Below are 49,681 nucleotides of genomic sequence, written 5' to 3' on the forward strand. Positions count from 1 at the left end.
TCGGTGCGGCCATCGCGAACGGCCGCGTCTTCGGCGACGACGGTTCGAGCGGTGTGATCGCGCTCGACGCGAAGACCGGAGCGGTCGACTGGCGCACGCGCATCACGACGACGAAGACGCTCGGCGTCGACGTCCAACCCACCGTGTTCGCGGGTCTCGTCCTCGCGAGCAGCGTGCCGGTGAGCGCCGGCGGCATCTACGCGGGTGGCGACGTCGGCCGCCTCGTCGCGCTCGACGCCGCGACCGGCAAGATCCGCTGGCATTTCGACACGGTCAAGGGCGGTACCGCGCTGTGGGGCAACCCGGGCGTGAACTCGGGCGGCGGCGCGTGGTACCCGCCGGCGATCGACGTGCGCCGGCGCGCGGTGTACTTCGGCACCGCGAATCCCGCGCCGTTCCCCGGCACGAGCGCGTATCCGAACGGAACGAGTCGCCCCGGGCCGAACCTCTACACCGACTCACTCGTCGCGCTGAACGTCGACACCGGCAAGCTGCTCTGGTACCACCAGGTCACGGCGCACGACCTGTTCGACCGCGATCAGGTGCACGCGATGCTCGCGTCGATGGGCAACGGCGATCAGGTCGTGATCAGCGCAGGCAAGTCCGGCGTCGTCGTCGCGCTCGACCCTGCGACCGGCAGGGTCGTGTGGCAACGCGCGATCGGACAGCACCACAACGACGACCTCACCACGCTCCCCGGCCCGACCGAGATCGCGCCGGGCACGTACGGCGGTGTCGAGACGCCGCCGGCAGCCACGATCGGCGTCGCGTACTTCGCGACCGTGAACGAGCCCGTGACCCTCGAGCCGAACAAGACCGCGTACTTCGGCGCGCAGATGGGCAAGCACGACGGCGAGGTCGTCGCGCTCGACGTCGCGACCGGCACGGTGGAGTGGGACACCAAGGTGCCCGGCGATCCGCTCGGCGGCGTCGCCGTCGTGAACGACCTCGTGTTCACGTCGCTGCTCGACGGCACGGTCGTGGCGATCAATATCGACACCAGCAAGATCGTCTGGAAGTACAAGACGAAGGGCGGCATCAACGGCTTCCTGTCGATCGCGGGCAACACCGTCTACGTCCCCGTCGGTCAGGCGAGCCCGCCGGAACTTCTCGCCCTCTCGCTCTGAGCTTTCTGGTCGCACTCGCTTCGCTCGCCGCTCCTGACGCCTCAGACTTCGGGCCGGACGGGCGGCGAAGCCACCCGCCCCTTCCCGCGGCTTGCGAGGAACGCCTCGACGCACTCGCCGATGTAGTCGCAGTCCGAGTCGTCCATCGAGTGGTTGTTCGGCAGCACCAAGCCCCACTCCATCACCCGGTCCGCGTTCGGCAGTCCGCGGTCGGGCTGACGGAACTCGCGCGCGCGGAACGCGGGCTGGCGCGCCGCGTTGCCCGTCCACACCATGCGCGTGTCGACACCGCGTTGCTCCATCCAGTGCTGCAGCTCCGACCGACGGATCCCCGACTCCGGCCGGATCAGCACGGGAAACATGTGCCAGCCGGTGTCGACGCCGTCGGTCAGTCGCGGCAGGGTGAAGCAGTCCGGCCACCGGGCGAACCACGAGCTCGTCCGCTCGAAGTTGCGTTGCCGCCGCGCGAGGTTGTCGCCGAGCTTGTCGAGCTGAACCAACCCGAAGGCGGCCGAGAGCTCCGACGGCTCGAAGTTCCAGCCGACCTCGTCGAAGATGAAGAGGTTGTCGTACTCGATGTCGCCGTCGATCGTGCTGAAGAAGCGACGGTCCGCGCCCTTCGTCGAACCGAACAGCTGCACCTCCGAACGTCGGCCCCAACGGCGGAGGAGCAGCGCGCGATCGGCGAGCGCGTCGTCGTCGAAGCACACCATGCCGCCGGTCCCCGCGGCCGTGATGATGTGCGAGAGCGCGAAGCTCGTGAGACTGATGTCGGCGCGCGTTCCGGTCGGCGTGCCGCGCAGCGTCGATCCGAGCGCGTCACACGAGTCCTCGACGACCCGGAGTCCGTGACGATCGGCGATCGCGCGGATCGCGTCCCAGTCGGGCACGTTCCCGATGAGGTTCGGTGCGAGGATGGCGCGCGTGCGCGGACCGATCATCACTTCGATCGCGTCGACGTCGATCTGGAACGTGTCGACGGTGACGTCGACGAACACCGGCACGAGCCGGTTGCGGAACATCGGCGCGAGGTCCGTGGAGAACGTGACCGGTGCCGTGATGATCTCGTCGCCGGGTTCGAGGTCGAGCACTTCGATCGCGAGGTAGAGCGCAGAGCTCCCCGAGTTGCACATCACACCGCGCCGCTTGGCGAAGAGCGCGGCGACCCGTTGTTCCATCGCGCGCACGTTCCGGCCGATGCGCAACGCGGTCGGCCCACCGCGCAGCACGGCGACGACGGCCTCGATCTCGCGCTCGTCGTGCACCGAGCCCGCGTAGTCGATGCGCCGCGGCGCCCCGCTCGTCATGGGCCGGAAGTATCGCGGCGCCGGCGCCCGCTCGTTTTGCGCCGCGTTTGCCCGGCGGCGCGAGAACGACAGGGCACGCGTCGGCGCGTGGGCGTCGACGCACTCTGTGGGGAGGCAACGATGGCGACCGAGGACACCCCGATTCAAGGCACTTCGCTCGCGCTGACCCGCGTCACCGGCGCCGGCACGACGATCACGTCGCTCGGCACCGCGGCGGTCGCGCTGTTCACGATCAACGCGGGCGACCCCGACGGCGTGAAGATCGCCAAGATCGCGGCCGCCGCCATGATCATCGCGGTCGGTCTGCTCGCGACTTCGTGGGTCACCGCGGCCGATGTGCGTGCCCGCGGCAACGCGGCCGCGGCGAATCCGGCGCCGGCGAGCCCGACCGTGCCCGCCCCGGCGAATGGTGCCGCGAAGCAGAACGGCTCGGTTCCGGTCGGCGGCGCGGTGTGGGTGACCGTCCGCGACCACGGCGACCAGCCGTTCCTGCTCGTCGAGGCCCAGCACCTGGCCGACGACCACACGCGTTACTTCGTCAGCCGCAACAACGAGCGCCCCACCTGGGTGCTCGAGGACGACATCGAGTCGTGGAGCGTCGGCGCACCGTCGACGTAGCGCATCGGACCCGAACCTGACGGCGGTGTCATAATTCGCGCTCACCGCCCGGCAGGCTCGAGGAGCGCAATGGAACTCCCGAAGATCATCAGTGTCGACGATCACGTCGTCGAGCCGGCCCACGTCTGGCAGACGTGGCTGCCCGAGAAGTGGCGGGAGCGCGGCCCGCACGTCGAGCGCAAGCGCTGGGGTGCATTCCGCCTCCGCAAGGGCGCCAAGTACGAGATGACCGAGGACGCCGAGGGCGAGTGGGGCGACGCCTGGATCTACGACGGCAACCTCATCTACGTGCAGAAGAAGTTCGTCGCGATTCCGAAGATCGCCACGAAGAACGACGATCCGTCCACGTTCGACAAGACGGTCATGACGATGACCGCGACGACGTATGACGACATGCGCCCCGGTTGCTGGGACCCCAAGGAGCGCAAGAAGGACTTCGAGCTCAACTGGGTCGACGGCTCACTGCCGTTCCCGACGTTCCCGCGCTTCTGCGGCCAGACGTTCTACGAAGCCGACGACAAGGAGCTCGCGCTCGCCTGCGTCGAGGCGTACAACGACTGGATGGTCGAGGAGTGGTGCGACCCCTCGATCGGCATCAACATCCCGTGCTGCATCATGCCGCTCTGGGATCCGCAGCTCGCGGCGCGGGAGATCGAGCGCAACGCGAAGCGCGGCGTGCGCGCGGTCTGTTTCTCCGAGCTGCCCACGCGACTCAACCTGCCGAGCATCCACACCGGGCACTGGGACCCGATGTTCGCGGCGTGCGACGCGACGGGCACCACGGTGTGCATGCACGTCGGGTCGTCGTCCTCCGACCCCGCGTCGTCGGCCGACGCACCGGGCGGCGTCGGCAGCATGGTGGCGTTCAACAACTCGATGGCATCGCTCGGCGACTACCTCTTCAGCGGGAAGATGCGCCAGTTCCCGAAGCTGAAGATCGCGTACTCCGAAGGTCAGATCGGGTGGATCCCGTACGCGCTCGAGCGGGCCGACACGGTGTGGGAAGAGCACAACGCCTGGCTCAACTCGAAGAAGCTCATCCCCGAACCGCCGTCGACGTACTACTACGAGCGCGTCTTCGGGTGCTTCACCTGGGACTCGCACGGCGTGCGCTCGCTCGACGAGGTCGGCGAGAACAACATCTGCTTCGAGACCGACTACCCGCACACCGACACGACGTGGCCGAACTCGAAGGCGTACTGCGAGAAGATCCTGCAGGACGTCGACGAGCAGCAGGCGTACAAGATCCTGCGCGGCAACGCGATCCGAATGCTGGAGCTCGATCGGAAGTAGACGCGCGCTCCCGTGTGACGGAGCCGAGAGCGAAGCGAGCGCGACCAGTCAGTACGTGTCGCGGCGGCTGCTCTTGCGGGAGCGCCTCCGCACCTGCGTCGTGAGCTCGCGGAAGAACTCCGACGCGGTCGGCCACACATCGCGCCGTCGTTCCGACGGCCGGCGCGACCAGCGCAGCATCGGCGGGCTCGGCGTGAGCGCGGGCGCCTCGTGCGAGTACAGCCGGCTCGACAACGCAACCCGCAGACCCGCGTCCGGCGCGAGCGCTTCGACACCGTGCGGGTGCGCGCGCGTCGGTTCGAACACGACCAGCCGGCCCGGCACCGGCTCGATGCGCTGTCCGATCGCCGACATGTCGCTCGGCCAGAGCTCGAGCCGCCCGCCCATTCCGGGCTTCCAGTCGCTGCAGTAGTAGAGGACGACCGCGCGATTCCAGAGGCCCGTGTGGGGATGGACCGGGAAGTCTTCGTGCACGCGCTGCCATCCCCCGGCCGGGTAGACGAAGAGGCCCGCGCGACAGAAGGTCGGATCGGTCTCGAGTCCGTCGATCCCGGTGACGGTCTGGACGAAGTCGGTGAGCACCGAACCGCTCAGGACGTCGAGCGCCTCGCGCGTCGTCGGGCCGAGACCGTCCGCTTCGAGCGAGCTGAGCTTGTACTGACGGCGCGAGCGGCGACGGACGAGCGCGCTCTCCGAGAGCGCGGCGGCCTCGGTCGCCACGCGCGCGGGGACGTCGGCCGGGAGGATGCCGTCGACGACGAGGTGCGGCCACGGCGTGGCGCGCTGGTACTCGTCTCGCAGCGCCGTCCAGTCGAGCGCCTCCAGCAACCCAGCTCCCTTCCGTGGGCCCCCCGACGCGCCGGCGCGGCGGAGCGCCCTCACCAGGTTCCCACCTTATTTGGTTCGGCCTGAAATGCCGGTTTCGGACCCAATGGTGAAACGAGCCCCGGACGCTGGCCGTTCACCCGAGTCGCCCCTGCCGCGCACGGTCCCCGCGGGCATGCCGGCACAAATATCCTGGGGCCGTGCGCTTCCGGCGGGAGACGGATGCGGGTGTTCCTTCGCTCCACGCGGGCGCGGACGACCGCGAGTTCGTGGCAGCCGACGTGACGCCCGCCGCGATCGTGCAGCTGTACGACGACTACCTGTCGAGCGAGGCCGACAAGATCGTCGCGCCGCTCGTCGGCAAGTGGCTGCGCGTCGCCGGACCACGCGGCTATCCCGTGCCCCGCCGCCGCGGCGTGACCCTGCTCCGGTTCGACCGACGGGCCGTCGAGCCGTACACGCGCGTCGAGATGAAGTTCCACGGGCCCGACGCCCGGCAGCTGCTCAATGCGATCCCGCGCGGAACCGAGGTCGTGATCGTCGGCACCCTCGCTTCGGTGACGCGTTCGCAGGTCGTCCTCGACCACTGCGAGATCGAGAGTGCGAACCTCCGTTCGTCGCCGCCGCCCTGACCTGGGAAGGCGCGCGACCCGCGCTGAAGAGTCGATGAACTCCGCGACGAGCCCGTTGCAAACGGCGCCGCGGCTTCCCTACCCTGAGCGGGTCGGGTTCGATGCGATTCACGCGTCGCCGGACCGAGGGAGTTGCAATGGCGCTGGCCTGGCAGTCATCGGCCTGGGTCGATGTGGGTGACGAGCAAGGTGCCGTCGTGTTGCGCGTCGGCGGCGAGCTCGACGAGGCGAGCCGGTCGGCCGTCGAGCCGGCGGTGATGGCGGCGGTGCAGAGCGCGTCGCACGTCATCCTCGACCTGGGCTCGTTGACGTTCTGCGACTCGTCGGGCATCGCGATGATCGTCCAGGCCGCCGAGACCGCGCGTCAGCGCGACTGCCGCATCGCCGTCGACCACGCGACTCCCACCGTGCGGCGCATCTTCGACATCGCCAACCTCGGCGAGATCGTGGACCTTCGCCAGTAGCGCCTCAGTCGTGGATCTGCGCGGCGAGGTAGTGCGCGTCGCCGACCTGCTGCAGCAGCTCGAGTTGGGTCTCGAGCCAGTCCGCGTGGTCCTCCTCGCCGTGCAGGATCGACGCGAGCAGATCGCGGCTGCCGTTGTCGCCGCGCTCGATGCACAGCGGGATGCCGGTGTTGAGACGCGCGATCGACTCCTTCTCGAGCTCCAGCGCGAGCGCGAGCTTCTCGGGCACGTTCTCGCCGACGCGCACGGTGCCGAGTCGTTGCAGGTTCGGATGCCCTTCGAGATAGAGGATGCGCTCGATCAATGCGTCGGCGTCCTTCATCTCGTCGATCGACTCCTCGCGGAAGTGCGCCGCGAGCACGTCGTAACCCCAGTTCTTCGCCATCTTCGCGTCGACGAAGTACTGGTTCACCGACGTCAGCTCGGCGGTGAGCACGTCGTTGAGCAACTCGATGACGTCGGCGTCACCGCGCATGGAAGACCTCCGGGCGTCGAGTGGATGCGAGCCTACGACCGCGGCTCAGGCCGCGGCACCGACCGGCTCGCGACCGCGCGCTGCGAGGTGCTCGGCGAGGAGTCGCTCGAGCGCGGGGCTGCATCCACCGCAGCGGCTCGCGGCCGCGCAGCGGTCGGCGACCTCTTCCACGGTGGTCGCGCCCTCGACGATCGCGCCGATCACGGCGCGGTCGGTCACCGCGCGGCAGGAGCAGATCACCATCGCGTTCGGCCTCGTTCGCCGCGGTGCTCGATACGGAGCGGCACGCCCGCGTCGGCGAGACGGTTGGCGGCGGCGAGCGGCACGCGGAACGTGTGGGGATAGCGGTGCGCGACGCCGGTCACCTCGGCCACGGAGTGCGGGCCGCCGACGATCACGCGCACCTCGTCGATCCGCCGCAGGCCGCGCACGCACTCGGGCAGCTCCGCGGAGTCGGTGGGGCGGGGTCGGACCGCACGCATATCCCTAATGTAAGGCTCACCTAAGTCAGACGCAAGTCCGGGATCGCCCACACGGGCCACCGAAGGGTGCATTCAGCGCCCGGCGGCGAACGCGGCGGCGGTCGTGCAGCCGTAGGCCAGGTGCGGCACCACGTCGGAGGCCCAGTCGGACGGGCTCCAAGTGCGGGGATCGGTGACGTCGAGCGCGGCCATCGGCCCGATGGTCAAGGCCATCGCGGCGCCGCCGAGCAGGACGCCCGCGAGCGCGGGCGGCGGCCGGAGGCCGAGACCGCGCAGGGCGCCGTAGGCCGCGCCGACCACGACCCCGGTCGCGATGCCGCTCAACGCGCCGAGGGCCGACGTCCGGTGCTCGCGTACGTCGTCGGACCCGGGCACCTCGACGCCGGCCGCGTCGGCCGCGGTCTCGACCGTCTGCGCGGGCGTGTCGCTCTCGGGTCGACCCCGAAGCGTCATGTCCGCGTAGGTGACCGCGTTGAGCGCGGTCGTGCCCGCCGCGCCGGCGAGCACACCGCGCCACAAAGAACGAAAGAAACTCATACCGCTCCGTAGTGCGAGTCGTGCAGATCGCGCACGATCACGCGAGAGAACGTGCGATGACGCGCCGGTAGCGACGAGAGCCACGCAGCACCGAGCATTGCGATGCCGATGCCGAGGTACGCCCAGTCGTCGGCGCGGTTCAGCGCGAGGTAGTTGACCGTGTGGTAGTCGATCACGACGTGTCCGTACACGAACACCGCGACCGACAGCAGGCCGCCGAGCGCGAGGATCGCGCGCGCCGACATCGCGCGCATCGCGGCGAGCACCGCGATCGCCCCGAACGCGATGTTGCCGACGAGCACCGTGCGCGAGACCCGGAAGTGATCGAAGAGAACGGTGCGCGACGTCTGGTTCCACGCCAGCGCGCCGTGATGTGTCGTCGTCACCGACAAGAAGCCAAGGATGCCGACGACGATGAACCCGATCCCGAACACCAGGGCAAGCGCCTGCACGGCCGGCGCCATGTGATCGGGTGCCGAGTCCTCGATGACCGATGTTGCCGCCATTGGAACCTCCCAACGTTCGAGGCCCGCCGGGTTTCGCGCTACCCGCGCCCTTGCATCGACAAACGGTCGGCGGTCACGCGGCGCGCTCGGCATCCCAATACCACGCGAGCCCCGCGAGACCGGTTCCGGTGTGCGCGACCATCACGGTTCCGAACGCACCGACGTAACCGCGCGCGGCAGGAAACCGCTCGCGTAGCGGGGTGAGAAGTTGGTCGGCGGCATCGACGGCCGACGCGTGCATCGCGGCGATGTGCAATCCCGCGCCGTCGGTCGCGCGCGTCGCGTGCGTTGCGCGCGCCGATGCGATCACCGCGCCGGTGATGCGATCGAGTGCGGCTTCCCAGCTCAGCGCGGGCCGGCGGGGCCGGGCCTTGCCGTCGACGAACTCGAACACGGGTACGACGCGGAGCCGCCGGCGCGCCCACTCCGCGACCTCGGGCACTCGACCGCTGCGCGCGAGCTGTTCGAAGCTGCGGAGCGCCGCGATCAAGCGCACGCGATCGCACACGCGGAGCGCGGCCGCCTCCGTGTCGGCGAGCGACGCGTCCTGCGCGGCGGCGTCGGCCGCGGCAACCACCGCGAGCCCTTCACCGCCGGCGGCGGTGCTCGTGTCGACGACGTGCACGCGATCCCCGTACGGGCGCGCCGCAATCAACGCGGACGCGTGCGAAGCGCTCATCGTCGACGCGACCGTCAGCACGAGCGCGCGGTCGGCCGTCTCGAGCGCGTGTTGGATCGCGACGTCGTAGTCACCGGGTGTCGGCGCCGCCGTCGACACGTCGGTCGCACTCGCGACGAGCTCGAGCGGACGCGCGCCCTCGGGCTCCGTCGCGCCGTCGATCGTCACCGACATCGGCACGATCGAGACGCGGGAATCATCGACGACTTCACGCGGAAGTGTCGCGGCACTGTCACTAATGATCGCGACCGACATCGTCGAAGCGATACCCGCCGAACGCCGCGGCATTCCCCGGCGCGCGCGACACGCGGGGAGCAGGGATCTGCGATGATGCGAGCGCGTCGAGCACACGGCGGTTGGGGCCCCGTCACCGACGCGTCGCGGGGGTGACGGTTGACCTGTCCTGGGCACATTGAGATCCCGAAGATCAGCGCGCTGGCGCGTCACGCGTTGCCGCGCGTGATCGAAGGCAGCGTCGCACCGGTCGCGATCTTCCTCGTCGTACTGCGGCTGTTCGGTGTGAACGGTGCGATCGTCAGCGGCCTTGCGTGGTGCGGCTGCGCGATCGGGGCACGCGTCCTCACCGGCCGGAGGGTTCCCGGCATCCTCGTCCTCGGCACGGTGACGCTCGTCGTGCGCACGACGCTCGCGCTGCTCACCGGCAGCGCGTTCGTGTACTTCCTGCAGCCGTCGCTCGCGACCGCGGGGCTCGCACTCGTGTTCACGAGCTCGGTCGTGCTGAACCGCCCGCTCGCGGCGGTGCTCGCGCATGACTTCTGCCCGCTCCCGCCCGACTTCGTCGCCGACCCGCGCGTGCGTCGCGTCTTCTCGCAGATCACGTTGATCTGGGCCGCAACGCAGATCACGAACGCGGCCGTGACGCTCTGGTTGCTGCTCTCGCAGTCGACGGCGACGTTCATGCTCGCTCGCACCGCGATGTCGTTCACGCTGACGCCGCTCGCCGTCGTCGCGTCGACGGTGCTGTTCCTGCGCGCGATGCGCCGTCACGGGATCCGCGTCACCTTCGGCGGCCGCGTCGGATCGGCGGTCGCGGCATGACCTTCAGCACGGACATCGTGCCGGCGTGGACGACGACCGACGGCGTCGAGATCGCCGGCCGGCACTGGGAGGCCGACCGGTCGCACTCACGCGAGGTCGCGGTCGTGCTCGCGCACGGGTTCACCGCGTCGAGTCACGAGACGCATGTCGTCGCGCTCGCCTCGACGCTCGCCGCCGCCGGCTACGAGGTCGTGAGCTATGACGCGCGCGGGCACGGCGCGTCGGGCGGCCTGTCGACGCTCGGGGATGCCGAACGTTTCGACGTCGCCGCCGCGTACGGGGTCGCGGCGACCATCGCGCCGCGTGTCGTGCTGGTCGGTGCGTCGATGGGCGCGGTCGCCGTACTGCGGCACGCCGCGTTCGCACCTGCGGTCGACGGCGTCGTCGTCCTCAGCTGCCCGGCGCGCTGGCGTTTGCCGCGATCGGCGGGCGGTGCGGCCGCGGTCGCGCTGACGCGTACGCGCCTCGGTCGTCACCTCGCGGCGCGCCAGCTCGGTGTCCGGGTTGCGCCGCGGTGGACCGCGCCCGCGCCGCCAGTGGAGCTCGTTGGGCACGTCGAGGGCGCGCTCGCGATCGTGCACGGCGAGCGCGACCGCTTCATTCCCCCGAGCGCGGCGCGCGAGCTGCACGCGGTCGCGCCGAGCGCGCGACTGCGCGTCGTCCCCGGCCTCGGCCACGGCTTCGCGCCGTTGGCGACCGAGCCGCTCGTCCGCGCAATCGACTGGACGCTCGAGAACTAACCGCGGCGGAGGGCTCGCAGCAGCTCCGCACGTCCCATCTTCGACCGACCGGGGATGTTGCGGCGCTTTGCCTGTTCGTAGAGCTCGGCGCGCGTTTTCGGTGTCGAACCGCCGGTGCGCTTGCGCTTCGCGACCGCGGCCGCCTGCCGTCCGAGCGCGGTGCGCGTCTTCTTCGGCAGGTTGGCGATCGTTCGCTTTTGCTTCGACGCCGACTGTGCCTTCTTGACGTTGCGCTTCGCCGCCGTCCGTTGCCGTTCCGTCGCCACCGGGCGCTCCTCCCGACTGCTACTGGTGCTCCTCGTGCACGTTCTCCGCGTCCTCGGGCTTCGCGAGGTGGCTCTCCACCGCGCGCAGCCGCGGATCGCGACTCGGGTCCTGGTCGATGTCGCCGTGCGCGCGCCGCACCGCGGTCTCCGCCTCTGCCGCTTCGACATCGTCGGGACTGCGGTCCGCGAGCGCCTCGGCTTCCTTCTTGCGGTCGCCGGTCGCGGCGTGCAACACCTGCCGCAACGACGAGGTCTTGTCCTTCGGAGCCATGTCGAACCTCCGTCGATCGAACGGAATCCCTGGCGTACCCAGGCGCGGCGCCTCGTGAACGCGTGCGGCGTCAGCGGGGATCGGCGCGATCCAGGTTCCAGTGCCGTGCCGCGGTCACCAGCCAGTCACCGCTCGGACGAGGGATCAGCGAGAACAGGCTGATCATCCGCTGGCCGCCCTCGCCGTCGTTGTAGAGCAACTCGATCCGAAACGTCCGGCGCTCCTCGATGACCGCGCGCAACCGCTCGTAATCGGCATCGTCGCGATCGCGGATCGCGCCCTGCCAGAACCCGCGATCGCCGGGCCCGACCACCAGATCGCGCGTCAGGCGCCGAAAGTGCTCGGGGTCGCCGTGCTCGATGGACTGGTCGAGGGAGTCGAGGTGCAGGTACCAGCGATCGAGCACCGCGATTCCGGTGCCCACGTTGCGCAACGACATCGTCATGTAGATCGAGTCGCCCGCGACCTCGGCGCTGCCGCAGCCACCCGGCACCTTCACCCAGTGCTCGTCCATGAACCCGATCTTCTCGGGCGGGTCCTCGAGTCGCGACGAGGTGACCAGCGGGCGCAGGCGGGTGAGCAACGACTGCTCGGCGATGCGGGCCGCGCGATTGCTCGATCGCACCGACGTGAACGTCGCGATCGCGAGAACGAGCGTGCCGCCGGCCGTCGAGAGCGACGCGATCGTCGACCAGTCGGCCATGTCGGCACGCTAACCCCCACCCTGGCGACGGAGGTTCGGGAGGCAATCTCCCGCCGACTACCGTACGTTGACGTCCACGTCAATCACGCCGACGACCCGGGAGACCTGCGCATGGCGGCGACCCTGACCGACGCCCCGAACGCCACGGCCGACGAGCGCTACAAGTGGGTGGCGCTCTCCAACACGACCCTCGGTGTGTTCATGGCGTCGCTCGACTCGTCGATCGTGCTGATCTCGCTGCCCGCCATCTTCCGCGGCATCCGACTCGACCCCCTCGAGCCCGGCAATGTCGGCTACCTGCTCTGGATGCTGATGGGGTACCTCGTCGTCACCGCGGTGCTCGTCGTGACGTTCGGCCGGCTCGGCGACATGTTCGGGCGCGTGCGCATGTACAACGCGGGGTTCGCGGTGTTCAGCGCGGCGTCGCTCGCGCTCTCGTTGTGTCCGTGGTACGGATCGAAGGGCGCGCTGTGGCTCATCGGGTTTCGCGTCGTGCAGGGCGTCGGCGGCGCGCTGCTGATGGCGAACTCGGCGGCGATCCTCACCGACGCGTTCCCCGCGACGCAGCGCGGCTTCGCGATCGGTGTGAGCGTGATCGCGGGCATGGCCGGCGCGTTCATCGGCCTCATCGTCGGTGGTGTGCTCGCCGACGTCGACTGGCGCGCGGTCTTCTGGATCAACGTACCGATCGGCGTGTTCGGAACCGTGTGGGCGTACCTGAAGCTGCGCGAAGTCGGCATGAAGAAGCGCTCGCGGATCGACTGGTGGGGCAACGCGACCTTCGGCGTCGGCCTCGTGCTCATGTTGATCGGCCTCACGTACGGCCTGCTCCCGCACGGTGGCCACAACATGGGTTGGACGGGTCCGTGGGTCCTCGCCGAGCTCATCGGCGGCGGTGCCTTCCTCGTGCTCTTCGGATGGATCGAGACACGCGTCGCCGATCCGATGTTCCAAACTCAACTGTTCGGCATCCGCGCGTTCTCGATGGGCAACATCGCGGGACTGCTGTCGTCGATCGGACGGGGCGGCCTGCAGTTCGTGCTCATCATCTGGCTGCAGGGCATCTGGTTGCCGCTGCACGGCTACAGCTTCGAGCGCACACCGCTGTGGGCCGGCATCTACATGCTTCCGCTCACCGGCGGCTTCCTGCTCGCGGGCCCCGTCGCGGGCTGGCTCTCCGATCGCTACGGCGCGCGGCCGTTCGCGACGGGCGGCATGGTGATCGCAGCTGCGAGCTTCGGCCTGCTGTGCTTCCTGCCTGCGAACTTCGCGTTCCCGGTGTTCGCGTTGCTCCTGCTGCTCAACGGCATCGGCATGGGCATGTTCGCGGCGCCGAACATGACCGGCATCATGAACAGCGTGCCGCCCGACAATCGCGGTGTCGCGTCGGGCATGCGCGCGACGTTCCAGAACAGCGGGATGGTGCTGTCGGTCGGCGTCTTCTTCTCGCTGATGATCGTGGGCCTCGCGGCGACACTGCCGAGCTCGATGTCGTCGGCGTTGATCGCGCACGGTGTCTCACCGAGCAAGGCGCACCAGATCGCGTCGCTACCGCCGGTCGGCAGCCTGTTCGCGGCCTTCCTCGGCTACAACCCGATGCAGAAGCTGCTCGGCAGCGCGCACGCCGCGGGCGTATCGAACGCGCAGTTCCGTGTCATCACGGGGAAGACGTTCTTCCCGCACCTCATCGCCAACCCGTTCATGCACGGCCTGCGCATCGCGTTCGTCGCGTCGCTGATCATGTGCCTGATCGCGGGCGCGGCGTCGTGGCTACGGGGGGCGCGCTACGTCGACGAGACGACGGCCGACGAGGGCGTCGGCCCGTTCGGCACCCCGACCGAGCCGGGCATGCACGGCGAAGAGGCGCCGGAGCCGGAAGAATGGGTGCCGGCATGAGCGACGCCACGGAAACGACGGAAGCGACCGAGACGAGCGAGGCCAAGCTCCACGCGATCGGCGAGATCGCGCGGCGTGCGGGCGTGACGACGCGCACGTTGCGCTACTACCAGGAGATGGGGCTGCTCCATCCGTCGGGCGTCACCCGGCGCGGCAACCGCCTCTACTCCGACGACGACGTCGACCGGCTCAAGCACATCCTCGAGCTCCGCGACGTCATGGGCTTCGACCTCGAGCGCATCCGGCTCCTGCTCGAGACCGAGGACCGACTCGCCGAGCTGCGCGCCGAGTCCGAGCGCGGCGTGTCGGTCACGCGGCGTCGGGAGATGGTGAAGGAAGCGATGGAGCTCAACGCGCGCGTGCGCTACGAGGTCGAGGAGAAGCTCGGTCTGCTCCAGGGTTTCCTCGCCGAGCTCCATGCGAAGGCGAGCCGCTACCGCGACATCGCGGACGAGATCGGCCTCGGCGAGCGCGGCGACGGCGCGCAGCACTCGCCGCGCTAAGACGCGGCCGACGCTTCCTCGAGGACGAACTCCCGCAGCAACGCGGTGAGCGGCGCGGGTTGGTCGATCGGCACGAGCGTGTAGGTGTCGTCGAGCTCGATGACGCGCGCGTGCGGGAACGCCGTTGCGAACCGGTGCGCGTGCGCGACCGGCATCATGCGGTCCTCGCTCCCCCACACGATCAGCACCGGACGCTCGAAGTTCGCGAGCGATTCCGTCGCGGCGAGCAGATCACGCCGACCGCCGCGTGTCGTGCGCACGTACGCGCGCACGTCGCGACGGATCTCGCGTCGTTTCAGCGGCTCGAGCCACGCGCGCATCGTCGCGTCGGGCACGCCGCGCTTCGACATCACGCCGTAGACGAACGGCAATTTGCGCAACGTCCGGTTCAGCAGGACGCGCCGCATGACCGCGATGCCGCCGGGCAACCAACCCGAAAGCGCCGCGAGCCGGCCCGGCCATCCCGGCGGGTAGTTCTCGAACGCCTCGCACGGGAGGATCACGAGCCGGCCGACGCGATCCATCCCGCCGTCTTCGATCATCAGCGGTGCCGCGCACCAGTCGTCGAAAACGAGCGCTGCGTCGTCGAGTCCGAGCGCGTCGAGGAACTCGGTGACGAGCCGGCCGAGACCGCGCAGCGTGTGATCGGCGTCGGCGTGCAGCGGGTACCGGTGCGAGCCGAAGGGCAGCGTGGGGCGGATGCAGCGCGCGTCGGCGCGCAGATCGGCGACGACGGCGTCCCAGAGCGAGCCGTCCATCGCGAGCCCGTGCAGGAGCACGACGACGGGCCCGTCGCCTCCGCTGTCGTCGTATTCGATCGTTCCTGCGGAGAGCTCGACGGTCGCCATCCCGATCCTCCTGCTGCCGCACTCACGTTGACTGGATAGATCGATCCAGTCGCGAAGCTAGCTAGGCTTCGGCCGACCGGCAAACCGCCCGCGCCCAGCGACGGAAGCAGCATCGATGCCCGCCGACACCAAGGACCGGATCGTCGAGGCCGGCGCCGACCTCTTCCAGCGCCAGGGGTTCACGGGCACCGGCATCAAGCAGATCCTGACGACCGCGCACGCGCCGTTCTCGTCGCTGTACCACTTCTTTCCCGGCGGCAAGGACGAGCTCGGCTCCGAGGTCGTGCGGGTCGCGGGGGCGCGCTACCAGGAGCTCGTCGAAGCCGTGTTCGATGGCGCGCCCGACATCGTGCGCGGAGTGCGCGACTGCTTCGCGGGCGCGGCCGAGACCCTGCGCGCGACCGACTACGCGGATGCGTGTCCGATCGCGACCGTCGCGCTCGAGGTCGCGAGCGTGAACGAACCGTTGCGCGTCGCGACCGCGGAGGTCTTCTCCGCGTGGATCGAATCGTGCACGCGACGCTTCCGGGCCGCGGGGATGCGACCGGCCCGGGCGCGCGAGCTCGCGATCGCGACGATCAACCTCCTCGAGGGCGCGTTCGTGTTGAGCCGGGCGTTACGGAGCACGGAGCCGCTCGCGGCATCGGGCGCGATGGCCGTCGCCGCGGTCGAGGCCGAATTGCAGGCGAAACCACGGCGCGCGACGGCCCGGCGGTAGCCTCGCCCGATGGCGCTTCGGGTGCTCGTCGCCGAGGACAACCTGTTGGTGCGCGAAGGCATCGTGAAGCTGCTCGACGCGTGCGAGGAGACCACGGTCGTCGGCGCGTGCAGCACCTACGACGAGCTGCTCGCGGCCGCGGCGAGCGACGCACCCGACGTCGTGCTCACCGACATCCGCATGCCGCCGACGGGCACCGACGAGGGCATCCGCGCCGCCGCGGAGCTGCGCGAACGGCATCCCGAGATCGGCGTCGTGGTGCTCAGCCAGTACGTCGAGCCCGCGTACGCGATCGCGCTGTTCGACCAGGGCTCGAAGGGGCGCGGCTACCTCCTGAAGGAACGCGTCTCCGATGCGGGACAGATCGTGCACGCGATCGAAGAGGTCGCGCGCGGTGGCAGCGTGATCGATCCGCTCGTCGTCGAGACACTCGTACAGTCGCGGCTCAAGCGATCGGCGTCACCGATCGAGAGCCTCACACCGCGCGAGCGCGAGGTGCTCGAGGAGATGGCACAAGGTCGCAACAACGCGGGCATCGCGGCCGCGCTGTTCCTCTCGGAACGCGCGGTCGAGAAGCACATCAACGCGCTGTTCTCGAAGCTCGGCCTGAGCGAGGAGCCCGACACGCACCGGCGGGTCAAGGCCGTCCTCCTCTTCCTCGCCGAGGGGAGCTAGCACCACCGCCGCCCCCGCAGGGCTCCACCCTGGGCGGCATCGCCGGGAGGCGCGATCATCGAAGACGAAATGAGCACGACCGACGGAACCACGAAGACGGTGTCGGTGATGATCGTCGACGACCAGTTGCCGTTTCGCGCCGTCGCGCGCACGGTCATCGGGCTCACCTCCGGATTCGTCGTCGCCGCCGAGGCCGAGTCGGGAGAGGACGCGGTGACGGTCGCGGCCGAGCAGCAGCCCGACCTCGTGCTGATGGACATCAACCTGCCCGGCATCAACGGCATCGAGGCGACGCGCCGGATCCTCGCGGCGCGGCCCGAGGTCGTGGTGATCCTCCTGTCGACCTACTCGGAGACCGACCTGCCGGCCGACGCGCGTGAATGCGGCGCGATCGCGTACGTGCACAAGGAAGACTTCGGTCCCGCGCTCGTGCGCGAGCTCTGGGGGAAGCGCACGTAGCGGACCTCGCGTTCCGTTGGCAATCAATCCTCCTCAGCGGGATCCAACGCCAAACGAAGTGAGGTGCGGACGATCTGACGCACCGAGGCCCACGCGCCGGGGCCTCACATGCCGAAGTGCGTGATCTGAACCGCTTCGACCGCTTCGGATGGACCGGTGATGTCGACGGCGGCCGCGTCGACGCGTCCGAAGAGGAAGAGCAGCAACTCGCCCGGCGGCCCGCTCACTCGGACGATCGGTCGGTCGCCGCGCGTGCGCACGACGCGATCGGCGTCCGGCCACGCGAGCTCGAGACTCACATCGCGCAACCGGCGCGCGAGGAGCCAACGCGCATGCACCGCGTTCTTCCAGAGCGCGTCCTCCTCGCCGGGCGGATGCACTCGGGGTGCAACGCGCCCGTTGGCCCGGCGCACGTCCTCGTGGTGGACGAAGAACTCGTTGAGGTTCGCGACCCGGCGTACCCAGCCGAGGCGGAAGAAGCCTCGCGGCGGTCCCGATCGGACCGTCGCGACGAGCTCGTCGAACGGACGGGTCTTCTGCGCGAGCCGGTGCCGTTCGCCGAGCCGTCCCCACGCGCCGGGCAGGACGAGCCCCGGCGCCGCGATCGGGTCGTGTTCCCGGACCACGAGGTGCGCGGCGAGGTCGCGCGTCGTCCACGGCGCGAGCAGCGTCGGCGCGTCGGGTCCGAGCTCGTCGAAGAGATCGCAGAGCTGCGCACGTTCGACCGCGTCGAACTGCACTACGCGACCTGGGCGGGTCGCGGTTGCTGGCGGATGCGGCCGTGGATGCGGGTGCCCGAGCCCGGCGCGCTGTCGACGGCGACCGAGCCGCCGATCGCGCCGAGCCGGTCGGCCATGTTCACGAAGCCGTGGCCCGTGCGCGCGATGTGGGTCGCATCGAAGCCCGCGCCGTCGTCGGCGACTTCGAACGCGAGCTCGTCGTCGGTCGCGAAGACCGAGACCGTGAGGCGCGCGCCCTCCCCCGCGTACTTGCCCGCGTTCTGCATCGCCTCGAGGCAGCAGAAGTACACGGCCGCTTCGACGTCCGAGGCATACCGGCCGACGTCGGCGACCACGTCGGTCGGCAGCACCGCGCGGTTGGCCGCGGCGCGCAGCGCCTCCGGCAGTCCGCGGTCCATGAGCAACGGCGGGTAGATGCCGTGCGCGAGCTCGCGCAGCTCCGTGAGCGTCTCCTGCGCCTCGGTGCGCAGCTCCTCGAGCAGCGTCGCGACGACCTCGCGGTCGCCGTCGAGCAGTTGCCGCGCGAGCCCGAGCTTCACCGCGAGCGCGACGAGGCGCTGCTGCGCGCCGTCGTGCAGGTTGCGTTCGATCTGCCGTCGCGAGCTGTCGGCCGCGGCGACGATGCGCGCGCGGGACGCGCTGAGGTCCTCGTTCGCGACGCGCAGATCGTCGAGCGACGCTTGCAGCGCGGTGTCGAGTCGCGAGTTGTGCAGGCCGAGGCCGACCTGGCGCGCGAGCTCCGTGAGCACGCGCTCCTCTTCCTCGGTGAACGCGGCGTCGCCCTCCTTGCGCGCGCATACGAGCAACCCGACGAGCTCCCCCGCGTGGGCCATCGCCGCGACGCGCACGACCTTGCCCTCGTGCTCGGCGAGCACCTCCGGCAGCCACACCTGCATCCACGCGTTCCCGGACACGTGCGATCGCGCGACGACCGGAAGCTCCTCGGGTCGGAGCCGGATGCGCCGGATACCGCGGTCGGGCACCGACGCGGCTCGTTCCAGCACGCCGTCGGCGCCGGTCCACACCTCGGCGGTCGTGAGGCGCAACGAGCGCTGCAGCGACTCGGCAAGCTGGAGCATGAGCTCGTCGAGCGCGATCGCGCGCGACATGCGCGCACCGAACGTCTGGAGTGCCTCGTCGGGCGCGCGCCGCCCGCCGTAGACGCGCTGGGTCGCGAAGTCGCTCAAGCGGTTGCGCACCGGAACGTACGCGATCGCCGCGATCGCGGCCGCGATCATCGACAACCCGAGCACGCGGCGTTCGGCGTGGTTGGGCGCGTCACCGAATCCGAGCACGACGAGCAGGTAGACGACGCCGATCATGAGGAGCACGCCGCCGGCCTCGATCGACCGCACGAGCAGGCGGTCGATGCGCGCGGCCGACGACTCGAACGAGCCGAGCACGAGCGCGAACGGCACGACGACCGATGCGCCGAGCGCGACCGCGCCGACACGACCGGGCCAGTCGAGCAGCACCTCGATGAGCCACACCGCGCTCGCGACCGCGCCGAACACGACGACACCCCACGCGGCCCACTGAAGCCGAGCGCGATCGACGACCGTAAGCGCGCGGTACTGCGAGCGATACACGAAGAGCCCGGCGACGACGCCGACGACCGCGACCACCAGCGCGACCCCGAGCGCGGACCCGCCGACCGCGATCGCCACCGCGAGCCCGCCCCCGATCAGGACCGCGACCGCAGCGCGACCCAGACGCGAGCGCGAACGTTCGCGGGCCCGCGTGAGCACGACGACGATCGCCACACCCCAGAGGGCGGCGACGACGAGGGCGGTCATGCGCGTCCGGTCCTTTGGTCAGCTCGTGGTGACGGCGGCGGGCGCGTCGGCCGGCAGCCCCGTCGATTCGATGCGACCGTCACGCATGCGCACGATCCGGTCGGCTGCGCCTGCGACCTCTTCGTTGTGTGTGACCATGACGATCGTCTGCCCGTCGGAGTGCAGTCGCTTGAACAGCTCGAGTACCTCGTGTCCGCCCTCGCTGTCGAGCGCGCCGGTCGGCTCGTCGGCGAGCAGCAGTGTGGGCTCGTTGGCGAGCGCGCGCGCGATCGCGAGCCGTTGCCGTTGACCACCCGAGAGCAGGCCCGGCGCCTCGCTCGCCTTGTCGCCGAGACCGAGCAGGTCGAGCAGGTCACGCGCGCGCGTCTCCGCGGGCTTGCGCTTCGTGCCCGCGATCACCGCGGGCAGCGCGACGTTCTCGAGCACGCTCATGCCTTCCAGCAGGTTGAAGAACTGGAACACGACACCGATGTGCCGGCGACGCATGCGCGCGAGGTCGTCCTCGCCGCGGCCGGTGATGAGCTCGTCGGCGATCGTGATCTCGCCCTCGTCGGCGATGTCGAGGCCGGCGATGAGATTGAGGAGCGTCGACTTGCCGCAGCCCGACGGTCCCATGATCGCGACGAACTCACCCGCGGTGACGTCGAGGTCGACGCCGCGCAACGCGCGCACCGGCGCGAGCTCGGCCTCGAACGTCTTTCGGACGCCGTGGACGCGACACACGAGGTTCGATGTCACAGAGTTGCTCCTCCACTTCCGGCCGCTTCGACCGCCGCCGCGCTCGCCAGCCGGAAGGCGAGCACCGGCGTTTCCCGTCCCTTGACCGACTGCTCGCCCAGCGACTCCAGCTCGGGCGTGCTCGTCAACTGCGCAACCGTCGTGTCCGACAGCACGGTCGTGCCCGCCGGACGCGCGAGATCCTGAAGCCGCTGCGCGAGGTTCACCGTGTCGCCGACGAGCGTGTACTCGAGCCGCTCCTCGGAGCCGAGCAGCGCGGCGGCAACGTCGCCGGTCGAGAGCCCGATGCCGAGCCCGAACGCCGCGAGCTCGCGCCCCGCCCACGTGTGATCGATCTCCCGCTGGTTGGCGTGCATCATCAACGCCGCCGCGAGCGCGGCGTCGGCGTGGTCGGTCTGCGCATAGGGCGCACCGAACACGGCCATCACCGCGTCGCCGACGTACTGCATGACCGTGCCGCCGTGATCGAGCACCGCGCGGTTCATCGCGGCGCGGTGCTCGTTGAGCTGGCCCGCGAGCACTGTGGGATCGGTGCGCTCGGCGATGCCCGAGTAGCCGCGCACGTCGGACATCAGCACCGTCACGACGAGCCGTTCGGTCTCGCCGATGTTGCGGCCGTCGCGCCGCAGCTTCTCCGCGAGCCCGCCGGGGAGCAGCCGGCTCAGCGACTCACCCTGCTCTTCGCGGTCGACGATCGCCTTCTGCAGCAGCCGTAGCCGGCGCAGCGCGCTCTCGCGCCCCGCGCTCGCCTCGCGCGCGAGCGTGAGGAACAGCGACTCGATCGCGTCGTTCACCGCTTCGGCGGGCATGCCGGCAGACGCGGCGATCGCCTTCACGGGCCGGCCCTCGGCGATCCACTGGAGGAGCTGGTCCTCCTGCTCGGTGAGCTCGCCGTCGGCGCGCACCGGTGACACGAGCGCGTTCACGATCGCGGGGTCGAGCATGCTCCCGCCGGTCGCGACCTCGCGCACCGCGCGCACGAGCTGGTCGCCGTCGCCGACGCGATCCTTCAAGAGGTACGCGTAGCCCGCGGCGCCGTCGTTCAGCAGCGCGATCGCGTACTCGGGCTCGTCGTACTGCGAGAGCACGACGACGCCGGTACCCGGGTGCTTGAGGCGCACGCTGCGCGCGGCCTCGATGCCTTCGTTCTGGAAGCTCGGGGGCATCCGGATGTCGGTGACGAGCACGTTGGGCTCGGTGTCGTCGCAGCCGGTGAGCACGCCGTCGAAGTCCTCGGCCACGCCGACGACCTCGAGATCGGCCTGGAGGTTCAGCAGCGCCCGCACTCCCTCGCGCACGAGCAGCGAGTCGTCGGCGAGGAACACCGTGATCCTGGGCTCGTCCACCGGGACATTCGACTCGATCCGGACTCAGGCGACAAGGGAGCGCGCCCCCGACAATGAGGTGTGCTGGCACCCGTCGACGACACCGGCGGACCCCATGTCGCCGCGCCGTCGCCGTCGGTACGGTGCGAAGCGAACCTGCGAGGAGGTCGGGGATGAGGGTCGAGTCGTCGGTCACGTCACTTTCGTGGATCCCGTCCGAGGCGGTGACGGGCATCAACCGCGCCGTCTTCGACAGCGGGCTCGGGCACTACGACGACCCGCCGCCGGACGCGATCGCCGACCTCGACGCGCTGCGCGACGCGGACCGGTTCCGGTTCGCGAACCGCCTGCACGCGTGGATCGACGTCGAAGACGGGCACATCGTCGGCTCCGGCTATGCCGACGACAGCGGCGGGATGATGGGCTCGACCACGGTGCGCGTCGCGACGCGCGAAGTCACGTTCGCGGCACCCGCCCTCCCCGACATCCAGGCCGAGCCCGAGTCGGGTGACGGTTGGGTGCGCTTCGAGCAGACGGTCGGCGGCCGCACCGCGTTCCCCGCGCCGCGCCGTGTGAACCATCCCCCGTTCGTGCAGTTCCGCGCGCCGCTCGTATGGACGACGCTCACGCTCACGCTGCACGCCGACGGGAGGATCGAACCGGAGATCACGGGCGCGAGCACGTTCCCACGCCACTGGATCTACGACGACGGCGGTGCGCTCTGCGCCAAGGCGGGGCTCGCCGACTTCAAGCAGTGGTATCGCAAGGCGTTCGGTCGGCATTCGCCGTGGGGCAGCCAGAACTCGAAGGCGTTCGTGACCGCGGTCGAGACCGCGCTCGAGCGCGAGCTCTCGACGCGGATCATGCGGGGCGACGAGAAGCCGAAGATCCGCAACTTCAAGGCGGGTGCGCTGCTCACCGAGCAGGGCGCGCCCGGCGACGAGGTGTTCCTCGTGCTCGACGGCGTGGTCGTCGCGGAGGTGAACGGCGAGCCGCTCGCGGAGTACGGGCCCGGCGCGATCCTCGGCGAGCGCGCCGCGCTCGAAGGCGGCCCGCGCACCGCGACGCTGCGCGCAGTCACGAAGGTTCGCGTCGCGGCCGTCGCCTCCGACCAGCTCGACCGGACCGCCCTCGCGGAGGTCGCGCAGGGTCATCGTCACGAGGACGCGCCCGAGTCGTGAGACTGCTGTTCGCGGGCGTGCGCGGCTCGACGCCCGTCGGCGGTCCGCAGTTCGCGCGCGTCGGCGGGCACACGTCGTGTGTCGCGGTGTTCCGCGGCGACGAGCGGGCGCCGGCGCTCGTGCTCGACGCGGGGACCGGGATCATGAACCTCACACCGCGCTTCGACGACGCGCCGTTCCGAGGCTCGATCCTGCTCACGCACCTCCACTGGGACCATCTCCAGGGCTTGCCGTTCTTCCGGCCCGCGGATCGCGACGACGCGCACGTGATGCTCGCGATGCCCGCGCAGGGCGACCCCGTCGAGGTGCTGCGGCGCGCGTTGTCGCCGCCGCACTTCCCGATCGGACCGGAAGGGCTCAACGGATCGTGGCGCTTCGTCGGGCTCGACGAGGGCACCCACGACGTCGAAGGCTTCGAGGTGACCGCGCGCGCGGTCCCGCACAAGGGCGGTCGCACGTTCGGCTACCGCGTCTCGGATGGCACGCGCAGCTTCGCCTACCTCCCCGACCACGGACGGCGCGGACCGGACGCCGCGGACGTCGGCGACGCCGGCGCGCGCGACCTCGCGGCCGGCGTCGACGTGCTCGTGCACGGCGCCCCGTTCCTCGCGAGCGAGCAGGCGATCGCCGACCTCTACGGCCACGCGACGGTCGACGACGCGCTCGCGCGGGCGACGTCGTCGGGCGCGGCGCGACTCGTCCTCACGCATCACGGACCGACACGCGCCGACGACGCGGTCGACGCGATCGAGCGCGACGCGGCCGCGCGGTTCGAAGGCTGCGTCGAAGCCGCCTACGACGGCGACTTCATCGAGGTGTGACGTTCGGGTGCCGCCGGCTCGCCGGCTCGCCGGCGCGTCAGCTCGTGATCGTGATCGTCCCGTGCATCTGCGTCGGGTGGTATTCGCAGTGGAAGGGGTACGCGCCCGGCTTCGCGGTCACCGTGACCGAGTCGGTCTTGCCCGCTTCGACGTCCTTGTCGATGTGCATGCCCGGCACGGTGAGGTTGTGCTCGACGCTGCCCGTGTTGGCGACGACGAACGTGACCTTGCCCTTTGCCATCGTCACGACCATGGGCGAGTACGCGAAGTTCTTCGCGTGCAGCGTGACGCTCGGTCCGCTCGCACCCTTCGAGCCGGAGCTGCCACACGCGCTCACGAGCACGCCGGCGAGAACGAAGGCACTGACCAGGCTGAGTACGCGACGCATCGTTTCCCCATCTCCGAGCGACATCCTGCGTGCCGACGGAGAGTGATTACGCAGCGGGCGCGCGAGCGGTTCACCGTGCGAGCATGAAGCCATGGATACGGCTTTCACCTCTGCATCCGACCTTGCGCGCGCGATCCGGGCGAAGGAGATCTCGAGCCGCGAGCTGCTCGATCTGTTCGTCGCGCGCATCGAGCGGTTGAACGGACCGGTCAACGCGGTCGTCACCCTCGACGTCGACCGCGCGCGCGCCGACGCCGACCGCGCCGATGCCGCGATCGCGCGCGGCGACGACGTCGGTCCGCTGCACGGGCTGCCGGTGACCATCAAGGACGCGATCGAGACTGCCGGTATCCGGTCGACGGGCGGCGCGGTCGAGCTGCGCGACCACGTGCCCGCGACCGACGCCGAAGCCGTCGCGCGCGTGAAGCGCGCGGGCGCGGTCGTGTTCGGGAAGACGAACGTGCCGCGCTGGTCGGGCGACTTCCAGACGTACAACGAGATCTTCGGGACGACGAACAACCCGTGGGACACGGCGCGCGTGCCCGGCGGTTCCTCGGGCGGCGCCGCGGCATCGGTCGCGAGCGGCTTCACGAGCTTCGAGATCGGCACCGACATCGGTGGCTCGGTCCGTATTCCATCGCATTGCTGCGGCACGTTCGGGTTGAAGCCCAGCTTCGGCGTGATCCCGCAGCGCGGCTACCTCGACCACGTCGGTGGGGGCACGACCGACGCCGACATCAACGTGTTCGGCCCGATCGCGCGCAGTGCCGCCGATCTCGACCTGCTGCTCGACGTGCTCGCCGGACCGCTTCCCGAGCAGGCCGCCGCGTGGCGACTCGAGCTCCCGCGAGCGCGGTTCGACTCGGTGAAGGGTCTGCGCGTCGGTACGTGGTTCGACCATCCCGGCGCGCCGGTTGACCGCGAGTACCGCGCACTCCTCGGCGCGGCGGCGGATCGGCTCGCCGACGCGGGCGCGCACGTCGACGACTCGCACCCGCCGATCGACTTCACGGAGCAGGTCACGCTGTTCAACGCGATGATCCTCCCCGCGATCTCGGTGTCGCTCGAACCGGAGCTCCAGGACGCGCTGTCGGGCAGCCATCGCGCGTGGCTGCAACTCGAAGCGCAGCGCGCCGAGGTCCGGCGCGTCTGGTCGGAATGGTTCGACGACCACGACCTCCTGCTCTGCCCGGTCTTGAGCGTCCCCGCGTTCCCGCACGACCAGGCCGGTGACTTCATGACCCGGCAGGTGCAGGTGAACGGCGAGACCCGTTCGTACCCGGAGCTCGTGTCGTGGGCCGGGCTCGTCGGCATCACCGGTCATCCGTCGGCCGTGCCCCCGATCGGGCGCACCGAAGCCGGCCTGCCCGTCGGCATGCAGATGGTGGGCGGCTACCTGCGCGACCGCGACGCGATCGCGGGCGCGCGCATCGCCGAGGAGATCTTCGGCGGCTTCACCGCGCCGCCCGGATTCTCGTAGTCGAGCCTTGACCTGTGCTCTCCGGGTATGCATACTGCGAATGCATACCGAGGGGGTCGGATGGGCGTTCGTGAGGGACTGCTCGCCCTGCTGGAGCGGGAGCCGGCGTACGGCTACCAGCTGAAGACGGGCTTCGAGAGCGCGACCGGCGGGATGTGGTCGCTGAACGTCGGGCAGGTCTACGCGACCCTCGACCGGCTCGAGCGCGACGGCTTCGTCGTCTCCAAGGAGCACGACGGCCAGCGCTCGTACGAGATCACCGCGGCCGGTTCGAAGGAGCTCGGCTCGTGGTGGGAGAGCGTGCCGAGCGACGACCCGCCGCCGCGCGACGAGCTGATGGTGAAGGTGCTGATCGCGATCGCGCACGACCGCGAGCACGCGATCGAGGTGATCACCCACCAGCGCGACTCGCTGCTCATGCTGCTCCAACAGCATCGGCGCGCGATGACGCGGCGCGGCGCGAAGAGCGCCGACCCCGTCGTCGACGCGCTCGTGCGCGACGCGCTGATCGTGCGCGCGGAAGCCGACCTGCGCTGGCTCGATCTCTGCGAGGAGCGCGTCACGCCGAAGCGCGCCCGCGTACGGACGCGCGAGTCCGATTCCGTCGCCGCCAACGACGGGGCACCGACTCGTCGCACCCGATCCTCACGGAAGGAACGGTCATGATCCCGATCCTCGAGCTGGTCGACGTCGTGAAGAGCTACGGCGCCGGGCCGAACGAAGTGCGCGCGCTCACCGACGTCTCACTCGCGATCGCACCGCGCGAGTTCGTCGCGGTGCGCGGCCCGTCGGGCTGCGGCAAATCGACGCTGCTGCACCTCGCGGGCGGGCTCGAAGATCCGTCGGCCGGACGCGTCCTCGTCGACGGACGCGACGTGCACACGATGACCGCGCCGGAGCGCGCATCACTGCGCCGGCGCGACGTCGGCTACGTGTTCCAGCGCCTCAACCTCGTCGCCGGGCTCACCGCGCTCGAGAACGTGATCCTGCCGCTCGAGCTCGACGGAGTCGGGCGGCGCACGGCGCGCGAGCAGGCGACGGACGCGCTCCACGCGGTCGGGCTCACGCAGAGCCTCGAGCGCTATCCCGACGACTTCTCGGGCGGTCAGCAGCAGCGCATCGCGATCGCGCGCGCGGTCGTCGGAACGCGACGGCTGATCCTCGCCGACGAGCCGACCGGATCGCTCGACACCGCGACCGGCGACTCGGTGATCGAGCTGCTCGCGAACCTTCCCGCCGAGCGCGACACCGCGGTCGTGCTCGTGACCCACGAGCCGCGGTACGCAGCGTGGGCCGATCGCATCGTGTCGATGCGCGACGGACGGATCACGTCGATCGCGTCCGCACCCGCCGAGCCGTCGGCGACCGCGATGCCGGCGGGTGCGCGATGAGCGATCGCGGCCCCAGCCCGGCGACCGGGTACCGGCTCGCGACCCGCTTGGCACGGCGCGAGGTGCTGCGCCGCCCGGGGCGCACGCTGCTCGTCGCCCTCCTCGTCGCGGTGCCGGTCGCGGGCATGTTCGTCGCCGACGCGATGGTGCGCACCAACCATCTGACCCAGGCCCAGCTCTGGCATTCGGAGTGGGGCGAAGCCGACGCGCTGTTCAGCGCGAGCACACCGCAACAGGTCGCGACGCTGCGCGCCGAGCTCCCGGCCGGCACCCACACGGTCGCGATCCACGAGTTCGCCGACCCTCAGGTGATGCGCGTCGCGGGCGGCGCCGACACCGCGGTCGAGGTCTCGCACATCCCGCTGCGTGACCCGATCACGAACGGGATCGTGCAGTTGATGTCGGGCCGGATGCCGGCGCGCCCAGGCGAGGTGTTGCTCACCCGCACGACCGCGCACGCGCTGCACGTCCACGCCGGTCAGACGCTGCGCCTCACGGCACCGGCCCGACAGACCTTCGTCGTCACGGGCGTCGGCGAGTACTCCGAGGCCTGGGGCCAGTCGTCGATGATCGTGCCACCGGGCACGGTGTTGCCGTGGAAGGCGCCGAAACTCGGTGTCGGTCAGATCCTCGTGAAGGTCGCGCCGGGAACGGATCCACGCGCGCTCGTGCCGGTCAGCAGTCGCGTCACCGAGAGCGACGTGGGGCTCGAGCTCTCCCCCGCGCTCGGCCGCCACGTCGACTACGGCGCCGCCGACACGCAGCGCAAGGTGCGCTGGAGTTGGGTGATCGGCGCGCTCGTGCTCACCGTCGCGGGCATTGTGATCGCGTCCGCGTTCGCGATGGGCGCGCGCCGGCAACTGGTGACGCTCGGCCAGCTCGCGGCGAACGGTGCGCCTCCGACGACGCTGCGGCGCGTGCTCTTCCTCCAGGGCACGTGGACGGGACTGATCGGTGCGATCGGCGGCTTCGGGCTCGGCGCACTCGCGCTCGTCGCGCTCACGTCCCACGCCTCCGCGATCTTCCACCACAGCGTGCACCCGTGGACGATCTCGGGCGGCGACGTCGCGCCGATCTTCCTGCTCGGTGTGATCACGGCAACGATCGCCGCGCTGCTTCCCGCGCGCACCACGAGCCGCGTCCCCGTGCTCGCCGCGCTCGCAGGCCGACGACCACTCGGTCGCGTCCCGCGTTGGCTGCCGCTCGCGGGCGCACTCGCGGCGGCGGGCGGTCTCGCGCTGCTCGCCCTCGCGGTGATCGGCAGCCGTGGGAGCGCCGACATCACGGGCAACTCGCAGGTGTGGATCATCACCGCCATCATCGGTGGTGTCGCGGTACTGCTCGGCGCGTGCGCGGTCGCACCCGCATACGTGAGCGTGCTCGGCCCGCTCGCGGGGCGAGCACAGGGCTCCAGCCGGATCGCGGTGCGCAGCCTCGCGCGCCAGCGCACGCGCACCAGCGCGGTCGTGTCGGCGATCGCGGCAACCAGTGCGCTCGCGATCGCGGCGACGTCGCTCGTGCTCTCCGCACACCTCGAACGCGAGCGGGGCGCCGACTACGTGCGCGCCGACGAGGCCCAGTTGGTCTCCTTCGGCGCCACGGGGACGAACGCCCCGACCGCCGCGTTCGTCGCCAAGGCCCGCCACATCCTCCCCAAGGAAACGAGCGTGCTGCGCACGAACATGCCGGCACGTACGGGCGTCACCTGGACGATCCGGTCGTTCGCGTTCGACCACGCCCAGGCGGACGAGAACGGAACGCTCCTGAGCAGCGAGTCGCCGATCGTCGGTGTGCCGACCGTGATCGTGACACCCGCGGTGATCGACGACTACGCGCTCGGCGGCGACGAGCGCGCGAAGCTCGCCCACAGCGGTGCGCTGTATCTCGGCGACGAGTCGTTCCCGATCGGGAAGGGCGACGGGCACGCGGTGATCAGCCTCGACGTTCACGCGAATGCGGCGCCCGGCACGCGCACGCGCCGGTTCTCCGTGCCCTTGGTCGACGCGGTGCACGCGCGCATCGGTGCGATGCCGCGACTCCTCGTCACGCCCGCGCTCGCGACGCGGCTCGGCATGCACGCGGTGCCGGGCCCGGTCGTGCTCCGCTCACCGCACAACTTGACCGCGGTGCAGCGCACGCGGCTCAACTCGCTCGACGACGTCTCACCCTCGAGCGTCGTCGACTACACACCACCCGGCGGCCTCGATCCCCTGCTCGTGCAGTGGGCGCTCGTCGGCATCTCGCTGGTGATGGTGTTGTTCGTCGTGGCCGTCAACCTCGCGCTGTCAGCGGCGGAGACACGCGACGAGCGCGACGTGCTCACCGTCGTCGGTGCCGCGCCCGCGGTGATGCGTCGCGCGAACGGCTACAAGGCTGCGCTCCAGACGGTGATGGGGGCGCTGCTCGCGATCCCGATCGGCTTCCTGCCCGTCGTCGTGTTCGTCACCGCCGACAACTCGACGCGACCGCTCGTCTTCCCCTGGGCTGTGGTCGCGATGCTCGTCGTCGCGCTGCCGGTCGTCGGCGGGCTCGTCACCACGGCCGCGAGCGGTCTCGCGCTCCGCTTCCGCCCGGTGCGCGTGTCGACGATGGCCTACGACTGAGCGAGCGGCACGGCCGCGATCACGAACTGGTCGCGCGCGTGCACGTACGTGCGCGGCGGCCGGTCGACGGTCTGGTCGAGCAGATGGTCGCTCGTCACGGTCGCCACGACCTGCGGCCGCGCGTTCGGGAGCGTGCGCGTGACGCGCGCCGGTGAGTCGGCGACGACGTAGAGCACACGGCCGTCGGCGCGCCACCGGCGCGCGAGCTCGGCGAGACGCGTGTCGTCGAACGCGTTCGTCCGCACCGCGACCGGCACCCCGCAGAACCCGCGCAAGGCCTGCGGCGCCTGGCGATACAGCTGCGTCGGACCGTTCAGCATCACGACCGCCGCGTGCGGACCGAGCGCGCGGCACGTCGCGTGCACCGCGTCGAGCATGCCGGGCTCTGTGACCTCGTCGCGCACGGGCAGCGTCGCCGAGAGCGGCCACGCGACGAACGCGATCGCGAGCAGCACGGTGGCACCGACACCCACTCGTCCCGCGCGGTGCAGTAGAAACTCGAGCGCGACGACGGCGAACAGCAGGAAGCCCGGAATCACGATGGGCACGAACCGGCGCATCGCCCAGAGCTGGTCCGGCGTGATCGACGCGTTCCAGAGGTAGATCGTCGCGACCACGCCGAAGCCCGCCGCCAACGCCCAGTGCGCGATCGTGCCCCTTCGCAGCGTCTCGCGGACGAACAGTCCGACTCCGAGCACGCCCGCCGCGAGCGCGAACGGACCGAGATACCACGCGTGCCAGCGCATCGCGTCCTGGAAGTAACGCTGACTGCGGTCGACGGTGAGGTGGTGCGCGGCCTGGATCGACCCGACGAGGCCAATCGGCTTGCCGCGCGGATGATCGACGTACGGGCGCACGAGCCAGAGACCGAGGAGCAGGACGCTGAACGCGCCCCCGAGGATCGCGGGCAGGCGCGGCACGCGCGCGAACCACCCGCGCCAGCGGTCGGCGCGCCGGCCGAACACGATCGCGACCACGGACACGACGACGATGCCGATGTACTCGGCCGCGACGCGCCACCCGGGCTCACCGAGGTACTCGGGCACCCGCAGCGCGACGTCGAGGATGCCGAGCGCCGCGACCGCGGTCGCCGCGCACACGAAGGGCACCACGACATCGAAGCGCACGCCGTCGTCGGAGTCGCCGACGCTCGTTCGTCGCCGCGCCGCCGCGAGCGCGAACAACACGGGGATCGCGACGACGTAGAGCGGCCCGTCGATGCGCGCCGCGACGATCGTGCCGAGCAGCACGCCGGCGAAGACCGCGCGCGTCCGTCCGCCGCCGTGCGGTCGCAGATCGCCGAGGCCGAGCACCCACAGGCTGCCGAACGCGACGAGTTGCACGACGACCTCGGAGTACGCGTCGCGCGTGAAGTGCAGTTGCACGACGTTCACCGCGAGCGCCGCCGTCGCGAGCAGCGCGAGCACTGGCCGCACGTACCGGCACACGAGCGCGTAGAACACCACGAGCGACGCCGCACCCAGGATGGCGGGCAGCGCGAGCATCAGCCGGTCGCCACCGACCCAGTGCGCCTCCGCGAGCAGCACGCCCAGCAGGTGCGAGAACTGGAAATGCATCGACGTCCCGTCGCCGTACAGGCCGGGCGTGTTGTAGCGGAGGCCGCTCGTCGTCGCGAACGGCCCGGTCGCGGCGTCGAACACGAGGCCGTGGTGCGAGGCCAGCCAGCGCCCCGTGTTCACGTACGCGCCGGGGTCGCGATCGATCAGCAGGTGTTGCGCACCGTCGCGCAAGTTGTCGAGCAGCGCCGCGACCGCGATGACGACCGCTCCGCTCGCGGTGAGCGCCGACGCGCGCCCGCCGACGGTCGGCACACGCATCGGTTGCGCGGCGCGGAACAACAGCCACGCGGCCGCGACACCGAGCGGCACGACGAGCAGCGGAAGGAACACTCCCACGACCGCGAGAGCGAGTCCGACGAGGCCGAAGCCCGCGACGATCGCCAGGATCGCGGTGACGCCCACGATCAACGCGCGCGGCAGCGGTGCGGGCGGGATCACGACGTCGTCAGGAGGGCCGGCGCGGGACTCCGAACGCGCCGGCGCGACCATCGCCGCAGCTTCTCACGCCGCGACCGCGCGCAGCCGCGTCCGCCTCTCAGTAGATGACGAGCCCACCGTTCGGTGAGATCGTCTCGCCGGTGACGAAGCTGCTCTCGTCGCTCGCGAGGTACACCGCAGCCGCGGCGACGTCGGCCGCCTCGCCGATGCGGCCGAGCGGCGTGAGCATCTTCAGCCCCGCGATCATCTGCGGCGCGACCGACGCGCTCATCGGCGTGTCGATGACGCCCGGACAGATCGCGTTCGCGCGAATGCCGCGCGGTCCGCAGAAGCGCGCGACGCTGCGCACGAGTCCGAGCAGTCCCGCCTTCGCGGTCGCGTAGTGCACCGGTCCCCAACCTGCGAGTCCCGCGATGCTCGAGATACAGATCATCGAGCCGCCCTGCTCGGCCTCGAGCAACCGGTCCACGAACGCGCGCGTGCAGAAGAACGCGCCGTTGAGATGGATGTCGAGCATGCGTTGCCAGCCCGCGTCGCTCATGTGCGCGACCTGAACATCGGAGCCCGTGTTGCCATCGCGCGAGCCGTCACCCGGTGTGCGATCGACACCTGCGCAGTTCACGAGCACGTTCACGACGCCGTGCCGGGTCTGCGCGTCGGTGAACATCGCGTCGATCGCGGCGCTGTCGGAGACGTCGCACGCCCACGCCGACGCGGTACCACCCGCGGCCGCGACCGCGTCGACCGTCCGCTGCGCGGCGTCGCCGTCGAGGTCCTGGCAGACCACGGTCGCGCCCTCTTCCGCGAACCGCACGCACATCGCCGCACCCAGCCCGCCGCCCGCGCCCGTGACGACCGCGACCTTGCCGTCCAAACGTCCCGTCACAGCTTGGATGCCTCCAGCCAGCGCGCGAGCAGCGCGTCGTCACCTTCGAGATCGGTCGCGGTCGCCGGACGACGGCCGTAGAGCACGAGCAACAGCGTCTCGGTCGGCGCCGTCACCGTAACCGTCGCCCCGGACGCGACGACCGGCTCCCATTCGAACCCGTCGGCCCGGAGACGGATGTGCCAGCCCTCGTCGCGATCGCGGCTCCGCAGCGCGATCGACTCGCCCTCACCGCGCAGCTCGGCGACCCGCGGTCGGAAGTACCGCGCGGTCGGGATGTTCGCGAGCAGCTCCCCGATGCCGTCGGCCGCGATTCGAGCATCGACGGTCGTTTCCTGACCGCACGCGAGGTCGGCGTCGACGCGATGCACGCAGGTCTCGTGCAGCATCCGACGCGACCAGAACCGCGCGTGCTGGTCGGCACCCCACGACCACACGTCGGCGTCGGGGTCGGTCGCCGCGAACGCGTCGCCGAGCAGGTCCCCGCCCGCGGCGAGCCACTCGCCGTAGGCCCGGGCGTCGGTCGCGTCGGCCGGCAACTCGAGATCGAACGAGCGCGGATCGAGCCGCTCGGACGCGCGGTCGCGCACCATCCGCGCGGCCCAACGATGTATCCGTCCGACGTGCGCGACCAGCTCGGCGACGTTCCAGTCCGGACAGCTCGGGACGCGCGCCGCGAGATCCGATGCGCGCACCGCGTCCGCCATGCGGTCGATCTCCGCGCGCGCCGCGTCCTCGTACTCGGCCGGCGCCCACGTCGCGACCGTCACTCCCCTCCCGATGCGCCCGCGCCGACGAGCTCCGGCGCCGGTTCCGCGGCCAGGCGGTCGCGCACGTGCACGACCGCGGCGCGGCTCCAGCGCTCGACCACGATCGCCATCCCGAGCAGGATCGACGCAACGATGCCGTCGAGCCACCAGTGGTTCGCGGTCACGGTGACGATCAGGATCGTGAGCGTCGTGTGCACGAGCACGAGCCAGCGCCACTTGCTCGGACTGATCGAGATCACGAACACGGCTTCGAGCACCGCCCACGCGACGTGCACCGATGGCATCGCCGAGAGCTGATCGGCGAAGCCGCTGCCCGCGGCTCCGTACACCGACTGTCCGTAGTGCAACGCGGTGTCGACGAAGCCGAGGTTCTCGAACATACGCGGCGGCGCGACCGGGATCAGCTGGATCAGCAGGCACGCCGCGGTGAGGATCGCGACCGTGTTGCGCACCGCCGGATAGTGCGGTCGGTGCCGGAAGAACATCCACACGAGGAAGATGATCAGCGCCGGGAAGTGGACCGTCGCGTAATAGACGTTGAAGAGCTTGATCACGGACGGATGGGGCAGGAACCAGCGCTGCACCGTCACCTCGCTCGGCAGGTGCAGCGCGCGCTCGACGTGCCAGACGAACAGCGCGTGTCCGCGCGCGCTCTGGACCTTCAGCAGCGCGAGCCGGCCCGCGAGCTGCCAGATCGAGAACAGCGCAAGGACGAGCGCGGTCTCGCGGAACGCGGCCGTCGCGATGACGAGCCCGCGTCGGCCGCGCGGCCGGATGAGCCACCCCGCGAGGGTCAGGATCACCGCCAGCCACGCCGCCTGACTCCAGCTCAGCATCATGTGCGCGGGCCCCGACCGGTGTGAGGACAGCGCCCGCGCGGCGCGGGCCACAACCAGTTTGGCGGCCGTCGCGCGGCGCCGTCGAGCACCCGGCGTCGGTGTCGTATTTCCGCCAGACACCCAGACTCCGACGTGGTTCCATGGACGGGTGATCGACGACTTCGACCGCTGCTATCGGGCGCTGCAGAGCAAGGACTCCCGCTTCGACGGGTGGTTCGTCACGTGTGTGACCTCGACCGGCATCTACTGCCGGCCGAGCTGCCCGGCGATGCTGCCGAAGCCGCAGAACGTCCGGTTCCTGCCGACGGCCGCGGCCGCACAGGAGGCGGGTTTCCGCGCCTGCAAGCGCTGCCGGCCCGACGCGAGCCCCGGCTCGCCCGAGTGGGACGTGCGCGCCGACCTCGTTGCCCGCGCGATGCGTTGTATCCGCGACGGCGTCGTCGACCGCGAAGGCGTGGCCGGGCTCGCGAACCGGCTCGGCTATGGCGTGCGCCAACTCCAGCGCCAGCTGAAGGCCGAAGTCGGCGCCGGTCCCCTTGCCCTCGCGCGTGCGCAGCGCGCGCAGACCGCGCGCGTGCTGATCGAGACGACCGCGCTCGATTTCTCGTCGGTCGCGTGGGGCGCGGGCTTCCAGAGCGTGCGGCAGTTCAACGCGACGGTTCAAGAAGTGTTCGCGACGACGCCGAGCGACCTGCGCGTCCGCGCACGGAAACGTGACCGCGGCACGGGTCCGATCGCCGGTGCGATCGATCTGCGACTCCCGCTGCGCGAGCCGTTCAACGCCGAAGGCGTGCTCGCGCACCTCGTCGCCACGATGATCCCGGGGGTCGAGGAGTACGCGGCCGACGTCGACGCGGCGAGCGGCGAGCACGCGAGCTCCGCCGGTCCCACCGCGCGTCACGGAGTGCGAACGGAGCGCGCGCGACCGAGCAAGTACCGGCGGTCGTTGCGGCTGCCGCACGGGCACGGCATCGTCGAGCTGGTTCCCGCCGTCGATCACGTGCGCTGCCGACTGCGGCTCGCCGATCTGCGCGACCTCACGGCGGCCGTGAACCGCTGCCGCCGCCTGCTCGACCTCGACGCCGACCCCGTCGCGGTCGACGCGCATCTCTCGCTCGACGAGTCGCTCGCGCCGCTCGTCTCGAAGGCACCCGGTCGCCGGGTCCCGCGCAGTGTCGACCCCGCGGAGCTCGCGATCCGCGCGGTGCTCGGCCAGCAGGTCTCGACGCGCAGCGCGCGCACGCACGCGGCGCGACTCGTGCTCGCGTGTGGAGAACCGCTCGTGTCGCCCGACGGCGGGCTCACACACTGCTTCCCCGACGCCGCCGCGATCGCCGACTGCGACGCGGCCGCGCTCGCGATGCCCGCGTCTCGCGCGCGCACGGTGCGCACGGTCGCGAGCGCGCTCGCCGACGGCAGTCTCGTGATCGACGAGAGCTGCGACCGCGCCGAGCTGGTGGACCGGCTCGTCGCGTTGCCCGGCATCGGCCCGTGGACCGCGGCCACGATCGCGATGCGCGCGGCCGGCGATCCCGACGCGTTCCTCGCCGGTGATCTCGGCATCGTGACCGCGGCGCGCCTGCTCGATCTGCCGACCGACGCGCCGGCGCTGCTCGCGCACGCCGACCGTTGGCGCCCGTGGCGCTCGTACGCGGTGCAGTACCTGTGGGGCGCGCTCGATCACGAGATCAGTCACCTGCCTACCGCCCAGCCCGTCGCCCAGCCCGCTTGAGAAGAGGACACGACGATGCACACCTACCTCATCCCCGAGAGCCCGGTCGGCGCGCTCACCCTCGCGGCCGACGACGACGGCCGGCTCTGCCGACTCGAGTTCGGCGAGTGGTCACCGCGCGTGCGCGCCGCCGAGGTCGTCCGCGTCGAGGCAGCCGACGGCGTGATCGCCGACACGCTGCGCGAGCTCGACGAGTACTTCGCCGGCACGCGCCGCGAGTTCGACGTTCCGCTCGCGCCGCAGGGCACGCCGTTCCAGCTCGCGGTGTGGGACGCGTTGCGCACGATCCCGTACGGCGAGACGACGAGCTACGGCGAGATCGCGCGCTCGGTCGGTCGCCCGAACGCGGTGCGCGCCGTCGGTCAGGCCAACGGTCGCAACCCGATCGCGATCATCGTCCCGTGCCACCGCGTGATCGGCAGCGACCGCAGCCTCACCGGTTACGGCGGCGGCATGGATCGCAAGCGCTACCTCCTCGGCCTCGAAAACGCTTCGGTGTTCACGCCGGCGCTCGATCTGTAACCGGCGGCCGGCCGATCGGTTCGCGTGCCCCGCAGCTGGTATGCCGTTTCTCGCGTCTGTCGAAGAAGAAGCGGCATACCGGGGGGCGCCGGGCTGCGCGCGGCGGCGCGCTTCGTTCGGTCGGGCATGCTGGTCGGATGGGGCGACGGTGGGTGGCGGCGCTGTGCGCGCTCGTCGCGTTTTGCGGCGCGTGCGCGTCGACGCACGACGCGGCGCGGCGCGGGCCGGTGTCGAGAGGCGACGGTTGGTTCGTTCCGAAACCGCTGCCGCGCGGGTGGAAGGTCGCGAGCGCGTCCGCGGCGCGCTACCGGCCGCCGGCCGTCACCAACGGCTTGTACGCGCCGGGCGGAACCGTCGCCGCGAACGGGCCCGCGCTGCTCGCCGGCGTCAGCGGCGGCGACGACGCGATGCCGCTCGGCGAGACCGGCGACTGCTCGGTCCCGGGGCTCGGGCCTGCGGTGGCGACCGGCGACCAGAACGAGCAGTGCCCGAGTCTGCGCTCCGACCGGCGCGCGTCCGGCTACGGACACCTCCATCATTTCGGCCCGTACACGACGCTGTTCTGGGAGTCGGATCTCGAAGAGGACACCGCGTACTACGTCGCGGCGCGCGGCCTCACCGACACGCAGCTCGCGCGCATCGCCCGCTCCGTGCGGTCGGGACACGCGCCGTCGATTCCGTCCACCGCGTTGCCCGCCGGCTGGAAGCGGACGGCGAGCGCACCGCCGCTCCCCCGGCAAACCCGGAGCGCACCGCTCGAAGTCGACCTCGTCGCTCCCGGCAACCGCTGGACGTATGTGCTTGCGTACCGGTTGAGCTCGGGCGCAGCCACGATCGACGAGTTCGTCGCCGGGCTGCAGCGCGCGTCACAGAACGCGGAGCTCGGGTTCGTGAGCGCGGAGCGACACTTCGGCTCGACCACCGTGTTGGTGACCGCTCGCGCGCCGAGCGCGACGCTGGCCGCGATCGGGCGCTCGATCGTGCCGGCCGACGAGCACGAGTGGAAGCAACTCCAAGCCGCGAAGTGAGCGTGCGTCACCGGTGACGGATGCGATCGATCTGACGGCGCTCGCGCTTCGTCGGTCGCCCGCTCGACGGATCCCGCACGAAGAACGGGTCACGTTCCTCACGCGTCGGTGGCGGAGGACTGTGGTCGACGAGACACTCCGCGGCGATCGGCGCGCCGACGCGGCGGTCGATCACGCGCGCGACCTCGAGCACCCGATCACGACCGTGGGCTCGCGCGCTCACGCGATCCCCGACCCGCACGGTCGCCGCGGGCTTGGCGGGTCGGTCGTTCACCCGCACGTGGCCGCCCCGGCACGCGTCGGTCGCCTCCGAGCGCGACTTGAAGATCCGCACCGACCAGAGCCAGCGATCGACCCGCGTCTCCTCCACGCCGGTCATCGTCGCGCGCGGGACTCCCGCCGGTCCTGTGGTACTGCGTTGCCCGGCTATACGCCGGCAACGCAGTACCACTGAGATGAGGGAGGGGCGCTAGAAGCGGTCGACCGGGAGCTGGCCGGAGTCGACGGCGTCGAAGGTCCAGTCGGGCTGCTTCTCGCGGTGGTGCTGGTCGTACGTCGCGACATCGCCCGCGATGTCGACGAGCTCGGCGATCAGCTCCTGCGGTGCGCCGGGCACGTCGACCGCCGCGTGCGCGGCGAACGCGTCCGCGAACTGCTCGCGGATGCTGCCCACGACGACCTGCTGCTGGGTCGCGAGATTGCAGCGCGCGCCGAACGCGACGCTCGCGAGCCGGCGGTCGACGAGCGCAAGGTCGTCGTCGTGCGCCTCCGACGCGCGCAACCGGTCGAGCGCGCCGCTGATCGCGACGCCGTCGAGCTTGCACGGCGTGCACTGACCACACGACTCGACCGCGAGGAAGCGAGAGACCGCCTGCGCGACCGCGACCATGTCGGTCGCATCGTCGAAGACGATGAAACCGGCGGTGCCGAGACCCGACCCGATGTCGCGCATCGCCTCGTACGTGAGCGGTGTGTCGAACTGCGACGCGAGCACGATCGGGTTCGCAACACCCGACACCGCGGCAACGAGCGACCGTCCGTCGAGCGCGCCCCCGCCGATCTGCTCGATGATCTCCGCGAGCGTCGTTCCCATCGCGACCTCCGCGACGCCCGCGCGCTTCGTGCGGCCCGTGATCGTGCACACGATCGTGCCCGGCGACTCGTCGGTGCCGACCTCGCGGAACCAGTCCGCGCCTTCCGCGAGGATGGCCGGGAGGTTCGCCATCGTCTCGACGTTGTCGACGAGCGCCGGCGCGACCGGCAGATCCTCGTCGGGCGCCGCCATCTCCACGGCCGCGGACCACTCGACGTGCCCGCCCGGATGGAGCGGGACGTCGTCGATCCCCCGTCGCCACGGCGGCGCGATGCGCGGGAACGGACCGCGCCCGTCGAGCACCTCGAGCAGCGCGGTCTCCTCGCCGTAGAGGTACGCGCTCGGACCGGCGTGCACGGTGATCTCGACATCCTTCGCCCATCCCGCGGCGACGATCTCGGCGACGGCGCGCTGCAAGCGCTCGACCTCGCGCGTGAACGACGCCTTCGTCGCGATCACGATGCGCTCGGCCGCGACCGCGTCGGCCGCGATCAGCGCGCCCTCGACGACGCGGTACGGGTTGGCGCGAATGAGCGCCCGGTCCTTGAACGACCCGGGCTCGCCTTCGGCCCCGTTGACGACGACGACCGCCGGCTCGTCGGGGGCTTCGTACGACGCGACCGTGCGCCACTTCCGACCGGTCGGGAACCCGGCACCGCCGCGGCCGCGCAGTCCCGAAGCGTCGACCTCGTCGATGACGCCCGCGACACCGAGGCGGCGCGCGGCATCGAGCCCGCGACCACCGCCGATCGCCAGGTACGCGTCGAGGTCGCCGACTGGGTTCGCGTCGAGGACGCGGGGTTGGTCGAGCACGGCACCGTCCTTCCCGAAGGCCTTCGGGATCAGTCCCACCGAGGCATCCCGACCGTATCGTGGACCGGCCCATCCAGCGCCACCCGGGTAGCGCGGGTATAGACCAACGCTCGTGAGCCGCGATCCGTATCCCTCGATCGGTGAATACGCGTTCCTCTCCGACTGCCACTCGGTCGCGCTGGTCTCGCGGGCCGGCAGCATCGACTGGTGCTGCATGCCGCGCCTCGACGTCGGCAGCATGTTCGGCCGCATCCTCGACTGGGAGCGCGGTGGGTTCTGCTGGATCCGGCCGACGGCCGATCACGAGATCCAGCGCAACTACGTCGACGACTCGCTCGTGCTCGAGACGCAGTTCCGCACGCGCGGCGCGGAAGGTCGCCTCTTCGACTGCTTCGCGATGCGGCGCGGCGGCGCCACCGAACCGCGTCAACAGCTGCTGCGCATCCTCGAGGTGACACGCGGCCAGATGCGCGTCCAGGTCGAGGTCTGCCCGCGGTTCGATTACGGCGAGGTGCGACCGTGGGTGCGGCGACACGCGCCCGGCATCTTCACCGCGATCGGCGGCAACGACGCGATCCTCGTCCAGTGCGATCACGAGCTCGCGCGCATGCACGAGCACGACATCGCGGGGACCGTCTCGATCGAGGCGGGCGAGCGGCTCCGCCTCGCGATCACGTCGTACAAACCCGAGGAGATCGATGTCGACATCCCGCGGCGCGAGCGCGCGACCGAGCTCGACCGTCGCCTCGACGAGACGATCGCGTGGTGGCACGCGTGGGCGCGCAACATCGCGCGGCGCGACGTCGCCGAGGCGGCCGGCGCGCGCCGCTCCGCGATCGTGCTGAAGGCGCTCACCTACGCGCCGACGGGTGCGGTCGCGGCCGCGCCCACCACGTCGCTCCCCGAGCGCGTCGGCGGCACGCGGAACTGGGACTACCGGTTCACGTGGATTCGCGACTCGCACTTCACGGTGCGCTCGCTCGCCGAGATCGGGGCCGAGGACGAGGCCGACGGCTTCCGCCGGTTCGTCGAGCGGAGCGCCGCGGGCTCGGCCGAGTCGTTGCAGATCATGTACGGCGTGGGCGGCGAGCGCCGGCTCACCGAGATCGAGCTCGACCTCGACGGCTACCGCGGCTCGCGCCCGGTGCGCGTCGGCAACGGCGCCGCGACCCAGCATCAGTTCGACGTGTACGGCGAGCTCCTCGACCTCGCCTGGCGCTGGCACGAGCGGGGCCAATCGCCCGACGACGACTACTGGCGGTTCCTCTGCAGCCTCGTGAACCGGGCCGCGGAGATCTGGACCCAGCCCGACGCGGGAATGTGGGAGATGCGGGGCAAGCCACGGCACTTCGTGCAGTCGAAGGCGATGTGCTGGGTCGCATTGCAGCGCGGCCTCGACCTCGCACGCGAGAGCATGCGCCGCGCACCGACGCGCAAGTGGCGCGCCGCGCGCGACGAGCTGCGCGCCACGATCGACCGGCGCGGCTACAGCAAGAAGATGGGCACGTTCGTGCAGGCGTTCGGGTCGACCGAGCTCGACGCCTCGTTGCTCCTGCTCCCCGCGTTCGACTTCGTTCCCTGGGACGACGAGCGCATGGTGCGAACGGTCGACGCGATCGGCGAGCGTCTGACTCGCGATGGTCTCGTGCTGCGCTACTCCACCGAAAGCGGCCTCGACGGTGTCGGGGGCGGCGAGGCGCCGTTCGTCGCGTGCACGTTCTGGTACGCGGAGTGTCTGGCACACCAGGGCCGCATCGACCGCGCGCGCGAAGCGTTCGACCGCGCGATGGCGGCGAGCAACGACCTCGGCCTCTTCTCCGAGGAGTACGACCCGCGCACCGGCGAGCTGCTCGGCAACTTCCCGCAGGGCCTCACGCACCTCTCGCACCTGACCGCGGCCCTCGCCATCGTCGACGCGAGCCATCCCGAGTACGCGGCCGACCGGGCGTCGCGCACGTAGCGCTACGTCTCGCGCACGACCGTCGCGGGGTCTTTGTCGTCGCGCGCTCCGAGGTACGCGGGCTGGCGAATGGAGCCGCCGGACGTCCATTCCGTGAACCGCACCTCGACGACGAGCCGGGGCTCGGCGAACACGGCACCCTTGGGCACCGCGCCGGCTGTGAACGGGCTCGACGCGCGGCGGAGCGGCTCGAGCTGCGCGCCGAGCCGCGTGAGCTCGGCCTGCGAGAAGCCGGTGCCGACGCGGCCGGCGTAGGTCAGCGTCGGGCCGTCGTAGTAGCCGACGAGCAGCGATCCGAGCTGCCCCGCGCGCCCGGCGAGCCCGGGCATCCATCCGCCGACGACCAGCTCTTGGCGCAGCTGGAGCTTCCACTTCAACCACGTGCGCGCGCGTCGCCCCGGCTCGTAGACCGAGTCGAGTCGCTTCGCCATCAGTCCCTCGAGCGCGAACTGCTCGACGACCGCGCGCGTCGCCGAGCCGTCGCCGACTTCGTGCGGCGGCGTCTGCCAGGCGCTCCCCGTGAGCCCGAGCCCGAGCAGGAACCGCCGGCGCTCGGAGTACGGCAGCGCGATCGTCGAATGACCGTCGAGCCAGAGCAGGTCGAACAGCACGAGCACCGCGGGCAGCGCTTCGCTGAGGCGCGCGATGTCGCGCGGGGCGTCGACGTGCATGCGTCGCTGCATGAGTTGGAAGTCGGGACGCGGTCCGTCGAAGATCACGAGCTCGGCGTCGAGGACGGTGTCGGTGCCGCGCAGCGCGTCACCGAGCGCGTGCAGCTCCGGATACCGGCGCGTGATGTCGAGCCCGCGCCGGTTGACGAGCCGCAGCTGCGCGTCCTCGACGCTCGCGAGCGCGCGCACGCCATCCCACTTCATCTCCCACGCCCACCCGTCGCCGGTCGGAGGCGCGTCCGTGGGCATCGCGAGCATCGGCTTCAGATCGCGAGGAACGCGAGGGGCGCGCGGCACCGCCCTTCTCTACCCGATTCGTATGGGTTGTGCGTAGCGGCTCAGGTCCAACCCAGCCACCGCCGAGCCGTGCTTCGAGCGATCAGTGAACGAGCCGGGCGACCAACTCGATCGTCATCGCGACCAGGCCTCCGACGACGACCACGCGGAGCGCCAACCGCGCCCAGCGCGCACCTGGTGCGTCGCGTTGAAGTCGCAACATCGGCTGGCCGTAGGCGGGCATCGGAGGCGGCTGCACGCCGGTCGGCATCTTCGTGCGCTTCGCCACGCCTTCACGGTAGCCAACGCCTCGAAATCGTGGCGCTCCGGCGCGCCGAAGAAGGCGACAAGAGTCACCAATCGCAGCGCGATTCCATGCGATGAACATTGACTTTTCTCTTGATTCACGAACGTATGTTCGGATGCGATGATCAGGTGCTGGAGAGGCTGAGCGCGGCGGTGAATCGGCTGGTCGGCGTCGAAGTCGACGGGTTGTGCGACGCCGCGTTGCACGACTTGGACGCGGGGCTCGCGCTCGACGGCTTCCGCCTGACGGGTGCGACCGGCGCGCGAGCTGGTCCGACATCCATCACGTCGTGATGTGGACGATCGGCGGCGAGACGAACGTCGCGAACCTCGTGCTCGTGTGCCCCGTACCACCATCATCTGATCCACCGACGAGGCCGGCGCACCACCCTCCGACGGCTGCACGTTCAACGTGTTCGAGCCCGACGGCCAACTCCTCGGGTCTACACAGAACGCGGCCGCGTCACGCACGCGCCTGCGGCTCTGAGAGCGCGCCCGAGTGTCAGCGGGTCTTCGAGAACCAGCGCTCGGGCGCGGCCACACCGCGGCCGTGGCGGCGCAGCCATTCGAGCGCTTCCACCGCGGGCAGCGGCCGGCTGAGCCAGTAGCCCTGCGCGAGATCGCAGCCCATCTCCCGCAGCATCACGAGGGCCTCGGAGGTCTCGACGCCCTCGGCGACGACCTCGAGCCGCAGGCTGTGACCGAGCGCGATCGTCGTGCGCACGATCGTCGCGTCGTCGGCGTTGTCGACCATTTCGAGGACGAACGACATGTCGACCTTGATCTCGTCGACCGCGAGCTGCTGCAGGTACGCAAACGAGGAGTACCCGGTGCCGAAATCGTCGATCGAGATGCGCGCGCCGAGCGCGCGGAGGCTCTTGACGACCTCGACCGCGCGTACCGAGTCGTGCATGATCGTGCTCTCGGTGATCTCGAAGTTGAACGCGTCGTTCGGGAGCCGGTGCGCCTCGAGCAGCAGGCGCACGAGCTTCGGGAGCTCGGTGTCGTGCAGGTTCGACGCCGACAGGTTGACCGAGATCGGGAGCGCGACTCCGTCGGCGCGCCACGCCGCGCTCTGTCGCGCGGCGAGCTCGAGCACGCGCCGCGTGAGCGGGCGAACGAGACCGGTGTGCTCCGCGAGCGGCAGGAACTCGGCCGGCGCGAGCACCCCGCGCACCGGATGGTTCCAGCGCACGAGCGCCTCGAAGCCACGGATCGCGCCCGTGCGCAGCTCGAGCTGCGGCTGGTAGTAGAGCACCAGCTCGCCGGTCTCGATCGCGTGGCGCAGCTCGCCGAGCATCGTGAGCCGCGTCCGACTGCTGCTGTCCTGGTCGATCGCGAAGAGCTCCGCGCCGCTGTGCGTGCGCTTGGCGACGTACATCGCGATGTCGGCGCGCTGCATGAGCGCGGCCGCAGTCGTGCCGTGCGCGGGCGCGACCGCCACCCCGATGCTCGCATCGAGCTCGACCGGCAGGCCGTCGACGGTGATCGGCCGGCGGAACACCGACAGCGCGCGCTGCGCGGCATCGAGCGCCGCGGGCGCGGCGGTGACGGTCCGCAGCAACACGGCGAACTCGTCGCCGCCGAGTCGCGCCACGGTCGCACCGGGGATCGCGTCCTGCAACCGGCGCCCGAGTTCCTGGAGCACGATGTCGCCACAGGCGTGGCCGAGCACGTCGTTGACGTCCTTGAAGCGATCGACGTCGACGAGCAACACGGCGACGTGCCCGCGGCGCGACTCGACTTCGCGCAACGCCTCGGTCGTCAGCTCGTCGAAGCGCGCGCGGTTCACGAGATCGGTGAGCGGATCGTGCGCGGCGAGATGCTCGTTGCGGCGCAGCTCTTTGCGAAGGCGACGCGACGCGCTCTGCACGATCCGGAACAGCGCGAGGTACAGCAGACCGAGCCCGGCGATGATGATCACCCAGAGGTGCAGCACGTCCTCGTGGATCCCCTGCGCGATCGGCGCGTACGGCAGGTAGATCTCGAACGCGCCTTCGGGCTTGTCACCCGCGTCGAACCGCAACGGCGTGTACACCTCGAGCAGCCGGGCGCCCGAGCCGCGGTCCTGTGTGTTCTCGTCCTCGGACAGATTGCTGACGTCCGACGCGGTCTCGCCCTCGAGCGCCTCGCGCACGTCGTCGTCGGTCGGGAACCGCCGGCCGATCAGACTCGCGTCGTCCGAGTACACGACCCGCAGGTCGCGGTTCCAGATCTTGATGCGCGCGATGTCGTGGTTCTGGAAGCCGGCTTCGAGCGCGTTGTTCATGTAGCCGATGTCGATGGGCGTCAGCCCGTTCGCGAGCTCCCCCGAGTTCAGCCGCGGCTGCACCGCGAGCCGCGCCGCGAGCACCGCGGTCTGCCGCGCGCTCGCGAGGTTGCGGTTCGTGATCGCGTTGCCGACGCTGCGGGCAAGCACGATGCCGAGCGCGCAGATCAGAACCGCGCTGAGAACGGCGAAACGCGACACGACGCCGAGACGACGATGCACCAGAGGACTCCAGGAGATCCGGGGATCTCCTTCCTCTATCGACCCTGGTCAGAGGCCCTTGAGGGCGCTCACGCGACGGTCGAGTAGGTCTCCCAGATCAGGGCCTCGGCGCCGTCGGGACCGGCCGCCAGGGAGCCCGCTCCGCCGCTGGCGAGGCGGAGGGCGTCGCCTTCGGCGACGGCCAGGGCCTCGGACGAGCCCGCGCCTGCGAAGGTCGCCGAGCCACGGGCGACGAAGACGTGGACGAAGGGCGCGTCCGGAACCGTCGCCGTCTCGCCGGCTCCCAGGCGCGCGACCCAGAGCGTGGCGTCGGCCTGGTGGATCGTGATCGCGGCATCGGCGGCGCGCCCGCCCGACGCGAGCGGGAACAACCCGCCCGCTGCGAGCCGGTCGCCGACATCGCGCTGCTCGTAGCCGGGCGCGACACCGCCCCGGTCCGGCGGCACCCACATCTGCACGAAGTGCACGGGCTCGGTCGCGCTCGCGTTCATCTCCGAGTGCTGGATTCCCGCGCCCGCGCTCATGCGCTGCGCGAGCCCCGGCGCGATCACGTCGTCGGTACCCGTGCTGTCGCGATGCCGCAGCGCGCCGTCGAGCACCCACGTCACGATCTCCATGTCGCGGTGGCCGTGTGTACCGAAGCCACCGCCCGCGACGACGCGGTCGTCGTTGTTCACGAGCAGGAGTCCGTGGTGGGTGTTCGCCGGGTCGTGGTGACCGCCGAAGGAGAACGAGTGCCACGAGTCGAGCCAGTCGATCTCCGTGTGCATCCGATCACGTGCACGCACGTGCTCGATGCTCATTCGCTCGCGCCTTCGACCGCGTGAAAAGCCACCGTCATGCCGCCACGTCCTCCCGGACCGGCTCCTCGAGCGCGATCGTGAGCACGTCGCGCACGTCGGACACCGGGTGGAAGTGCATCACATCGCGCACCGCTTCGGGGACGTCGTCGAGATCGCCTTCGTTGTCGATCGGGATCACGACGTCGGTGAGGCCGGCGCGGTGCGCGGCGAGCACCTTCTGCTTGAGCCCGCCGATCGGCAGCACGCGACCCTGCAGCGTCACCTCGCCGGTCATGCCGACGTTCGGTCGCACCGGACGCCCGCTGAGCAGGCTCGCGAGCGCGGTCGTCATCGTGATGCCGGCCGACGGGCCGTCCTTGGGGACCGCACCTGCGGGCACGTGCACGTGGAAGCGCCGCTGCTCGAACGCCGACGCGTCGATGCCGAGCTCCTCACGGTGCGCCCGCACGAACGACAGCGCGATCTCGGCCGACTCGGCCATGACCGCGCCGAGCTGCCCCGTGACCTTGAGTCCGGGCTCGCCGTCCATCGCGGTCGCCTCGATGGTGAGCACGTCGCCACCGGCACCCGTGACCGCGAGTCCGGTCGCGAGACCGGGCACCGGCGCACGGCTCGCGTCCTCGGCACGGAACTTCACCCGGCCGAGCGCGTCGCGAAGTCCCGACTCGTCGACGACGACCGGCTCACTGTCGGCGTCGGCTTCGTGTTCGGCGACCCGACGCGCGGCCTTCCGCGCGACGGTCCCGAGCTGACGCTCGAGGTTCCGCACGCCCGCTTCACGCGTGTAGCCGGCGATGATCGTCCGCAACGCGTCGTCGGTGACGTCGAGCTCGTCGTCGCGCAGCCCGTTCCGCTCGCGCTGACGCGGGAGCAGGTGATTGCGCGCGATCGCGACCTTCTCGTCCTCGGTGTACCCGTCGAGCTGCACGAGCTCCATGCGGTCCAGCAGCGGGCCCGGGATCGTGTCGAGCACGTTCGCGGTCGCAAGGAACAGCACGTCCGAGAGGTCGAGGTCGACCTCGAGGTAGTGGTCGCGGAACGTGTGGTTCTGCGCGGGGTCGAGGACCTCGAGCAGGGCCGCCGCCGGGTCGCCGCGGTAGTCGGAGCCCACCTTGTCGACCTCGTCGAGCAGCACGACCGGGTTCATCGAACGCGCCTCGCTGATCGCGCGCACGATGCGGCCAGGCAGCGCGCCGACGTACGTGCGGCGGTGGCCACGGATCTCGGCCTCGTCACGCACCCCGCCGAGCGAGACGCGGACGAACTTGCGTCCGAGGGCGTTGGCCACGGACTCGCCGAGCGACGTCTTGCCGACGCCCGGAGGCCCGACGAGGGCCAGGATGGCCCCCGAGCCGCGCCCGTCCACCGGCGCCAGGCCGCGCTCGGCCTGGAGCTTGCGCACGGCGAGGTGCTCGAGGATGCGCTCCTTCACGTCAGCCAGACCGTCGTGGTCGGCCTCCAGGATGCGCGACGCCTCGGGGATATCGAGCCGGTCTTCGGACTCGGTGCCCCAGGGGATCTCGAGCACGGTGTCGAGCCAGGTGCGGATCCAGCCCGTCTCGGGGCTCTGGTCGCTGGTGCGCTCGAGCTTGTCGACCTCGCGCTCGACCGCCTTCCGGACGTGCTCGGGGAGCTCACGCGCCTCGATCTTGGCCCGGTAGTCGTCGGGGTCCTCGTCGCCGCTCTCGCCGCTGAGGCCGTTGAGCTCCTTGCGGATGGCATCGAGCTGGCGGCGCAAGAGGAACTCGCGCTGGGTCTTCTCCATGCCCTCTTCGACGTCGGTCTTGATCTTCTCGCGCAAGGTGAGGTCGGCCAGCGTGTCGCGGGCCCAGCCGAGGACCAGGCGGAGGCGCGCTTCGATGTCGCGCGTCTCGAGCACCTCGACCTTCTGCGTGAGCGAGAGGTCGGGTGAGTACCCCGACATGTCGGCCAGACGGCTGGGCTCGTGGATGTCACGGAGCTGTGCCGCGATACGGCCGGCACCCCGGCTGTGCAAGATGTTCTCGAGCACGGCGCGGTACTCACGGGCCAACTCGTTGGCGGCCGGGGTCGGCTCGGGCTCGTCCAGCGGCTCGGCCTCGACCCAGAGGGCGTCGCCGGTGCCGGGGACCCCGGTGCCGATGACGGCGCGACGGTCACCACGGATGGCCACGGCGGCCAGGCCGCCGGGCAGCTCGCCCTCCTCCATCACCTCGGCGATCACGCCGACGGCGGCGAAACGACCTTCGATGTGGGGCACCAGGAGCAGACGGCCCCCGGCGGAGCGGGCGGAGTCGACCGCGGCCCGGGCCTCATCGGACTCGAGGGCCATGGTGAACACCATCCCGGGCAGCACGACCCCTGATGTGAGGGGGAGCAATGGGAGTGTCACATTCTCGTTTGTCATCGGGTTCCCTTCGGCTTCCAAATTCATCTGACTGGTCAACCATCTGGGCGGGAATGTCATTCCCGAGCGGTCCGTCCCTGTTCGGACTGCTGTAATCATGTAATTGTTGGTGTTCCAGCATAGGAGGGGGCGCCGTTATTCCGGACGGTGTCCCACCCCTGGTCGGAGGCCCGGCGGGGCGGCGGGGCGGCCATCCCAGGACGTACGCTGAAGCCGTGAGCGGCACCGAGACAGCCCCGAACACCGGTCCGGCGGGTGGCACCACCCTGGCCCCGGCCCGGCCGGATCCCGACCTCGAGGACGGCGACCACGACCGGATGGCCCACATCGTCCTGGAGGGGTACCGACCGACCAAGGGCAGGAAGAAGGGCAAGTACGTCTCCGCCGGCCCCAGCGTGGTCGAAGGCATCGTCAACGGGACCGCCGTACGGGCCCTCTGCGGCAAGGAATGGGTGCCCGGCCGTGATCCCAAGCGCTACGGCCTGTGCCCGACCTGCAAGGAGATCGCCGAGTCGATGGGGTGGAAGATCCCCGCCAGCTGAGCCGGCGCGCGTGCCGCAGCAGGTGCCGGCGGGCGTGCCGGAACCGGGGACCAGCAGGTATTCGTGACGCCGCTGCGCCGAGTCGCTACCGTGCGAGAACTGATGATGCGTGGCCGCAGGCGGGCCGCCCCAAGGAGACACGTTGGCACAGGTCAGCTTCGACGGCGTCACCAAGCGGTTCGGCGACACCACCGCCGTCGACGACCTCACCCTGCACGTCTCCGACGGCGAGCTCCTGGTGCTGCTGGGCTCGTCGGGTTGCGGCAAGACGACTGCGCTGCGCATGGTGGCCGGCCTTGAAGACGTGACCGCCGGCGCCGTCTCCATCGGCGAGCGCGTGGTGAACGACGTCGACCCCAAGGACCGCGACGTCGCCATGGTCTTCCAGAGCTATGCGCTCTACCCGCACCTGACGGTGTCGAAGAACATCGAGTTCCCGCTCCGCCAACGCGGCGTCGAGAAGGAGGAGCGCGCCGCCAAGGTGAAGCGGGCCGCCGACACGTTGGGCCTGTCCACGCTGCTCGACCGCAAGCCCGGTCAGCTCTCGGGCGGCCAGCGGCAACGGGTGGCGCTGGCCCGGGCCATCGTGCGCGAGCCCCTCGTGTTCCTCATGGACGAGCCGCTGTCGAATCTCGATGCCGCCCTGCGCGTGCAGACCCGGGCCGACATCGTGGAGCTGCAAGCGCGGCTGTCGACCACCACGCTCTACGTCACCCACGATCAGGTGGAGGCCATGACGATGGGCGACCGCATCGCCGTCATGAGCGAAGGGAAACTGCAGCAGGTGGCCACGCCCGAGTCGCTCTACGCGCGGCCGGCCAACTCGTTCGTGGCGCACTTCCTCGGCAGCCCGGGCATGAACCTGATGCAAGGGATGCTCGTCGAGAGTGGCGCGCCCGCGGCCGAAGGGGCCACGCAACACGGCACCTTGAGCGTCGCCTTCCCCGGCGCGTCCGTGCCGCTGCCCACCGAGGTGGCTGACACCGTGCGCGGCGCGGG

The 49,681-nt window shown here is 70.8% G+C and carries 53 protein-coding genes (1 of these 53 only partly in view); 25 read left to right on the top strand and 28 right to left on the bottom strand.

What is annotated here, in order from left to right; all coding sequences use genetic code 11:
* Window positions 1-1,127: the 3' portion of a PQQ-binding-like beta-propeller repeat protein gene (locus VH914_20325; protein ID HEX4493560.1), read on the top strand. The gene continues 430 nt to the left of window position 1, outside the view; the window shows 1,127 of its 1,557 coding nt (coding positions 431-1,557); its start codon lies off the left edge, out of view; the stop codon is at window positions 1,125-1,127.
* A 41-nt stretch (window positions 1,128-1,168) separates the two neighbouring features.
* Here VH914_20325 and VH914_20330 read toward each other — a convergent pair whose 3' ends face one another.
* Window positions 1,169-2,434 carry a DegT/DnrJ/EryC1/StrS family aminotransferase gene (locus VH914_20330; protein ID HEX4493561.1) on the bottom strand — a complete coding sequence of 422 codons (1,266 nt, stop codon included), beginning with the start codon at window positions 2,432-2,434 and terminating at the stop codon, window positions 1,169-1,171.
* 120 nt (window positions 2,435-2,554) lie between these two features.
* Here VH914_20330 and VH914_20335 point away from each other — a divergent pair, with 120 nt between their 5' ends.
* Both VH914_20335 and VH914_20340 read left to right on the top strand, forming a co-directional pair.
* Window positions 2,555-3,052, top strand: coding sequence for a hypothetical protein (locus VH914_20335; GenBank protein HEX4493562.1), 498 nt, complete (start codon window positions 2,555-2,557; stop codon window positions 3,050-3,052).
* A gap of 69 nt (window positions 3,053-3,121) precedes the next feature.
* Entirely contained in the window at window positions 3,122-4,345 is a 1,224-nt protein-coding gene (locus VH914_20340) for an amidohydrolase family protein (GenBank protein ID HEX4493563.1), read from the top strand.
* Window positions 4,346-4,393: 48 nt separating this feature from the next.
* Here VH914_20340 and VH914_20345 read toward each other — a convergent pair whose 3' ends face one another.
* A complete protein-coding gene (locus VH914_20345; GenBank protein HEX4493564.1) occupies window positions 4,394-5,173 on the bottom strand; it encodes a 2OG-Fe(II) oxygenase in 780 nt (259 codons plus the stop codon).
* Between the two features lie 197 nt (window positions 5,174-5,370).
* Between VH914_20345 and VH914_20350 the strand changes: the two genes are divergently transcribed.
* Together VH914_20350 and VH914_20355 are read left to right on the top strand one after the other, a co-directional pair.
* Entirely contained in the window at window positions 5,371-5,802 is a 432-nt protein-coding gene (locus VH914_20350) for a hypothetical protein (GenBank protein ID HEX4493565.1), read from the top strand.
* A 137-nt stretch (window positions 5,803-5,939) separates the two neighbouring features.
* Complete coding sequence (locus VH914_20355) at window positions 5,940-6,266, top strand: STAS domain-containing protein (GenBank protein HEX4493566.1); 327 nt, start codon at window positions 5,940-5,942, stop codon at window positions 6,264-6,266.
* A gap of 4 nt (window positions 6,267-6,270) precedes the next feature.
* On the opposite strand, the gene bfr is transcribed toward VH914_20355, so the two are convergent.
* The 6 genes from bfr to VH914_20385 all read right to left on the bottom strand — a co-directional run bounded on the left by bfr (window position 6,271) and on the right by VH914_20385 (window position 9,233).
* Entirely contained in the window at window positions 6,271-6,741 is a 471-nt protein-coding gene (gene bfr / locus VH914_20360) for a bacterioferritin (GenBank protein ID HEX4493567.1), read from the bottom strand.
* Between the two features lie 45 nt (window positions 6,742-6,786).
* Window positions 6,787-6,984, bottom strand: a complete 198-nt coding sequence (locus tag VH914_20365) for a (2Fe-2S)-binding protein (protein HEX4493568.1) — start codon at window positions 6,982-6,984, stop codon at window positions 6,787-6,789.
* Window positions 6,978-7,223, bottom strand: coding sequence for a hypothetical protein (locus VH914_20370; protein ID HEX4493569.1), 246 nt, complete (start codon window positions 7,221-7,223; stop codon window positions 6,978-6,980). The genes VH914_20365 and VH914_20370 overlap by 7 nt, the downstream gene beginning before the upstream one ends.
* 72 nt (window positions 7,224-7,295) lie before the next feature.
* A complete protein-coding gene (locus VH914_20375) occupies window positions 7,296-7,760 on the bottom strand; it encodes a hypothetical protein (GenBank protein HEX4493570.1) in 465 nt (154 codons plus the stop codon).
* Window positions 7,757-8,266 carry a DUF4383 domain-containing protein gene (locus tag VH914_20380; GenBank protein HEX4493571.1) on the bottom strand — a complete coding sequence of 170 codons (510 nt, stop codon included), beginning with the start codon at window positions 8,264-8,266 and terminating at the stop codon, window positions 7,757-7,759. Before VH914_20380 ends, VH914_20375 begins: the two co-directional genes overlap by 4 nt.
* A 73-nt stretch (window positions 8,267-8,339) precedes the next feature.
* Window positions 8,340-9,233, bottom strand: a complete 894-nt coding sequence (locus VH914_20385; protein HEX4493572.1) for a DegV family protein — start codon at window positions 9,231-9,233, stop codon at window positions 8,340-8,342.
* A 105-nt stretch (window positions 9,234-9,338) separates the two neighbouring features.
* Here VH914_20385 and VH914_20390 point away from each other — a divergent pair, with 105 nt between their 5' ends.
* On the top strand, window positions 9,339-10,004 hold the full coding sequence (locus tag VH914_20390) for a VC0807 family protein (protein HEX4493573.1): 666 nt from the start codon (window positions 9,339-9,341) through the stop codon (window positions 10,002-10,004).
* Entirely contained in the window at window positions 10,001-10,744 is a 744-nt protein-coding gene (locus tag VH914_20395) for an alpha/beta fold hydrolase (GenBank protein HEX4493574.1), read from the top strand. Before VH914_20390 ends, VH914_20395 begins: the two co-directional genes overlap by 4 nt.
* Here VH914_20395 and VH914_20400 read toward each other — a convergent pair.
* From VH914_20400 to VH914_20410, 3 genes are all read right to left on the bottom strand, one after another.
* Window positions 10,741-11,010, bottom strand: a complete 270-nt coding sequence (locus VH914_20400; protein HEX4493575.1) for a hypothetical protein — start codon at window positions 11,008-11,010, stop codon at window positions 10,741-10,743. The two genes, VH914_20395 and VH914_20400, sit on opposite strands and share 4 nt — an antisense overlap.
* A 19-nt stretch (window positions 11,011-11,029) precedes the next feature.
* Window positions 11,030-11,281 (bottom strand): hypothetical protein, encoded by a 252-nt coding sequence (locus tag VH914_20405; protein HEX4493576.1) that lies wholly within the window; start codon window positions 11,279-11,281, stop codon window positions 11,030-11,032.
* Window positions 11,282-11,351: 70 nt separating this feature from the next.
* The gene (locus VH914_20410) at window positions 11,352-11,984 is read right to left on the bottom strand and encodes a hypothetical protein (GenBank protein ID HEX4493577.1); all 633 of its coding nucleotides are present in this window, start codon (window positions 11,982-11,984) and stop codon (window positions 11,352-11,354) included.
* A gap of 111 nt (window positions 11,985-12,095) precedes the next feature.
* Between VH914_20410 and VH914_20415 the strand changes: the two genes are divergently transcribed.
* Together VH914_20415 and VH914_20420 are read left to right on the top strand one after the other, a co-directional pair.
* The gene (locus VH914_20415) at window positions 12,096-13,880 is read left to right on the top strand and encodes an MFS transporter (GenBank protein HEX4493578.1); all 1,785 of its coding nucleotides are present in this window, start codon (window positions 12,096-12,098) and stop codon (window positions 13,878-13,880) included.
* The gene (locus VH914_20420; GenBank protein HEX4493579.1) at window positions 13,877-14,383 is read left to right on the top strand and encodes a MerR family transcriptional regulator; all 507 of its coding nucleotides are present in this window, start codon (window positions 13,877-13,879) and stop codon (window positions 14,381-14,383) included. Before VH914_20415 ends, VH914_20420 begins: the two co-directional genes overlap by 4 nt.
* On the opposite strand, the gene VH914_20425 is transcribed toward VH914_20420, so the two are convergent.
* Window positions 14,380-15,231 carry an alpha/beta hydrolase gene (locus VH914_20425; protein ID HEX4493580.1) on the bottom strand — a complete coding sequence of 284 codons (852 nt, stop codon included), beginning with the start codon at window positions 15,229-15,231 and terminating at the stop codon, window positions 14,380-14,382. The two genes, VH914_20420 and VH914_20425, sit on opposite strands and share 4 nt — an antisense overlap.
* 115 nt (window positions 15,232-15,346) lie before the next feature.
* Here VH914_20425 and VH914_20430 point away from each other — a divergent pair, with 115 nt between their 5' ends.
* The 3 genes from VH914_20430 (at window position 15,347) to VH914_20440 (ending at window position 17,083) form a co-directional block, all read left to right on the top strand.
* Complete coding sequence (locus tag VH914_20430; protein ID HEX4493581.1) at window positions 15,347-15,949, top strand: TetR/AcrR family transcriptional regulator; 603 nt, start codon at window positions 15,347-15,349, stop codon at window positions 15,947-15,949.
* A gap of 9 nt (window positions 15,950-15,958) precedes the next feature.
* The gene (locus tag VH914_20435) at window positions 15,959-16,624 is read left to right on the top strand and encodes a response regulator transcription factor (GenBank protein HEX4493582.1); all 666 of its coding nucleotides are present in this window, start codon (window positions 15,959-15,961) and stop codon (window positions 16,622-16,624) included.
* A gap of 69 nt (window positions 16,625-16,693) precedes the next feature.
* Window positions 16,694-17,083, top strand: coding sequence for a response regulator transcription factor (locus VH914_20440; GenBank protein ID HEX4493583.1), 390 nt, complete (start codon window positions 16,694-16,696; stop codon window positions 17,081-17,083).
* Between the two features lie 104 nt (window positions 17,084-17,187).
* On the opposite strand, the gene VH914_20445 is transcribed toward VH914_20440, so the two are convergent.
* Genes VH914_20445 through VH914_20460 form a run of 4 tightly spaced genes read right to left on the bottom strand, consistent with a single transcriptional unit; the run spans window position 17,188 to window position 21,703 of the window.
* Window positions 17,188-17,823 (bottom strand): TIGR03085 family metal-binding protein, encoded by a 636-nt coding sequence (locus tag VH914_20445; protein ID HEX4493584.1) that lies wholly within the window; start codon window positions 17,821-17,823, stop codon window positions 17,188-17,190.
* Window positions 17,823-19,619: a histidine kinase gene (locus VH914_20450; GenBank protein HEX4493585.1), complete on the bottom strand. Its 1,797-nt coding sequence runs from the start codon at window positions 19,617-19,619 to the stop codon at window positions 17,823-17,825. The genes VH914_20445 and VH914_20450 overlap by 1 nt, the downstream gene beginning before the upstream one ends.
* An 18-nt stretch (window positions 19,620-19,637) precedes the next feature.
* A complete protein-coding gene (locus tag VH914_20455; protein HEX4493586.1) occupies window positions 19,638-20,357 on the bottom strand; it encodes an ABC transporter ATP-binding protein in 720 nt (239 codons plus the stop codon).
* Window positions 20,354-21,703: an adenylate/guanylate cyclase domain-containing protein gene (locus VH914_20460; protein HEX4493587.1), complete on the bottom strand. Its 1,350-nt coding sequence runs from the start codon at window positions 21,701-21,703 to the stop codon at window positions 20,354-20,356. The genes VH914_20455 and VH914_20460 overlap by 4 nt, the downstream gene beginning before the upstream one ends.
* 152 nt (window positions 21,704-21,855) lie before the next feature.
* Between VH914_20460 and VH914_20465 the strand changes: the two genes are divergently transcribed.
* Window positions 21,856-22,863, top strand: coding sequence for a cyclic nucleotide-binding domain-containing protein (locus VH914_20465; GenBank protein HEX4493588.1), 1,008 nt, complete (start codon window positions 21,856-21,858; stop codon window positions 22,861-22,863).
* Window positions 22,860-23,684, top strand: a complete 825-nt coding sequence (locus VH914_20470; GenBank protein HEX4493589.1) for an MBL fold metallo-hydrolase — start codon at window positions 22,860-22,862, stop codon at window positions 23,682-23,684. Before VH914_20465 ends, VH914_20470 begins: the two co-directional genes overlap by 4 nt.
* Window positions 23,685-23,721: 37 nt before the next feature.
* Here VH914_20470 and VH914_20475 read toward each other — a convergent pair whose 3' ends face one another.
* A complete protein-coding gene (locus VH914_20475) occupies window positions 23,722-24,072 on the bottom strand; it encodes a cupredoxin domain-containing protein (protein HEX4493590.1) in 351 nt (116 codons plus the stop codon).
* A gap of 91 nt (window positions 24,073-24,163) precedes the next feature.
* Here VH914_20475 and VH914_20480 point away from each other — a divergent pair, with 91 nt between their 5' ends.
* From VH914_20480 to VH914_20495, 4 genes are read left to right on the top strand one after another with little or no spacing between them, the layout of a single operon-like run.
* Window positions 24,164-25,552 carry an amidase family protein gene (locus VH914_20480; GenBank protein HEX4493591.1) on the top strand — a complete coding sequence of 463 codons (1,389 nt, stop codon included), beginning with the start codon at window positions 24,164-24,166 and terminating at the stop codon, window positions 25,550-25,552.
* Window positions 25,553-25,612: 60 nt separating this feature from the next.
* A complete protein-coding gene (locus VH914_20485) occupies window positions 25,613-26,218 on the top strand; it encodes a PadR family transcriptional regulator (GenBank protein ID HEX4493592.1) in 606 nt (201 codons plus the stop codon).
* The gene (locus VH914_20490) at window positions 26,215-26,943 is read left to right on the top strand and encodes an ABC transporter ATP-binding protein (protein HEX4493593.1); all 729 of its coding nucleotides are present in this window, start codon (window positions 26,215-26,217) and stop codon (window positions 26,941-26,943) included. The genes VH914_20485 and VH914_20490 overlap by 4 nt, the downstream gene beginning before the upstream one ends.
* Window positions 26,940-29,546: an FtsX-like permease family protein gene (locus VH914_20495; GenBank protein ID HEX4493594.1), complete on the top strand. Its 2,607-nt coding sequence runs from the start codon at window positions 26,940-26,942 to the stop codon at window positions 29,544-29,546. Before VH914_20490 ends, VH914_20495 begins: the two co-directional genes overlap by 4 nt.
* On the opposite strand, the gene VH914_20500 is transcribed toward VH914_20495, so the two are convergent.
* The 4 genes from VH914_20500 to VH914_20515 are packed head-to-tail and all read right to left on the bottom strand — an operon-like array spanning window position 29,537 to window position 34,059.
* Window positions 29,537-31,615, bottom strand: a complete 2,079-nt coding sequence (locus VH914_20500) for a hypothetical protein (protein ID HEX4493595.1) — start codon at window positions 31,613-31,615, stop codon at window positions 29,537-29,539. The two genes, VH914_20495 and VH914_20500, sit on opposite strands and share 10 nt — an antisense overlap.
* Window positions 31,616-31,661: 46 nt before the next feature.
* The gene (locus tag VH914_20505; GenBank protein ID HEX4493596.1) at window positions 31,662-32,450 is read right to left on the bottom strand and encodes an SDR family oxidoreductase; all 789 of its coding nucleotides are present in this window, start codon (window positions 32,448-32,450) and stop codon (window positions 31,662-31,664) included.
* Entirely contained in the window at window positions 32,447-33,220 is a 774-nt protein-coding gene (locus VH914_20510; protein HEX4493597.1) for a maleylpyruvate isomerase family mycothiol-dependent enzyme, read from the bottom strand. Before VH914_20510 ends, VH914_20505 begins: the two co-directional genes overlap by 4 nt.
* On the bottom strand, window positions 33,217-34,059 hold the full coding sequence (locus VH914_20515; GenBank protein HEX4493598.1) for a phosphatase PAP2 family protein: 843 nt from the start codon (window positions 34,057-34,059) through the stop codon (window positions 33,217-33,219). The genes VH914_20510 and VH914_20515 overlap by 4 nt, the downstream gene beginning before the upstream one ends.
* A 148-nt stretch (window positions 34,060-34,207) precedes the next feature.
* Between VH914_20515 and VH914_20520 the strand changes: the two genes are divergently transcribed.
* The 3 genes from VH914_20520 to VH914_20530 all read left to right on the top strand — a co-directional run bounded on the left by VH914_20520 (window position 34,208) and on the right by VH914_20530 (window position 37,341).
* Window positions 34,208-35,791 (top strand): Ada metal-binding domain-containing protein, encoded by a 1,584-nt coding sequence (locus VH914_20520; protein ID HEX4493599.1) that lies wholly within the window; start codon window positions 34,208-34,210, stop codon window positions 35,789-35,791.
* 15 nt (window positions 35,792-35,806) lie between these two features.
* Window positions 35,807-36,313, top strand: a complete 507-nt coding sequence (locus tag VH914_20525; GenBank protein ID HEX4493600.1) for a methylated-DNA--[protein]-cysteine S-methyltransferase — start codon at window positions 35,807-35,809, stop codon at window positions 36,311-36,313.
* A gap of 137 nt (window positions 36,314-36,450) precedes the next feature.
* The gene (locus VH914_20530; protein HEX4493601.1) at window positions 36,451-37,341 is read left to right on the top strand and encodes a hypothetical protein; all 891 of its coding nucleotides are present in this window, start codon (window positions 36,451-36,453) and stop codon (window positions 37,339-37,341) included.
* A gap of 7 nt (window positions 37,342-37,348) precedes the next feature.
* On the opposite strand, the gene VH914_20535 is transcribed toward VH914_20530, so the two are convergent.
* On the bottom strand, window positions 37,349-37,720 hold the full coding sequence (locus VH914_20535) for an RNA-binding S4 domain-containing protein (protein HEX4493602.1): 372 nt from the start codon (window positions 37,718-37,720) through the stop codon (window positions 37,349-37,351).
* A 90-nt stretch (window positions 37,721-37,810) separates the two neighbouring features.
* Complete coding sequence (locus VH914_20540; protein ID HEX4493603.1) at window positions 37,811-39,286, bottom strand: NADH-ubiquinone oxidoreductase-F iron-sulfur binding region domain-containing protein; 1,476 nt, start codon at window positions 39,284-39,286, stop codon at window positions 37,811-37,813.
* 73 nt (window positions 39,287-39,359) lie between these two features.
* Here VH914_20540 and VH914_20545 point away from each other — a divergent pair, with 73 nt between their 5' ends.
* Window positions 39,360-41,207, top strand: coding sequence for a glycoside hydrolase family 15 protein (locus VH914_20545; protein HEX4493604.1), 1,848 nt, complete (start codon window positions 39,360-39,362; stop codon window positions 41,205-41,207).
* A 2-nt stretch (window positions 41,208-41,209) separates the two neighbouring features.
* On the opposite strand, the gene ligD is transcribed toward VH914_20545, so the two are convergent.
* A complete protein-coding gene (gene ligD / locus VH914_20550) occupies window positions 41,210-42,127 on the bottom strand; it encodes a non-homologous end-joining DNA ligase (GenBank protein HEX4493605.1) in 918 nt (305 codons plus the stop codon).
* 130 nt (window positions 42,128-42,257) lie between these two features.
* On the bottom strand, window positions 42,258-42,443 hold the full coding sequence (locus VH914_20555; GenBank protein HEX4493606.1) for a hypothetical protein: 186 nt from the start codon (window positions 42,441-42,443) through the stop codon (window positions 42,258-42,260).
* A gap of 170 nt (window positions 42,444-42,613) precedes the next feature.
* Here VH914_20555 and VH914_20560 point away from each other — a divergent pair, with 170 nt between their 5' ends.
* On the top strand, window positions 42,614-42,754 hold the full coding sequence (locus VH914_20560; protein ID HEX4493607.1) for a hypothetical protein: 141 nt from the start codon (window positions 42,614-42,616) through the stop codon (window positions 42,752-42,754).
* A gap of 208 nt (window positions 42,755-42,962) precedes the next feature.
* Here VH914_20560 and VH914_20565 read toward each other — a convergent pair whose 3' ends face one another.
* The 3 genes from VH914_20565 to lon all read right to left on the bottom strand — a co-directional run bounded on the left by VH914_20565 (window position 42,963) and on the right by lon (window position 48,140).
* Window positions 42,963-44,951 carry an EAL domain-containing protein gene (locus tag VH914_20565; protein ID HEX4493608.1) on the bottom strand — a complete coding sequence of 663 codons (1,989 nt, stop codon included), beginning with the start codon at window positions 44,949-44,951 and terminating at the stop codon, window positions 42,963-42,965.
* Between the two features lie 68 nt (window positions 44,952-45,019).
* The gene (locus tag VH914_20570) at window positions 45,020-45,754 is read right to left on the bottom strand and encodes a pirin family protein (GenBank protein HEX4493609.1); all 735 of its coding nucleotides are present in this window, start codon (window positions 45,752-45,754) and stop codon (window positions 45,020-45,022) included.
* Between the two features lie 34 nt (window positions 45,755-45,788).
* Complete coding sequence (lon, locus tag VH914_20575; protein ID HEX4493610.1) at window positions 45,789-48,140, bottom strand: endopeptidase La; 2,352 nt, start codon at window positions 48,138-48,140, stop codon at window positions 45,789-45,791.
* A gap of 215 nt (window positions 48,141-48,355) precedes the next feature.
* Here lon and VH914_20580 point away from each other — a divergent pair, with 215 nt between their 5' ends.
* On the top strand, window positions 48,356-48,682 hold the full coding sequence (locus tag VH914_20580) for a DUF3039 domain-containing protein (protein HEX4493611.1): 327 nt from the start codon (window positions 48,356-48,358) through the stop codon (window positions 48,680-48,682).
* 142 nt (window positions 48,683-48,824) lie between these two features.
* A partial coding sequence (locus VH914_20585; GenBank protein ID HEX4493612.1) for an ABC transporter ATP-binding protein occupies window positions 48,825-49,681 on the top strand: 857 nt, incomplete at its 3' end.

The organism is Acidimicrobiia bacterium (assembly GCA_036271555.1).
In the GTDB taxonomy this organism is placed as follows: Bacteria; Actinomycetota; Acidimicrobiia; order IMCC26256; family PALSA-610; genus DATBAK01.

What these genes read in the sequence shown, in the direction of transcription:
- VH914_20405 (HEX4493576.1), bottom strand. Translation starts at nt 11,281, where the DNA reads ATGGCTCCGAAGGACAAGACCTCGTCGTTGCGGCAGGTGTTGCACGCC.
- VH914_20385 (HEX4493572.1), bottom strand. Translation starts at nt 9,233, where the DNA reads ATGCCGCGGCGTTCGGCGGGTATCGCTTCGACGATGTCGGTCGCGATC.
- VH914_20525 (HEX4493600.1), top strand. Translation starts at nt 35,807, where the DNA reads ATGCACACCTACCTCATCCCCGAGAGCCCGGTCGGCGCGCTCACCCTC.
- VH914_20330 (HEX4493561.1), bottom strand. Translation starts at nt 2,434, where the DNA reads ATGACGAGCGGGGCGCCGCGGCGCATCGACTACGCGGGCTCGGTGCAC.
- VH914_20370 (HEX4493569.1), bottom strand. Translation starts at nt 7,223, where the DNA reads ATGCGTGCGGTCCGACCCCGCCCCACCGACTCCGCGGAGCTGCCCGAG.
- VH914_20365 (HEX4493568.1), bottom strand. Translation starts at nt 6,984, where the DNA reads ATGGTGATCTGCTCCTGCCGCGCGGTGACCGACCGCGCCGTGATCGGC.
- VH914_20480 (HEX4493591.1), top strand. Translation starts at nt 24,164, where the DNA reads ATGGATACGGCTTTCACCTCTGCATCCGACCTTGCGCGCGCGATCCGG.
- VH914_20440 (HEX4493583.1), top strand. Translation starts at nt 16,694, where the DNA reads ATGAGCACGACCGACGGAACCACGAAGACGGTGTCGGTGATGATCGTC.
- VH914_20410 (HEX4493577.1), bottom strand. Translation starts at nt 11,984, where the DNA reads ATGGCCGACTGGTCGACGATCGCGTCGCTCTCGACGGCCGGCGGCACG.
- VH914_20430 (HEX4493581.1), top strand. Translation starts at nt 15,347, where the DNA reads ATGCCCGCCGACACCAAGGACCGGATCGTCGAGGCCGGCGCCGACCTC.
- lon (HEX4493610.1), bottom strand. Translation starts at nt 48,140, where the DNA reads ATGACAAACGAGAATGTGACACTCCCATTGCTCCCCCTCACATCAGGG.
- VH914_20380 (HEX4493571.1), bottom strand. Translation starts at nt 8,266, where the DNA reads ATGGCGGCAACATCGGTCATCGAGGACTCGGCACCCGATCACATGGCG.
- VH914_20500 (HEX4493595.1), bottom strand. Translation starts at nt 31,615, where the DNA reads ATGGTCGCGCCGGCGCGTTCGGAGTCCCGCGCCGGCCCTCCTGACGAC.
- VH914_20335 (HEX4493562.1), top strand. Translation starts at nt 2,555, where the DNA reads ATGGCGACCGAGGACACCCCGATTCAAGGCACTTCGCTCGCGCTGACC.
- VH914_20355 (HEX4493566.1), top strand. Translation starts at nt 5,940, where the DNA reads ATGGCGCTGGCCTGGCAGTCATCGGCCTGGGTCGATGTGGGTGACGAG.
- VH914_20465 (HEX4493588.1), top strand. Translation starts at nt 21,856, where the DNA reads ATGAGGGTCGAGTCGTCGGTCACGTCACTTTCGTGGATCCCGTCCGAG.
- bfr (HEX4493567.1), bottom strand. Translation starts at nt 6,741, where the DNA reads ATGCGCGGTGACGCCGACGTCATCGAGTTGCTCAACGACGTGCTCACC.
- ligD (HEX4493605.1), bottom strand. Translation starts at nt 42,127, where the DNA reads ATGCCCACGGACGCGCCTCCGACCGGCGACGGGTGGGCGTGGGAGATG.
- VH914_20375 (HEX4493570.1), bottom strand. Translation starts at nt 7,760, where the DNA reads ATGAGTTTCTTTCGTTCTTTGTGGCGCGGTGTGCTCGCCGGCGCGGCG.
- VH914_20340 (HEX4493563.1), top strand. Translation starts at nt 3,122, where the DNA reads ATGGAACTCCCGAAGATCATCAGTGTCGACGATCACGTCGTCGAGCCG.
- VH914_20485 (HEX4493592.1), top strand. Translation starts at nt 25,613, where the DNA reads ATGGGCGTTCGTGAGGGACTGCTCGCCCTGCTGGAGCGGGAGCCGGCG.
- VH914_20420 (HEX4493579.1), top strand. Translation starts at nt 13,877, where the DNA reads ATGAGCGACGCCACGGAAACGACGGAAGCGACCGAGACGAGCGAGGCC.
- VH914_20415 (HEX4493578.1), top strand. Translation starts at nt 12,096, where the DNA reads ATGGCGGCGACCCTGACCGACGCCCCGAACGCCACGGCCGACGAGCGC.
- VH914_20570 (HEX4493609.1), bottom strand. Translation starts at nt 45,754, where the DNA reads ATGAGCATCGAGCACGTGCGTGCACGTGATCGGATGCACACGGAGATC.
- VH914_20515 (HEX4493598.1), bottom strand. Translation starts at nt 34,059, where the DNA reads ATGATGCTGAGCTGGAGTCAGGCGGCGTGGCTGGCGGTGATCCTGACC.
- VH914_20490 (HEX4493593.1), top strand. Translation starts at nt 26,215, where the DNA reads ATGATCCCGATCCTCGAGCTGGTCGACGTCGTGAAGAGCTACGGCGCC.
- VH914_20450 (HEX4493585.1), bottom strand. Translation starts at nt 19,619, where the DNA reads ATGACCGCCCTCGTCGTCGCCGCCCTCTGGGGTGTGGCGATCGTCGTC.
- VH914_20435 (HEX4493582.1), top strand. Translation starts at nt 15,959, where the DNA reads ATGGCGCTTCGGGTGCTCGTCGCCGAGGACAACCTGTTGGTGCGCGAA.
- VH914_20475 (HEX4493590.1), bottom strand. Translation starts at nt 24,072, where the DNA reads ATGCGTCGCGTACTCAGCCTGGTCAGTGCCTTCGTTCTCGCCGGCGTG.
- VH914_20425 (HEX4493580.1), bottom strand. Translation starts at nt 15,231, where the DNA reads ATGGCGACCGTCGAGCTCTCCGCAGGAACGATCGAATACGACGACAGC.
- VH914_20395 (HEX4493574.1), top strand. Translation starts at nt 10,001, where the DNA reads ATGACCTTCAGCACGGACATCGTGCCGGCGTGGACGACGACCGACGGC.
- VH914_20535 (HEX4493602.1), bottom strand. Translation starts at nt 37,720, where the DNA reads ATGACCGGCGTGGAGGAGACGCGGGTCGATCGCTGGCTCTGGTCGGTG.
- VH914_20495 (HEX4493594.1), top strand. Translation starts at nt 26,940, where the DNA reads ATGAGCGATCGCGGCCCCAGCCCGGCGACCGGGTACCGGCTCGCGACC.
- VH914_20530 (HEX4493601.1), top strand. Translation starts at nt 36,451, where the DNA reads ATGGGGCGACGGTGGGTGGCGGCGCTGTGCGCGCTCGTCGCGTTTTGC.